Origin of the sequence: Stenotrophomonas sp. NPDC047960 (assembly GCF_043204395.1) — a bacterium.
Taxonomy (GTDB): domain Bacteria; phylum Pseudomonadota; class Gammaproteobacteria; order Xanthomonadales; family Xanthomonadaceae; genus Stenotrophomonas.
Genome location: NZ_JBIDBX010000005.1, coordinates 47208 through 103836, shown reverse-complemented (window position 1 = coordinate 103836; position 56629 = coordinate 47208). Strand labels below are relative to the sequence as shown.

Below are 56629 nucleotides of genomic sequence, written 5' to 3'. Positions count from 1 at the left end.
CCCCGACCACTCCGGTGGTCGCATTGAAGCGTGGAAACACGATTTCCAGGCTTTTTTGTCAAGGTCGTGGCGACACGGCATCCGAAGGTGAACGAACGGTCCCCCTTGCCGCCGAAGGGTGGGATCGATACAATAGGCGGCTCCTTACGGGGTGTAGCTCAGTCTGGTAGAGCGCTACGTTCGGGACGTAGAGGTCGCAGGTTCGAATCCTGTCTCCCCGACCATACAAGTGGTCACATTGAAGCCTGGAAGACATCTGTCCTCCGGGCTTTTTTGTATTTGTCGTCCGGAAACAGCCACGCAGGGCGTGGCTCTACCGCGCGTACAATGCGGCAGCGCCCGCACTCCGCTACACCCCCACACGCGCCGCGCCACCTGCAAGAGATTCCTGCCATGACCCCTGCCGCCCCCCATTCCACGTCCCTGCTGCGCGGACGCGTGCTGGCATTTTCCGCCATCCTGCTGGCCGCGCTGAACCTGCGTACGGCGGTGACCTCGGTCACCCCGCTGCTGGACCAGCTGGGCCAGACCTTCGGCTTCGGTACCACCATGACCGGCGTGCTGGGCATGCTGCCCACCGCCTCGTTCGCGCTGTTCGGGGTGACCACGCCGATGGTGGCCCGGCGCATCGGGCTGGAACGCACCGCCCTGCTGGCGATGGCGCTGGCGGCGGTGGGCCTGCTGCTGCGTTCGATGGCCGGTGGCGTGGGCAGCCTGCTGTTCGGCTCGGTGGTGGCGCTGGCCGGCATGGGCATCGGCAACGTGGTGGTGCCGCCGCTGGTGAAGCGCTACTTCGCCAACCGGGTGGGCACGGTGAGCACGCTTTATATAACGGTGCTGCAGCTGGGCACCATGGTGCCAGCGCTGCTGGCCGTGCCGCTGGCCGAACAGGCCGGCTGGCGGGTGTCGCTGGGCATCTGGGCGATCTTCGCCGTGGCCGCTGCCCTGCCCTGGATCGCGCTGGCGCGCCGCCGCCCGCACCCGGACCCGCTGGACACCGCCGCCGACCCGGCCGCGCAGCCGCACGGCAAGGTCTGGCGTACCCCGCTGGCCTGGGGCATGGCGCTGATGTTCGGCATGACCTCGCTGATGACCTATTCGATGTTCACCTGGCTGCCGCGCATCGTGGTGGAAGCCGGTGCCACGCCGCGCTTTGGCGGGATCATGGTGGCGATCTTCGCGGCGCTGGGCCTGCTGCCGTCGTTGACGATGCCGGCGCTGGCGGTGCGGTTGCGCAACCCGTTCCCGTTGGTGGTTGTCGGTTTCAGCGCGTTTTTGATTGCGTTTGCCGGCTTGTTGTTTGCGCCGATGAAGGCCCCGTGGCTGTGGGCGGTGTTGCTGGGGATCGGACCGTCGACGTTCCCGCTGGCGCTGACGCTGATCAACCTGCGCACGCGCACGCCGGCCGGTTCGGCGGCGTTGTCGGGTTTCATGCAGGGTGTGGGCTATGCCTTCAGCTGCCTGGGGCCGTTCCTGTTCGGCTGGCTGCATGCGATCAGCGGAGCGTGGTACCTGCCGTTCGGGTTCCTGCTGGTGTGTGCGCTGGTGTTGTTGTGCGCCTCCTGGGTGGCGTGCAAGCCGCAGAAGCTGGAAGACGTGTGGTGACGGATTGCATGATTTCGTCACCTGCGTCACATACCGTGCGCATGTTGTGACGTAGCGTGTCAGCTACTGACCCGCATTGCGAAGCGGTCGGTGGGTTCGGTCCCGGTGCGCTACCCACTATCGGGGCCGATGAACGGTTTCAGGGTGTGCAGACCCCGGAACAACGCCGTGGCGGCGGCCGGATGGTCATTTAAATCAATAAGTTGAAGTATTGAGCGCGTCTGTTTCCACAGCTGCGGAGGCCGCCTTGCGTCTTAACAATTTGTCAACAAACGCCGTTTCGGGCACGATTGGCATGTGATGTGCGTCACATTTAACGCACAAACAGATTCTTTTGAAGGGATGCTCCCGGGGGTTCCATGTACAACCATCGGCCGCTGGCGCTGTGCGTCGGCCTGGCATGCGCCACGCTTTGTTTGACGGTTCCAGCTGCTTCTGCGGCGACGTCGCGGGCTGACCATCTGGCGGAGATCAGCGCCTACCGCGATAAGGCGCAGTGGCTGGACGCGCTTGCCGCGATCGAACGCGCCCAGGCGGACGTGCCCAACGATGACCTGCTTTATCGCCTGCAGGTGCTGACGCTGTCGGACATCGGCAACGCGCACCTGGCATGGCAGCGCTACCAAGCGCGCCCGGAGCTGTTCGATGAGGCGCAGAAGCAGCGCTTTGAAGCCAATTACCTGGCCAAGCGGGTCGGCTGGAGCCTGGCCTATGGCGCCAGCGAAGACACCCGTCTGGACGAGGCCGAAGCCGCGCTGGCGCAGATGGACCGCTATCTGCAGCGGGATGGCCTCACGGTGCAGACCGCCCCGCTGCGGATCCGTTTCGACCGGCTGATCCTGCTCAACCGGCTGGGCCGCCACGAACAGGTACGCACCGAATACCGCGCGCTGCTCGCCGAAGGCCACCAGGTGCCCAACTACCTGATGGCCCCGGTCGGCGATTCGCTGATGGCCAGCCAGCACCCGGAAGAAGCCATTCCCGTTCTGGAAGCCGCACTCAAGGCCGACCCGGGCCGTTCCGAGGTGCATTCGGAACTGGCCTACGCACACCTGGAAAGCGAGCGCGCCGGCGCCGCCATCGACGTGCTCACCCAGTGGCAGAAGCAGGAGCCGGCCTGGCGCTGGGCAAACGGTGCGCGCGCGCCGTACGCCAACTGGCCAAGGTACGAAGCCGACCTCAACCTGGCCATGATCCGCGCCTACAGCGGCGACCTGCCCACCGCGCAGCGGGATCTGGAAAAGATGGTGGAACTGGCGCCGGCCAACGGCGGCACCCAGTCGTCGCTGGGCAACATCTACATGATGCGCGGCTGGCCGCGGCGGGCACTGGAACGCTATGGCATGGCCAATACGCTGGACCCGCGCGATGTGTCGGCGCGCCTGGGCCAGTACGACGCTTACGTGCAACTGCAGCGCGACGACCTGGCACGACCGATCCACGATTCGCTGCTGGAGCGTTACCCCAACCAGCCCTCGGTGCAGCGCATGGACCGCAGCTGGAAGGCCCACCGTGGCTGGCAACTGCATGCGTATGCCGAAGGCGGTCGGAGCGAAGGCGGCGGTGGCACCTCGCCGCTGGGCAACGACGATGGCCGCTATGGGCTGGAACTGCAATCGCCGGTGATCGACGACCGCTGGCGCCTGGTGACCTTCGCCGACCGCCGCAGCGTGGATTTCCAGGACCAGACCATCCGCCCGCTGTGGGTCGGGTTGGGCACGCGGTACCGCTTTGGTCGCGCCGATGCGGAACTGTTCGTCAACCGCGCCAACGACCACATCGGCGATACCGGTCTGAGCGCCGGGTTCGGCTGGCAGTTCAACGACACCTGGCACGCCGGCATCACGGCGGCACGCAACGCCGCCGATGCCTCGCTGCAGGCGCGCATCTCCGGCATTACCGCCGACAGCGTGGCCGTGGCGGTGGATTACCGCCGCAATGAGCTCACCCACTGGAGCGCCGGTGCCAGCCAGTTCCGCTACGACGATGGCAACCGCCGCGACACGCTCAGCACCAGCATCGAACAGCGCCTGCTGACCCGCCCCACCCTGTTGCTGGATGGCCTGGGCAGCCTGTATGCCAGCCGCGGCAGCCGCGATGACGTGCCCTACTTCAACCCGTCCGAAGACCGTTCGGCGGAGATCGGCCTGCGCGTGGACCAGCAGCTGTGGCGCCACTACGAGCGGCACTTCCGCCACCGCCTGACGGTGTCGCTGGGCAACTACTGGCAGCAGGGCTTCGGCAGCGCACTGGTGCCGTCGGCCGAGTATCGCCACGAGTGGCAGCTGGCCGATGGCCGCATCTTCGAATACGGCATCAGCTGGTCGCGGCCGGTCTACGACGGCAACCGTGAACGACATATCGGCCTCGATGCCGGCCTGCGCTGGGGACAATGAGATGCGACACATGGACTTGAAGCGCTTCACTTCCTGGCTGCTGCTGGCCCTGCTGGCGGTCTGCGCCAACGTGCAGGCCCTGGCACCGCCCGAGCCTGACTCGGCCGACAACGGGCTGCTGGTCCTGAGCTACCACGACATCCGCGATGACGTGGCGATCAAGGGCGACCCCGATGCGTACGCGGTCAGCACGCAGAATTTCGCCGCGCACCTGGACTGGTTGTCCGCGCACGGCTACCACCCGGTGTCGCTGTCGCAGCTGATCACGGCCTCGCAGGGCGGTGCACCGCTGCCGCCCAAGCCGGTGCTGCTGACCTTCGATGACGGCCTGCGCAGCGTGTACACCAAGGTGTTCCCCCTGCTGCGCGCATACAACTATCCGGCGCTGGTGGCGGTGATCACCGATTACGTGGACATGCCGGCCGAGCGCAAGATCGACTATGGCTACCGCCCGTTCACCCGCGACGACTTCCTGACCTGGGAACAGCTGCGCGAAATGAACCGCAGCGGCCTGATCGAACTGGCCAGCCACACCGACAACCTGCACCATGGCGTGCAGTCCAACCCGCAGGGCAATTCGACCCCGGCGGTGATCACCCGCACCTACGACCCGGCCACGCAGAAGTACGAAACCGCCGCGCAGTACGAGGCACGGATCCGCGCCGACCTTGGCCTGAGCGTGAAGCGCATCCAGGACAACGTGGGCGTGAGCCCGAAGGCGATCGTGTGGCCGTACGCGGCCTACAACGCGCTGAGCAACCGGATCGCCGAAGACCTGGGCATGCCGGTGTCGTTCGACCTGGAAGGCCGCAGCACGCCGGTCACCCGCGACCTGCACGGGCTGGCGCGCCTGCTGGTGACCGGCAACCCGGCGGTGACCCAGCTGGCCTATGAACTGCGCCGCGACGTCGAACGCGATGGCGTGCGCGCCCTGCAGATCGACCTGGATGCGGTGTACGACGCAAACCCGGCGCAGCAGGCGAAGAACCTGGACGCGCTGATCGACCGGGTCAAGAAGATCGGCCCGACCCATGTGTTCCTGCAGGCCTTCGCCGATCCGGACGGCAACGGCTCGGCCGACGCGCTGTACTTCCCCAACCGGCACCTGCCGATGCGCGCGGACCTGTTCAACCGCGTCGCCTGGCAGCTCAAGACCCGCGCCGGGGTGAAGGTGTATGCGTGGCTGCCGGTGCTCGGCTATGAGCTGAAGGACCCGGGCATCCGCAAGGCACTGGCGATCGAGAGCCCGGAAAGCGATGGCATCTTCCGGCTCGATTTCACCCGCCCGAAGGTGCGTCAGATCATTGGTGACATCTACGAAGACCTGGCCATCAACTCGTATTTCGAGGGCCTGCTGTTCCACGACGATGCCTACCTGCGCGATACCGAACTGGCCAACCTGCCGCAGGAAGGCGACGACGGCGCGCGCACCCAGGCGCTGATCGATTTCACCCTGGAGCTGCGCAACGCCGCGCAGCGCTGGCGGCCGAAGCTGGCCACGGTGCGCAACCTGTACGCGCAGCCGGTGCTGCAGCCGCAGAGCGCCAGCTGGTTCGCCCAGCGCCTGGACCTGTTCAACAAGGCCTACGACCACACCGCGCTGATGGCGATGCCGTGGATGGAAGGCAGCCGCGACCCGCAGAAGTGGCTGGACCGGCTGGTGCAGGCCGTGCGCGAGCACGACCCGCAGCTGTCGCAGACGATGTTCGAGCTGCAGACGGTGGACTGGCGCACGCAGACGCCGATTTCCGGCACCGTGCTGCGCGCCCAGATCCGTCGCCTGCAGGCCCAGGGCGTGCGCCATTTCGCCTGGTACCCGGACGACTTCATTGCCGGTAAGCCGTCCACCTATGATGCGCGCGCGGCGATGTCGGCACGCACCTTCCCTTACGAGGAAAAGTGAGGCCGCCATGCATCCGTTCCTCTATCTGCTGTTCCAGTTCGCCTTCTTCTACCCGATGGTGATGGCGTTCTTCTGGATGTCCGGGGGACTGTATTACTTCTTCCGCCGCGAACGCAGGTCGCGCCTGCGAGACGATCCGCCGCCGATGGAGCACTACCCGTTCGCGTCGATCCTGATTCCGTGCCACAACGAGGCCGACAACCTGGCCGACACCCTGGGCGCTGCACTGGCACAGAAGTACCCGGATTTCGAGGTGATCGCCATCAACGATGGCAGCCGCGACGATACCGGGGCGCGGCTGGACGCGATGGCGGCCCAGCACCCGCGCCTGCGCGTGGTGCACCTGGACCGCAACCTGGGCAAGGCCAACGCACTGCGCATGGGCGCGCTGGCGGCACGTTCGGAATACCTGGCGTGCATCGATGGCGATGCGATGCTGGAAGAGCATGCCACGCATTGGATGGTGTGGCACCTCACGTCCGGCCCGCGCGTGGGCGCGGTGACCGGCAACCCGCGCATCCGCAACCGCTCCACGCTGCTGGGCCGGCTGCAGGTGGCCGAGTTCTCTTCCATCATCGGCATGATCAAGCGCGCCCAGCGCGTGTACGGGCGGATCTTCACCATTTCCGGTGTGATTGCCGGCTTCCGCCGCACCGCGCTGCACCGCATCGGTTACTGGGCCGATGACATGATCACCGAAGACATCGACATCAGCTGGCGCCTGCAGCTCGACCATTGGGACATCCGTTATGAGCCCAACGCGCTGTGTTTCATCCTGATGCCCGAGACGCTCAAGGGGCTGTGGCGGCAGCGCCTGCGCTGGGCCCAGGGCGGCGTGGAGGTGCTGCTGCGGCACGGCCGTTCGCTGTTCGACTGGCGCAAGCGGCGCATGTGGGGGGTATTGCTGGAGTATGTGTTCAGCGTGCTGTGGGCCTACACGATGCTGGCCATCATCGTGCTGTGGGTGCTGGGCAGGTTGATGCCGTTGCCGCAGGACCTGTACATCGCCTCGCTGCTGCCGCAGTGGCATGGCGTGATCCTGGCACTGGTGTGCCTGCTGCAGTTCGCCAGCAGCCTGATCATCGATCGTCGTTATGAAACGCATATTGGCCGCAATTACTTCTGGGTGATCTGGTACCCGATGGCGTACTGGCTCATCAGCCTGTTCACGACCCTGGTGGCCCTGCCCAAGACGCTGCTCAAGCGTCGTGGCAAGCGGGCGATCTGGGTCAGTCCTGATCGGGGAATACGATGAACACCGCCAAGCAAAGCCGCCGCTACGATTCGCGCCTGATCCGGAAATCGCGCCAGCAGCCGCGGCTGCAGCGCACCGCGTGGGGGTTCGTGACCATTGCCTTCTGGGCCTTCTACTTCTACCTGTGGGCGCCGTTGATCACCGCCATTTCCTGGCTGCTGGGTGGCCGGCTTGCGTTCGTGCAGCTGTACGAATACAAGCAGTCGGTGGACCCGTTCATCGTGATCGCGCTGCCGGTGATGCTGGTGTGCTGTTCGGTACTGCTGATCGCATGGGCCGAGTACAACCGCATCCGCTTTGCGGGCAAGGACCGGCGCAACCCGCGCGCGGACGTGTCGCTTGAAGAGATCGCGCACAACCTCGGCGCCAGCCCGGCGCTGGCCGCGCAGCTGGCCAACGGCAAGGCGGTGACGCTGCACATGGATGACCATGCGAGGCCGATAGGCCTGACTGACCAGCGCATCCAGATCAGATGATGCGTAGCGCCACGCGCCGCGTGGCTGCCCGGGATGTGTAGAACCCTTCACATCCCTGACCCGGCCGAGGCGTACGCTCCGCCTCGGAGACATCCCGCACTTCACTGTGAGGGGATACATCATGTCGTCTATCGAGACTTTGGTCACTGAAGTGGCCCGGGCTACCGGCCTTGGACCGAACGCCCGGAAATTCATCGGTGTCGTAATCGAGTACATCTTCAAGCAGCCCGGCGGCCTGGCCGGCCTGGCCGACCGGTTCTCCGCTGCCGGACTCGGCGATATCTTCACCTCCTGGTTGTCAGGCCAACCCAACATGCGGTCGGTCGATGCAGGACAGATCCGCAGCGCGCTGGGCGGACAGAGCATCGAGGACATTGCCAGCAAAGCCGGGGTGTCTCCCAGCGTGGCCCCTACGCTGCTGGCAACCGCGCTGCCGCCGATCATCCGTGCGGTGACCTCCGGCGGGGTGATGCCCACCGCGCTTCCGGCGGCGTTTACGGGCCTGTTGAGTGAGAAGGGAAAGAAGACGTCACCCTACCGGAGCTGGCGCTGGCTGTTGCCCCTGCTGGCATTGCTTGCCCTCGCCTGGTGCGGGTGGCATTCCCGCAACGTGGCCAAGGCGCCCCCGGTTGCCACCCCGTCCGCGAACGTCGCCGCGGTATCGAAGGAACCCACCTTGTCGTTCAAGAACACCGACGGCAAGGTCACCTTGAACGGAACGCTGGGCACGGTCGCCGACAAGGCGAAGCTGTTGGGCGACGCCGTCGCTGCCTACGGCCAGGACCATGTCAGCGCCGACATCAAGGTGGATACCGGGGTGAAGCAGCCCAGCTGGCTGAAGAGCGTATCGGTGCTGTTTCCCGCGCTCAGACAGAGCGGGCTGCAGTTCGCGCTGAACGGTGATTCGCTCAAACTGGATACCAGCAAACTACCGGAACCCGAGCGGGTGGCGGTCAGCCAGCTGTTCCAGAAGGAGCTGGGCAATCTGGAGGTGGAGGGCCTGTTCGACAAAGGCGCCGCGGCACTGGGTGCGCTACCGCCAGGGTTCAGCAGTGAAGACCTGACCCAGGCATTGAACCAGACCACGATCACCTTTGAAACCGGGTCAGCGGTGATTACGCGCAGCAGTGAGTCGATCCTGGATGGTGCGGCAAAAGCGATCCAGGCGGCGCCGGCAGGGCTGCGGGTGGAGGTGGAGGGACACACCGACAACCAGGGCAACGCCGAGACCAACCAGAAGCTGAGCGAAGAACGTGCACGTTCGGTCGTGGCGGCGCTGGAAGCCCGGAATGTACCGGCGGACCGGTTGCTGGCACGTGGGTTCGGCGCAAACCGACCGGTGGGCGACAACAGCACCGAGGAAGGCCGCGCGGCGAACCGGCGGATTGCCTATAGGGCGTTGTAACGACCAATGGTCGTTACCTGCAGAGTGCGGAGCCACGCGGGGCGTGGCTCCGCACCCGCCGTCATGGCGCGCGGGTCTGGCCGGTCCCTTGGACCACGAAGCGTTCTACGGTGAGTGCTTCCAGGCCCATCGGGCCATACGCGTGCAGACGCGTGGTGGAGATGCCGATCTCCGCGCCCAGGCCGAGCTCACCGCCATCGGAGAAGCGGGACGAGGCATTGACCATCACCACTGCGGCGCGCAGCGCGCTGATGAAACGCTGGGCGGCGGACGCGTCTTCGGTGGCGATGACTTCGGTGTGGTCCGAGCTGTACTGCTGGATGTGGGACAACGCCTGTTCGAGGTCTTCAACGACGCGCACGGCGATGATCAGGTCGAGGTACTCGGCCGCAAAATCGTCATCGGTGGCCAGCACGGCCTGCGGCAGCCACTGCCGGGCGCGGGCGTCAGCGCGCACCTCCACGCCGCGTTCGCGCAATGCGGCTTCAGCCTGCGGCAGGAACGTAGCGGCGACATCGGCGTGGACCAGCAGGGTTTCCAGTGAATTGCAGGCCGAGGGGCGGCTGCATTTGCCATCCACCAGCAGCGCCAGCGCGGTGCCCAGGTCGGCGGCGCTGTCCACATACAGGTGGCACACGCCCTTGTAGTGCTTGATCACCGGCACGCGGGCATGTTCGGCCACGAAACGGATCAGCCCCTCGCCGCCGCGCGGGATGGCCAGGTCGACCACGTCGTTGAGCTGCAGCAGGGTGAGCATCGTTTCGCGACGCAGGTCTTCGACCAGGGTCAGCGCGGCATCGGGCACACCGGCCACGCACAGGGCGCGCTTGAGCGAGCCGGCGATGGCGGTGTTGGAATGGATGGCTTCGGAGCCGCCGCGCAGGATCACCCCGTTGCCGGCCTTGATGCACAGTGCTGCGGCATCGGCGGTGACATTCGGGCGCGCTTCGTAGATCATCGCGATCACGCCAAGTGGAACGCGGACCTTCTGCACGCGGATGCCGTTGGGGCGGATGTCGTCGCGGGTGATGCTGCCGACCGGATCGGGTAGTGCGGCCACTTCACGCAGGGCAGCGCTGATGCCGGACAGGCGCGATGGGTTGAGCGCGAGGCGGTCGAGCATCGCGCTGCCGGTGCCTTTGGCTTCGGCGGCGGCGAGGTCAAGCACGTTGGCGGCGAGGATGGCGTCGGCGTCAGCGTCCAGTGCGTCGGCCATGGCATTGAGCAGCGCAGCCTTTGCCTCGGAGGAAAGCTGCGCCAGCACCTGGGCGGCGGCGCGGCATTTCTGGGCTTGTTCGCGGATGTTCATCTGCTCTCTCGTCTCCTCACACCAACACCAGATCATCCCGGTGAATCACATTGCCACCGTAGTTGTAGCCCAACACGCTTTCAATGTCGCGCGAATGCCGCCCGGCCACGCGGCGGATGTCGTTCGCCGAGTACTGGCTCACGCCCCGCGCCAACGTCACCTCACCGCTGTCGGTACGCAACCGCACCTGCACCATGTCGCCGCGGCGGAAATCGCCTTCGGCAGCGGTCACCCCGCCGGGCAGCAGCGAGGCGCCCTTCTCGCGCAGCGCGATGGCGGCACCTGCATCCACCACGATGGCGCCTGCTTCCAGCGGCGCGTGCCGCAGCCAATACTTGCGCGCGGCTTCACGGGTCTGCCCGGCATGGATGCGGGTACCGAACAACCTGCCCTGCGCCAATGCGCGCACCACATCGCCATCGCGGCCGTTGAACAGGCAGGTATCGATGCCGACGCGGCCGGCCTTGGCCGCCGCTTCCAGCTTGGTGTGCATACCGCCGGTGCCGGCACCACTGCCGGCGCCGCCTGCCATGGCAAGCACTTCCAGGGTGAGTTCGGGTACGTCATGGATCGGCCGCGCCTGCGGATCGCGGCGTGGGTCGGCGCTGTACAGGCCGTCGATGTCGGTGGCGATGAACAGGATGTCGGCGTCGATCAACGCCGCTACGGTGGCGGCCAGGTTGTCGTTGTCGCCCAGCTTGAGCTCGTCCACCGACACGGTGTCGTTCTCGTTCACCACCGGCAGCGCACCCAGCCGCAGCAGTTCGTTGAGCGTGGCGCGGGCATTGAGGTAGCGGCGACGGTTGCGCAGGTCGTCGTGGGTGAGCAGCACCTGCGCCACCGGGCGTTCGAAGAAGCGCTGCCACAGGCCGATCAGCTGCGCCTGGCCGAGCGCGGCCAAGGCCTGGCGCGCGGCCATGGCGGCGCCGGCCTCGATCGCGCGCGGCACGATCGCACGGCCTGCAGCCACCGCGCCGGAGGACACGATCACCACTTCGCGCCCCGCCAGCACGTGCGCCGAGACGAACTGCGCCAGCCCCAGTGCATGCCGGGGCGAGAGGCCACCACCGTCGGCCGCCAGCAGGCTGCTGCCGACCTTGAGCACGGCCCGCTTCCAGCCCGGTACAGGCTGTTCGGGGAACGGGGACTGCACGCGGGTCGGGCTCATCGCAGGGGTTGCCTCAGCGGGTGGACCATTCGTGGACGGTGGCGGTGGCGCTGCCCTGGGTGATCAGCGGATCCACATCGACGATGGCCTGTGCGGCGGCGCGGTCGGCCACGTTGTGCAGCACGTAGGCGCCGCCGGTCTTGTCGGTGAAGCCGCCGGTGATCAGCAGCTGATCGCGCGCGCGGATCTCATCGAGGAAGCGGACGTGTTCGGCCCCCACCTCGTCGCGGAAATCCGGAGTGCGGGTGACCAGTACGAGATAGCAGATCTTCATGGCAGCAGCGCCGCCCAGCGCGCGCGCAGCTCATCCAGCCGCAGGTCGGCGGCCGCGCCGGGCGACACGCGCGCGGCCAGGCTGCCTTCGGGCGTACGCCCCTGCCCGGCAGTGTCCGACGCCGCGGCCGCTGCCTTGTAGGCCTCGCGGAACGGGACGCCGGCCACGGCCGCTTCCACGGCCACGTCGGTGGCGTACATGCCCGAATCGATGGCAACGCGCAGCTTGTCTTCGCGCCATTCCAGGTTGGCCAGCAATGCCGGCAGCAGTTCGAGGGCGGCCAGGCCACGGCCGAAGCCGTGGAAGATGGCCCCCTTGCTGCCCTGCAGGTCGCGGTGGTAACCGGACGGCAGCGACAGCAGCTGCTCGATCTCGGTACGCGCGGCGGCCACGCTGGCGTGGGTGGCGCGCATCAGTTCGATCACGTCCGGGTTGCGCTTGTTGGGCATGATGGAGCTGCCGGTGGTGTATTGCGCCGGCAGCGCGACGAACCCGTACTCACCGCTGGTGAACAGCGACAGATCCCAGGCCAGGCGACGCAGGTCCAGGGTGGCACCGCCAAGCGCCTCCAGCGCCGCCAGTTCGAACTTGCCGCGCGACAGCTGGGCGTAGATCGGCGAGATCTGCATGCGCGCAAAGCCCAGCGCCTGTGTAGTGTGGGCGCGGTCCAGCCGCAGGTTCACGCCGTAACCAGCCGCGGTACCCAACGGATTGGCGTCCACCAGCGCGAAGGTGTCGTGCGCGCGCACGGCATTGTCGATGAAGGCTTCGGCCCAGCCGGCCCACCACATACCCGCCGAGGACACCACGGCGCGCTGGATGTGGGTGTAGCCCGGCACCGGCAGGTCCTTCTCCGCTTCAGCGCGGTCCAGAGCGACCTTGGCCACTTCGCGGCTCAGCGCGGAGACCTGCAGCAGCTTGTCCTTCAGCCACAGCCGGGTGGCGACCAGGATCTGGTCGTTGCGGCTGCGGCCGGTGTGGATCTTGCGGCCGGCATCGCCCAGCCGTTCGGTCAGGCGCGCTTCGATCGCCGAATGACAATCCTCGAAGCGCTCGTCGAGCACGAACGCACCGCTGCGGAAATCGCCGGCCAGCACATCCAGCTCACGCTGCAGGTCCGTGCGCTCGCTGGCGCTGAGAATGCCGATGTTCTCCAGGCCCTGTGCGTGCGCCTTGCTGGCCTGCACATCGTAGAGGAAGAACTCGCGGTCGAGGATGACGTCATCGCCGGCAAGGAAGGTCTGGATCTTTGCATCCACCGCTACGCCGGGCTTCTGCCAGAGAAGGTCTGCCATGTCGTGCTCCAATCAGTGCGGAATCGAGGTCAGTTCATCCAGGCCCAAGGCCAGGTTGAGGTTCTGCATGGCCTGGGTGGCGGCGCCCTTGAGCAGGTTGTCCAAGGTGGCTACGACCACCACGCGCTTGCCGCCCGGGGCCACGTCAAAGCCACCGATCTGCACGCCATGGCGGCCGGCGATGCGGCTTACCCACGGTGCTTCGTCGAGGATCTCGATCAGCGGTTCGTCAGTGTAGAAGTGGCGGTAGGCGTCCACGATCCGCTCGCGGGCCAGCGGCTGCTGCAGCCACAGGTTCACGGTCATGGTGATGCCACGGAAATGCGGGGCCACGTGCGGCATGAACTCCACCGGCACGCGCAGGTGCGCGGTGACTTCGCGCTCGTGCACGTGGTTGGTGAGCGCGTACGGCATCAGGTTGTCGCGCAGCAGTTCGGGGTTGTTCTTGTCCGATGGTGTGGTACCGGCGCCGGAAAAACCGGACACGCCAAAACATTGCGGCGGGCCAGCCAGCTGGTCCAGCAGCGGGCTGATCGCCAGCTGCATGGCGGTGGCGTAACAGCCCGGGTTGCTGATGTGCTTCTGGCCGGTGTAATCACCCCGGGTCAGCTCGGGCAGCCCGTAATACCAGCTGCCTTCGAAGCGATGGTCGGCCGACAGATCGACAATCACGGTGTCCGGGCGCGCGGCATCCAGCGCGGTCACGAACGGAGCCGACAGGTTGTTGGGCAGGGCCAGGATCACCGCGTCCACACCCTTGGCAGCCACGGCGTCGGCATCGAGGTTTTCGAAGGCCAGGTCGCCGGCGATCCCGGGATAGGTATCGGCCACGCGCTGCCCGGCCAGCTCGCGCGAGGACACGAAGCCCAGCACCAGCTGCGGGTGCGCGGCGATCAGCTTGACCAGCTCGGCGCCGGTATGGCCGCGGGCACCAACGATACCGACGGTAAAGATCTTGGAAGTGCTCATGCGTGTGCGTCCAGGCGGTCCTGCAGGGCGTGCTTCACGCCCTGCCATTCCGAATCGATGATGGAGAAGACAATCGTGTCGCGCGGGCTGCCGTCGGGGTGGCGCTTGTGGTTGCGCAGCACGCCTTCCTGGGTGGCCCCCAGGCGGGCGATGGCCGCGCGCGAGGCGGCGTTGTGCGAGCTGGTTTCAAACGCCACGCTGATGCACTCCAGGCGCTCGAAGGCATGGGTGAGCAGCATCAGCTTGGCTTCGGTGTTCACCCCGGTGCGCTGCGCGTGCGGGCCGTACCAGGTGTAGCCGATGCTCAGGCGCGGCACCTCTTCTTCCAGCGCGTAGTACCGGGTGCTGCCGACTACGTTGCCGTCGGCATCGAGCACCGCGAACGGCAGCGCCTTGCCGGCGGCCTGGTCATGCAGCGCGGCCTGCACATAGGCCGTCATGGTCTTGGCGCTGGGCACCTGCGCGTACCACAGCGCGGACAGCGACCCGTCGCCCAGCGCGCCGCGCAGGCCGTCGATGTGCGCCATCTGCAGCGGTTCCAGCCGCGCATGCCGGCCGTCCAGCGTAGGGACCTTGGTCCAGTCGGCATGGTTCATGGGTCAGCCCTCCAGGCTCGGGGTGCGCTTGGCGCAATGGTCCACGTAGGTGCGGATGCGGTCGAAGCCATCGGCACCGAACCAGAACACTTTCCAATGGTCCTGCTTGTAGCAGCCATCGGATTCGGCGTAGTAGAAATGATTGATCGGGTTGCCGTGGCGCGAGCGCCAGAACAGCTGCGGGGTTTCGTCCAGCATCACGTTCCACACCGCGCGGCCCAGGCCTTCGCCCTGCGCGTCATCGAGCACGGCGAACTTGTCCAGGTACACGCCTTCGGCTTCGTCGGTGAGGATCACTGCGGCGCGGTAGTTCTCGCTGACGTAGGCGCGCAGCAGGCGGGTCTTGTCGAAATAGTCCGGCACGAGCGTGCGGCCGAAGCTGGACTCGATCAGGCCCTTCAGGCGCGGCAGGTCCAGTTCGCTCCAGGCGGTGGCGCGCAGTACTTTCTCGCCCTTGCGCACCAGCGTGCCCGACCCTTTGTGGGTGAACAGTTCCTTGGCAAGGTCGGCCGGCCGGGTGATCGACACCGACGACTCCAGCGGCAGCCGGTCCAGCAGGTCCTTGATCTGTTCGATCTTGACCCGCATGCCGCCATGGATCCACGGCTGTTGCATCAGCTGGTCGTACTCGGTGGACAGGTTGATCGAGTCGATCACCCTGCCCTCTTCGTCGAGCAGGCCACCGGTACCGGTGAGGAAGATGATCTTGTAGGGCTGCAGCTCCTGCACGAGCTCGTTGGCAGCGAAATCGGCGTTGACGTTGAGGATCTGGCCGCAGCGGGTTTCGCCCAGGCTGGTGATCACCGGAATGGAACCAGCGCGCAGGCTGGCTTCGATCGGGGCCAGGTTGACCTTCTTCACTTCGCCGACCAGGCCGTATGTGTCCTGGTCCAGGTACTCGGCTTCAAACACGCCCCCGGTGATCGAGGTGGCACGCGCTCCGTTCTGCTGCAGCGCTTCAACCAGCTGCAGATTGGAGGCCTGGAACACCCGGCGCACGATGGCCAGGCCTTCAGGCGACGTCACGCGCAGGCCGTTGACGGTCTGCTTGACGATGCCGGCCGCCGACAGTTCCGCGTCCAGCTGCGGACCGGCACCGTGCAGCACGATCGGAGTGAGTCCGACTTCCTGCAGGAACGACAGCGAGGAGGTCAGTGCGTCGAGGTCATCGCGCAGCACGGCACCGCCGACCTTCACCACGGCGAAGCGCTTGGCATCCACCTGTGAAAAGCGCTTGAGGTACTGGCTGATCTCCTTCGCGCTGGCCATGCTGGAAAGCAGGCGCACGATGGTCTGGCGGGTCTGGCGGTGGGGCTGGAGGGAAGAAGGCATTTCAGTATCGTCACGGGCGGCCGTGGCCGCGGTGGGAGATCCGTCAGTGGTGGGCCACGACGGCGTCATTCGGTCAGGCGCCGGCACTGATGATGCGGTGCACGGCATCGGTGTAACGCTGCAGCTGCTCCAGCGTCACGAACTCGTCGGCGGTGTGGGCCTGCGCGATGTCGCCCGGCCCATACACCAGGGTGGTGTAGCCACCGGCCGAGAACAGCGAGGCTTCGGTCCAGAAATCCACGGCGTTGCCGATCGGCAGGTCCAGTGCATCGGCCACGTCACGTGCCGCCAGGCGGCGATTTTCCGCCTCGGCGATGTCGCCGGCCGGCAGGCTGGGACCGCGGAACGTTTCGGTGAACAGCGCCGCTTCCGGTTCGGCAAAACCTGCAAAGGTGGCCAGCAGCGCGTCGATGTCCATCGACGGCAGCGGGCGGAAGCCGAAGCGCAGCTCGGCGGCGGGGGCGATCATGTTGGCCTTGATGCCGCCCTCCACGCGACCGATGTTGAAACGCAGCCCGGTCAGACCGCCGAAGCGGGCATGCGCCAGCGAGTCCACATGGTCCAGCGCGCGGTTGCCCCAGCGCATGGCCTGGTGCAGGGCGCTGGCCGCCGCATCCTGCCTGCCCGACGCGTGCCCGGCGCGACCGGCGAAGTTCATCAGCACGGAACTGATGCCCCGGTGCGCCAGCACCGCTTCGCTCATGGTCGGTTCGGCCACCAGCACGGCTTCATACGGAATGCCACGGGCCAGGAACGCGGCGATGCAGCGCGGATCGTTGGCTTCTTCATCGCTGGAGAACAGGAACGCGGCATCACCGGTGCTGGCATTGGCCGCAGCCACCAGTGCGGCGGCCGCGCCCTTGATGTCGCACACGCCGAGCCCGATCACCCGGTCATCGGTACGCCGCATCACGTGCGGGTCTGCGCTCCAATGCGGGGAATCGGGCACGGTGTCCAGGTGCACGTTGAACAGATAGCGCGGCGTGCCGCGCACCGCATACAGGCTGACCGCGCCATCGCCATGGTCGATCACCTCCACGGTGAACCCGGGCAGGTTCGCGCGCAGGTAATCGAAGATGCCACCCGTGGTGATCGCACGCGGCGGGTTGCGGGTGTCAAAGGACACCAACGCCTGCAGGTGGTTGAGCGTCTGTTCCAACATGCCCGGCCCTCAGCGGTTTACTTGCGCGTACAGCGTGGAGCTCATGCCGAAGAGCTTGATGAATCCTTCCGCCTCTTCCACGCCCCAATCCGCCGACTGCGCATAGGTCGCGCCCTTGGTGTTGAGCAGGTGCGGCGACTTCACCGCCACCGCATCGACGCGGCCGCCACGGGTTTCCAGCACCACTTCGCCGTTGACCTTGGCCTGCGAGGACTTCAGGAACGCTTCGATGTCGGTCTTGAGCGGGTCGTGGTAGAAGCCTTCGTACACCAGCTCCACCCACTTGCGCGCCACGTCCGGCTTGAAGCGGTTCTGCTGCTTGGTCAGCACCGCATCTTCCAGCGCGCGGTGCGCAGCCAGCAGCGAGACCAGGCCCGGGGCCTCGAACACAATGCGGCCCTTCAGGCCGATCACGGTGTCGCCGGTGTACACGCCACGCCCCACGCCATACGGCGCGAACAGCTTGTTGAGCTGGGCCAGGATCTGCTCGCCCGGCAGCGCCTTGCCGTTGAGTTCAACGGCTTCGCCTTCGACGAACTTCAAGGTGACGTTCAGCGCTTCGGCCGGCCACTCGCTGCGCGGTGCGCACCAGCCGCGGGCCCCCTCGCCCGGAGCTTCCCAGCGGTCGATCTCGCCGCCGGACATGGTCAGGCCCAGCAGGTTCTCATTGATGGTGTAGGCCTGCTGCTTGGCGCGCACGCCGAAGCCGCGCTCTTCCAGGTACTTCTGCTCGTAGGCGCGGGTCTGGGTGTGTTCCTTCTGGATTTCACGGATCGGCGCGACGATCTGGTAATCGCCCAGTGCTTTCACGGCCAGGTCGAAGCGGACCTGGTCATTGCCCATGCCGGTGCAGCCGTGGGCGATGATGTTGGTGCCCAGTTCGGCGGCGCGCTTGAGCGCGGCATCGACGATCAGGTAACGGTCGGACACCAGCAGCGGGTACTGGCCCTGGTAGCCTTCGCCGGCCCACACGAACGGCTTGACGAAACCGCTCCAGATGGCCGGGCCACCATCCACGGTGACATGGCTGGTGACACCCAGTTCGGCGGCGCGCTTTTCGATGAAATCACGTTCTTCGTCGTCCACGCCGCCGGTGTCGGCGAACACGGTGTGCACGTTGTAGCCGCGCTCCTGCAGGTAGGGCACGCAGAAGCTGGTGTCGAGTCCGCCGGAGAAGGCCAGGACGATGTCTTTCTTGCTCATGGGGGTCGGGTCCGAAGTGGGGTTGTAAGAAAAACGGGGTGGAACGCGCGATTACCGGCCAGCCAACGCCGACATGATGGCCTTCTGCACGTGCAGGCGGTTCTCGGCTTCGTTGATGGCGATGCACTGCGCCGAATCCATCACGCCATCGGTGGCCTTGACGTTGCGGCGCAGTGGCAGGCAGTGGCTGAACACGCCGTTGTTGGTCATGGCCATCTTGGCTTCGTCGACGATGAAGTGCTTGTACTGGTCGCGGATGGGCTTTTCCGGCTCCCAGTTGCCGAAGAACGGCAGCGCGCCCCAGCTCTTGGCGTACACCACGTCGGCGCCGCTGTAGGCACTGGCGATGTCGTGGCTGATCTTCAGCGAGCCGCCGTTCTCGGCCACGTTCTGCTCGGCCCAGCCCATGTAGCGGTCGTCGAGGATGTAGTCAGCGGTCGGGCACAGCAGGGTCACGTCCATGCCCATGCGGGTGGCGATGGTCAGCGCCGAGTTGGCCACGGCGGTATTGAGCGGCTTGGGGTGGTAGGTCCAGGTCAACACGTACTTCTTGCCGCGCAGGTCCTGGGTGCCGAAGTGTTCCTGCAACGCCATCACATGGGCCAGTTCCTGGCACGGGTGGGTGATGGTTTCCATGTTGATCACCGGGACCGGCGAGTACTTCGCGAACGCCTTGAGCACGATGTCCTCACGATCCTGCGCCCAGTCGATGAACTTCGGGAAGGCGCGCACGCCGATCAGGTCGACATAGCGGCCCAGCACCTTGGCCACTTCAGCGATGTGCTCTTCGGTGTCGCCATCCATCACGGTGCCGAGGTTGAACTCGATCGGCCATGCATCCTTGCCCGGCTGCAGCACGATCGCGTGACCACCCAGCTGGAAGGCGCCCAGCTCGAAGCTGGTGCGGGTGCGCATGGACGGATTGAAGAACACCAGGGCAATCGATTTGCCCTTGAGCTCGTCGCCCAGCTTGTTGCGCTTGAACAGCGCGGCCTGGGTCAGCAGGGCATCCAGGTCGGTACGGCTCCAGTCCTGGGTGTTGAGGAAGTGCTTCAGGGACATCGATCGATCCTTTGAGGCGGGTTTCAATGGAAGAAAGGGTACAAATGCAACTTTTCAAATCGTAGAAACGAAAAAACCCAGCGCGGGGGCTGGGTTTTCCGAACGGACAGCACGAAGCTCCGGTTACCCAGCGAAAATGTGGGGTTCCGGTCGGCGGGCACGCGACGTCATGCCCGTAGCCATACGGGCGGCGCTGGTGTCGTGCTGGAAGTCGGTGAGTTTCATGGCCGCCCATCTTTGCATGTGACGGGGGAAAGGCGCAAGCCTGAATCTCGATTCAGGCGGGCAGGTAGCCACTGTCAGTGGCTACACGAATCTCAGGGATTTGCGGTGCTGCCCTGCTCGGCGCCCATCCACGGGGTGATGGAGACGCGGATCTTGAGCCGGTTGCCGGGGTCTTCGGGCAGACGGGAGCGGTACTTGGTGCCCTTGTACACGTAGTCCACGTCGTAGGCGATGGGCCGGCGGAACTCGCGCCCGACCGGGATGATGCGGCAATCGCGGGTCAGCAGCGGGCCGTTGCTGGCCGCCGGGGCTTCCACCACCGGCGCCATGTCCTCGGTGCTGCCGTCTTCACGCTTGAAGATGGAGCGCACCGAATCCATGAAACGGCCGAAGCGGCCCTTCTCTTCCTGTGGCTCTTCACCGGTGACGTTGACCGGGGCCAGGGTCCGGGTGGATACCGGTTCGCAGTGTTCTTCGGTGCGGGTAGCCCGCAGGATCTGGAACACCGGCTCCACGTTGAGCACCTGCGCGTAGTCGAACTTCACGTTCTCAACGATCACCACCCGGTTACGGACCTCGGCATCCTGGGCACGCGCCATGAAGGCGGCGCTCCCCAGCAGGCAGGTCAGCGTCAGCAACGAAGCGGATTTCATTGGCAACAGGAAAGTGGACAAGACGGATAGTGTAGGGAGTGCGCGGCACAAGGGGCTGAACATTACCCTTCCGCGACGCATCTGCCCATACCGGACCGTGTCGATTGCGAAATCCGGGGTAACGGGGTCCGTTCCGGAGCCGGCGCTGGGGCTCGATGTGATCTAAAATCGAGGGCTTGCCCCTACCCGGCCCGGCCCTACGCCCCCATGACCCTGCGCCTGCACAACAACCTGACACGCCAGCTCGAACCGTTCACCCCGCTCGATCCGACCTGTCCGACCCTGTATGTGTGCGGCCCCACGGTCTACAACTATGTCCATATCGGCAACGCCCGGGGTCCGGTGGTGTTCGGGGTGCTGGCCGACCTGCTGCGGCGCCGCTTCGGCGGGCTGCGCTACGCCCGCAACATCACCGACGTGGACGACAAGATCAACACGGCCGCGCGCGAGCAGGGGGTGCCGATTTCGGCCATCACCGACCGCTTCGCCGCCGCCTACCGTGAAGACATGGCCGCGCTGGGCGTGCTGCCACCGGATATCGAGCCGGAAGCCACCGCGCATATCCCGCACATCGTCACCATGATCGAGCAGCTGATCGCGGCTGGCCACGCCTACGCGGCCGAGGGTCATGTGCTGTTTTCGGTGTCCTCCTACCCCGACTACGGCAAGCTCTCGCGCCGCGACCCGGACGAGATGCTGGCCGGGGCACGGGTGGATGTGGCCCCGTACAAGCGCGATCCGGGCGACTTCGTGCTGTGGAAGCCCTCCAGCGACGACCTGCCGGGCTGGGAATCGCCCTGGGGCCGGGGCCGGCCGGGTTGGCATATCGAGTGCTCGGCGATGGCGGCCGCCCACCTGGGCCCGACCATCGACATCCATGCCGGAGGCGTGGACCTGCAGTTCCCGCACCACGAGAACGAAATCGCGCAGAGCGAGTGCGCCCACGGCGGGCAGACCTTCGCGCGGTTCTGGCTGCACAACGGCATGCTCAACTTTGGCGGCGCCAAGATGAGCAAGTCGATCGGCAACATCGAGCGGGTCCACGATCTGGTCCGCCAGCACGCGCCGGAGGCGCTGCGGCTGGCGCTGCTGTCGGCTCATTACCGACAGCCGCTGGACTGGTCCGATGCGCTGATCGAGCAGTCGGTGCGTACCCTGGACCGGTTGTACGGCACCCTGCGCGACCTGGCCGACGTGGCTGCGACGCCGGCCATCCCGGCCGAGATCGAAGCCGCGCTGGACGACGACCTGAACACCCCGCAGGCACTGGCCGAGCTGGCTCGGCTGGGGGCGGAAGCGCGCCGCGCCGAACCGGCCGACAAGGCCCGCTGGAAATCGGCGTTGCTGGGCGCGGGCCGTGCGCTGGGACTGCTGCAGCAGGACCCGGCTGCGTGGTTTGGCACCAGCGGCGGCGACGCCGATGGTGACGCGCGCATCCAGGCGCTGATCGACGAGCGCGGGGCGGCCAAGCAGGCCCGCGACTTCGCCCGTTCCGATGCGATCCGCGACCAGCTGGCCGCAGAGGGCATCGTGCTGGAAGACACCGCGCAGGGCGTGCGCTGGTCGCGCAAGCGTTGAAAGGCCGCCCGACCAAGGGTCGGGCGTTACCGTCGGGTTGGCCCGACGTTCCGTGACAACTGTAGAGATGGCTGTGATCGATTCCCCGTTCCCGATTGAACCCACCGCTGCCGACGCGCAGGCCGCCATTGCCGAGGAATTCGCGTTCTTCGGCGACTGGTCCGAGCGTTACCAGTACCTGATCGACCTGGGTCGCAAGCTGCCGGTGTTTCCGGACGAGTGGAAAACCGAGGAGCACCGCCTGCTGGGCTGCCAGTCGATGGTGTGGATCGTGCCGGAAGGCAACGCCGCTACGCTGCGCTTCCATGCGATCAGTGATTCGGCCATCGTCTCGGGCCTGATCTACCTGGCGCTGCGCGTCTACTCCGGGCGTTCGGCGGCGGAGATCCTGGCCACCGAGCCGACCTACATCCAGGACATCGGGCTGTCCCGGCACCTGTCGCCGACCCGCAGCAACGGGGTGGCGGCGATGCTGGCCTTCATCCGCGAGACCGCACAGGCGCAGTCGGCGCCGTGAGTTCACCGGCCCCTTCCGAGACCGCCGACAGCGCGCTGGGCCTGCTCACGCGGCCGGGTTTTTCGCTGCTGCTGGCGTACCGCATCCTGGCGATGCTGTCCTACCAGATCGTGGCGGTCACGGTGGGCTGGCACATCTACGAAGTCACCCGCAACCCGTTCTCGCTGGGCCTGGTCGGGCTGGCCGAGGTGCTGCCGTTCTTCTGCGTGGCGCCGTTCGCGGGTTACCTGGTGGACCACCTGCCGCGCCGCCGGCTGGGCATGCTGGCGTGCAGCGGGCTGGTGCTCACGGCGGTGGTGCTGACGGCGGTTTCCGAAGGCTGGCTTCCGTTCCACGGGGTGTGGCCGATCTATGCCGCCGTGGCGATGACGGGCATGGTCCGCGCGTTCCTGTCGCCGATCTACAACGCGCTGTTCGCGCGGGTGCTGGAACGCCACCAGTTCGCGCGCGGCGCGGGGCTGGGCTCGGTGGTGTTCCAGGCGGGCATGGTGGTGGGCCCGGCGCTGGGCGGCGGGCTGGTGGCCTGGGGCGGCAAGAGCCTGTCCTACGGGGTGGCGGTGGCGGCGGCGCTGGGCGCACTGGGCTGCCTGGCAGCATTGCGGGTGTCCGAGCCGGTGCACACCGGGCCGGCGGCACCGATCTTCAGGAGCATCGCCGAGGGCGGCCGCTTCGTGCTGGGCAACCGGATCATGGTCGGCGCGATGGCGCTGGACATGTTCTCGGTGCTGTTGGGCGGAGTGGTGGCAATGCTGCCGGCATTCCTGCACGAGATCCTGCACCACGGGCCGGAAGGCCTGGGCATCCTGCGCGCGGCACCCGCATTGGGCTCGGTGTGCGTGGGGCTGTGGCTGGCCCGCCGGCCGCTGCAGCGCCATGCGGGCCGGGTGCTGTTGCTCGCGGTGGCCGGGTTCGGGCTGTGCGTGATCGGCTTCGGGCTCTCGCACAGCTTCTGGCTGTCGGCGGTGATCCTGCTGTTCTACGGGGCCTTCGACGGGGTGTCGGTGGTGATCCGTTCGACCATCCTGCAGCTGGCCACGCCAGAAGAAATGCGCGGGCGGGTGTCATCGATCAACGGCATTTTCATCAGCTCGTCGAACGAACTGGGCGCATTCTATGCGGGCACGATGGCCAAGCTGCTGGGCCTGGTGCCGGCGGTAGTGCTGGGCGGGTTCGCGGTGTTGAGCGTTGCCGGTATTACCGCCTGGAAGAACCCTACCCTGCGCCGGTTGAATCTGCGGGATCTGCAATAACTGAAGGCAACAAAAAACCCGGCCGAAGCCGGGTTTTCTGATTGCATCAACAACGACCGGAAATCAGTCGCCCTGCTGCTTCTGCAGGTGCTCCCAACGCTCCTGGGCGTCGATGGTGCGTTCGGCGGTCAGGCGCGCTTCGAGGCGGTCCAGGCCGATTTCTTCGCCGGTGTCCACGCAGAAGCCGTAGTCGCCGTCTTCAAGACGCTTGAGCGTGCTGTTGATCTTGCCGATCAGCTTGCGGTAACGGTCGCGGGTACGCAGTTCCAGCGAGTTTTCGGTCTCGCGGGTGGCGCGCTCGGCTTCGTCGCCGATGTCACGCACTTCTTCCTGCAGGTTGGCGATGGTCTGCTTGGATTCTTCGACCAGTTCATTGCGCCAATGCTGCAGGCGCTGGCGGAAATACTCCAGCTGCAGCGGGCTCATGTACTCCTCTTCCGCGCTCGGCTTGTAGCCGTCGGGAAGGATCGGACGACCCGTGGCTTCGTCGGTCTTGTACTCGACCACCTTCACCTTGGTCTTCGGGGCCGGGGCGGACGAGCGCGCTGCCACGGCAACGGCGACCTTGCCGATCGGACGCGACACGGGCTTGGGGGCGGATTCGGATTTCACGGGAGTTTTTGCAGGCGATTTCGAAACGGGCACGGGATTCTTGTTTTGCGGGGCTTTCGGCGCGGGGGCTGCCGCCACCGGCTTCGGCGCGGAGGCCGGAGCGGGAGCAGGCTTGGCCGCGGCCTTGGCCGGGACAGACTTGGCCGGCGCCGGCGGAGCCGGCTTCGGTGCGGACTTCACTACGGGTGCTGCAACCGGCTTGGCCGCCGGCTTGGCGGCCTTTACCGGCGTGGCCGGTGCAGGCTTGGCAACCGCTTTTTTCACCGGCGCAGTCTTGGCCACCGGTGTTACGGATTTCTTGGCCACGGGCTTGCTGGCGGGCGCGGCCTTTTTTGCCGGCGCCTTTGCGACGGGCTTTTTGGCCACGGCCTTCTTTACCGCCGGCTTGGGTGCCGGCTTGGCGGCGGCCTTTTTTACCTGAGGCTTGGCGACTGCCGCCTTTTTGGCAGGCGCCTTCTTGGCGGCCGCCTTCTTCACGGGTGCCGTCCTGGCCGCCGGTTGTCTGGATGCAGGCTTGCCCGCCGGCTTTGCGGCCGGTTTCTTGGCAACGGTCTTGGCCGCCAACTTCTTAGCAACAGGCTTGGCGGTTTTCTTGGCGGCCTTTACGGCCTTCTTTGCAGTTTTTTTAGCAGCCACGAAACGCTCTTCCTTGGTTTCCCCGGGGCCCGGGAAAGCGGGCCTTTATAGCCTACCCGACCAGCAGCAGCAACCACTCCGCCTACTCCGTTCAGCCGGAGAACACAGCGGCGTGTGGCCGCTCCCCCGCTTGGGCGGAACGACCTGCGCAGTTCGGAACCTGACCCGGCGATGGCGCCGGGGCGGCCCCGCCGCGCACCAGCGCGGACGGGTCCAACACCCCATCCTGCGACAAATGCGGCCTTCATGCCAACTGCTCTAAGATTGCGGGGTGATCTCCCACCTGCTCATTGCCCTGCTGCGCTTCTACAAGCGCTTCGTCAGCCCGCTGCTCGGACCGCGCTGCCGGTTCATGCCGAGCTGTTCTGAATACGCCATGCAGGCCATCGCCACGCATGGCCCCGCGCGTGGCAGCTGGCTGGCCGCGCGCCGGCTGGGGCGCTGCCATCCCTTCCATCCCGGTGGCGTGGACGAGGTGCCGCCGCGCACCGGGCACGCCGATTGCCGCTGCACAGGAAAACACTGAAATGCCCTCCACGCTCATCGTCAACGCCCGCATGGTCAACGAAGGCCGCATCTTCGACGGCGACCTGCGCATCGAGAACGGCCGCATCGCGCAGATCGGCACCGGCCTGCAGGCGCAGGCAGGCGACACGGTGGTCGATGCCGCCGGTCGCTGGCTGCTGCCCGGGATGATCGACGACCAGGTGCACTTCCGCGAACCCGGCCTGACCCACAAGGGCGACATCGCCACCGAATCGGCTGCTGCGGTGGCCGGCGGCCTGACCAGCTTCATGGACATGCCCAACACCAATCCGCCGACGCTGAACGCGGCGGCGCTGCAGGCCAAATACGACAGTGCCGCTGGTCGCGCGCGCGCCAACTACGGCTTCTACATGGGCGCCAGCAACGACAACCTGGAAGACATCAAGGCGGTGGATCCGAAAGCCTCGCCCGGCATCAAGGTGTTCATGGGCGCCTCCACCGGCAACATGCTGGTGGACAACCCGGACACGCTGGACGCGATCTTCAGGTTCGCGCCCACGCCGATCATCACGCACTGCGAAGACACGCCGATGATCGATGCCAAGGCGAAGGAATACGCCGAGAAGTACGGCGATGCGCTCAGCGCTGAACAGCACCCGGACATCCGCTCGCGCGAGGCCTGCCTGAAGTCGTCGAAGCTGGCGGTGGAACTGGCGAAGAAGCACGGCACCCGCCTGCACGTGCTGCACATCTCCACTGCCGACGAGCTGGCACTGTTCGAGAAGGGCCCGCTGATCCGCGCCGATGGCACCCGCAAGCAGATCACCGCCGAAACCTGCATCCACTTCCTGCGCTTTGACCGCACCGATTACGCGCGGCTGGGCAACCTGATCAAGTGCAACCCGGCAATCAAGGAAGTGAGCGACCGCGAGGCGCTGACGAAGGCCGTGGCCGACAACGTGATCGACGTGCTGGCGACCGACCACGCCCCGCACACCTGGGAAGAGAAGCAGAAGCCGTATGCGCAGGCACCCTCGGGCCTGCCGCTGGTGCAGTATGCGCTGGTGGCGGCGCTTGAGCTGGTGCACGAAGGCAAGCTGGAGATCACCCAGGTGGTGCAGAAGTTCGCGCACGCACCGGCGCAGCTGTTCGATGTAAGCCAGCGCGGTTACCTGCGCGAAGGCTACTGGGCCGACCTGGTGCTGGTGGAAGACGTACCGTTCACCGTGAAGCGCGAAGACGTGCTCTCCAAGTGCGCGTGGTCGCCGTTCGAGGGCATGACCTTCCGTTCGCGCGTGGCTTCGACCTGGGTCAACGGCCAGCTGGCCTGGGATGGCACGCAGCTGGTGGGCGCGCCGAATGGCCAGCGCATGAGCTACGACCGCTGATGCGGGCAACCATGTTGGGCCTGGGCCTGCTGGCCCTGGCCCCGATGGGCGCGATCGGCCTGCTGCCCTCGCCCGCCCAGGCCCAGGCCGACGCCCGCGTGGTGTTCCCGGCCAGCGCGTCGCAGGGTGCGATGGTGATCGGCAAGGTGCCGGCCGGCAGCGTGGTGCAGTACGCCGGCCGTACGTTGCGGGTGAGCGGCTACGGCAGCGTGGTGTTCGGGATCGGCCGCGATGAGAAGGGGCCGTTGCAGGTCCAGGTGCAGCGCCCCGATGGCGGCAGCGAAACGGTGAGCATCGCGGTGACCCCGCGTGACTGGCCGGTGGAGCGCGTCAACGGCGTGCCGCCCAAGACCGTGAACCCGCCGCCGGCGATTGCCGAGCGGATCAAACGCGAGCAGGCGCAGGTGACCGCGGCGCGCGCGCGCGATGATAACCGTGCCGATTTCGCCCAGGCGTTCGTCTGGCCGGTGCAGGGCCGCATCAGCGGCCGCTTCGGCAATGCGCGGGTGTACAACGGGCAGCCGGGTTCGGGGCATTCGGGAATGGATATCGCGGTGCCGACCGGCACCCCGGTGAAGGCACCGGCGGCCGGCGTGGTGACGTTTGCCGGGCCGGACCTGTACCTGACCGGCGGTACGTTGCTGCTGGATCACGGGTTCGGGATCAGTTCGAACTTCCTGCACCTGTCGCGGATCGACGTGAAGGTCGGCGACCGCGTCGAGCAGGGCCAGGTGATTGCCGCAGTCGGCGCGACCGGCCGTGCGACCGGTCCGCACCTGCATTGGGGCATGAACTGGTTCGACACACGCATCGACCCGCTGCTGGTGCTCGAACGCAACCGGTGAACGGGTACCGACCAACGGTCGGTACCTGCCGATGGACCGGGTTTGGTAGGTGCCGACCGTTGGTCGGCACTCGCCCGATCACCCCCGGGCCGCCCACCAGGTGCGCAACAGGGTGCGCAACGGGGTGGCCTTGAGCTCGCGGCCCTGCGACCAGGCCTGCTGGCGCGCGCGCGCCAGCGATGCATACAGGCGGCGCGGGCGCGGGCCGGCCACGCGGGCCGGCCACTGCCGCAGCAGTTGCTGCGCCCAGCGCTGCGTGGCATCGCCACTCTCCTCCGCCAGCAACGAACGCGGCACTGCGGCCACGCCCACTTCATGCAGGCGCTGGGCCAAGGTCTGCAGCACCACGGGAGTGGCCACATCGCCACGCACCGGGGTGGCGAACATCACCGCTTCCACCGCCGCCACGGCGGCACCGTAGGCCTGCAGGGCGCGTTGCGCCTGCGCCGGATCCACGGCCGTTGCGCGCGCTTCAATCAGGTCCGGCAACGCCGCGGCCAACTCGCCCCACGGCGCCCGCACCGGCTCCAGCACGCGGCCCAACGGATGGCGCGAACGCTGCGCGGCCCAGCTGCGCAGCTCCTCGCCCCACCACGCCAGCTTGGCGTCGGCCGGCATCGGGTCGCCGGCGATGTTGAGGATGTCGTCGAATTCCTGCAGCAGCGCGAACCACGCCAGCACCAGGGTGCGCTGGGACTGGGCGATGAACGGTTCGGCCACCTGCCATTCCGGCCAGCGGGTCCGCCATTTGTCGAGGAAGCTGTCGAGGGCGGTGGAGGTGGACATTGCGGATTCCTTGTGGAGCGCGTATCGACCAACGGCCGATACCTGCCTGTGTTGTCTGGCGCGCGGTTTGACCGGCGCCAGAGTGATACGGCCGGCGTTACCGGCGGGCTGCGGGCCAGGCGTCAGCGTGCTGGAGTGCTTCGGGTTGTTCGACCATTGCCTCGGCGCCCCAGGCCAGCGGGTCGTCGGCGTCCAGGCGGTAACCCCACAGCGCAGCAACCGAGGCCATGCCCGCGGCATTGGCGGCGACGATGTCGCGCTCGTCGTCGCCGACGTAGATGCAGGTGCCCGGGTCGATGCCCATGCGCTCGGCCGCGGCCAGCAGCGGCAACGGGTGCGGCTTGCGCTGGGCCAGGGTGTCGCCGCCGATCAGGACCGCGCAGCGGGTTTCCCAGCCCAGCTGCGGCAGGATCAGCCGCGCCAGGTATTCGGGCTTGTTGGTGACGATGCCCCAGGCACAGCCTGAAGCCTCCAACGCGTCGAGCATGCCGGCCACGCCATTGAACAGCACCGCGTGCTGGCCGATCAGCGCTTCGTAGCGATCCAGGAACTCCGGCACCAGCGCATCGCGTGCCTCCTGCCCCAGTTCGGGGAACGCCACGGCCACCATTGCCCGCGATCCTTTCGACACCACCGGGCGCAGCGCGTCCAGCGGGATCGGAGCGCGGTCGCGTGCGGCCAGCATGGCGTTGGCGGTGGCCAACATGTCAGGCGCGCTGTCGAGCAGCGTGCCATCCAGGTCGAACAGAACCGCTTGCGGGAAACCGGACTCAGCCACGGTCGCCAGTGTCAGGCTTCACCGCGTGGGCCAGGTAGTTGATGTCGGTGCGCGTGCTCAGCCGCGCGCGGTTGCGCCACGGTTCGTAGGCCATGCCACTGACATCGCGCAGGGTGAAATCGGCCTCGCGCAGCCACTTGCCCAACTCGGACGGCTTGATGAAATCCTGATAGTGGTGCGTGCCCTTGGGCAACAGGCGCGCGATGTATTCGGCACCGACAATGGCCACGGCAAATGCGGCCGGGGTGCGGTTGACCGTGGACAGGAACAGCTGGCCGCCGGGCTTGAGCAGGCGGTGGCAGGCGGCGATGATCGCGCCCGGGTCCGGCACGTGTTCCAGCATTTCCATGCAGGTCACCACATCGAAGCTGCCCGGCTGTTCGGCAGCCAGGTCTTCGGCAGCCTGCACGCGGTAGTCGACGGTGACGCCCGACTCCAGGCCATGCAGGCGGGCGACCTTGACCAGCTCCGGGGCCAGGTCGATGGCGGTCACGTCCGCGCCGGACTGGGCCAGGGCTTCGCTGAGCAGGCCACCGCCGCACCCGATGTCGAGCACGCGCGCACCGCGCAGCGTGACCCGGTCCGCAACGTACTTCAGGCGCACCGGGTTCAGCGCATGCAGCGGCTTCTGCGGGCCGTCAGCGTCCCACCAGCGGTTGGCGAGCGCGGCGAACTTGTCCAGTTCGGCCTGGTCGTAATTGGTGGAAGCGTGGGGGGCGTTCATGGTTGTCCTTTTCGCGCCTCAGGCGCGGATGTGACGAATGCGCTCGCGCCACTGGCGGGCGTTGGCGACGATGGCCGCAGTATCCATGCCGACCAGCTCGCGCTGGACCAGCTTGGGCTGCCCGGCAATCCAGACATCGCTGACCTGGTGGCGACCGGCGGCATACACCAGCTGCGAGAGCACGTGGTGCAGCGGCTGGGTTTCCAGGGCCGACAGGTCCACGCAGACCAGATCGGCCTGCTTGCCCACTTCGATCGAGCCGATGCGGTCGCCGAAGCCCAGCGCGCGTGCACCGCCCAGGGTGGCCGCACGCAGCGTGGTGGCCGCGTCCAGCGCGGTGGCGTCGTTGGCCACTGCCTTGGCCAGGATCGCCGCGGTGCGGTTTTCGCTGAACATGTCCAGGTCGTTGTTGCTGGCGCAGCCATCGGTGCCGATCGCCAGGTTGACCCCCGCGCGCTGCAGGGCGCAGGCCGGGCAGAACCCGGAGGCCAGCTTGAGGTTGGATTCGGGGCAATGCACCACGCTCACGCCGCGTTCGGCGCAGAGGTGGATTTCCGCTTCGGTCAGCTGGGTCATGTGCACCGCGATCAGGCGGTCGTTGACCAGGCCCAGGCGGTCCAGCCGCGCCAGCGGGCGCTGGCCGTGCAGCTTGATCGAATCGCTGATTTCCTGCGCGGTTTCATGCGTGTGCAGGTGCACCTGCATGTCCAGCTGGTCGGACAGCATGCGCACGCGTTCGAAATTGGCGTCGTTGACGGTGTACGGCGCGTGCGGGGCGAACGAGGTGCCGATCAGCGGGTCGTTCCGCCACTGGTCGTGCAGCTCGCCGGCCTTGGCGAAGTACTCGTCGTCGGTCTTGGCCCAGGCGGTGGGGAAATCGATGATCACCGCGCCGACCAGCGCACGGAAGCCGTGCTGCTTGTAGACCGCCGCCTGGACGTCGGCGAAGAAGTAGTTTTCGTTGGCGCAGGTGGTGCCGCCGCGCAGCATTTCGGCGATGGCCAGGGTGGTGCCGTCGGCGACGAATTCCGGGCCGATCACCGCCGCTTCCACCGGCCAGATGTGCTGCTGCAGCCACACCATGAGCGGCAGGTCGTCGGCCACGCCGCGCAGCAGCGTCATCGGGTTGTGCGTGTGGGCGTTGACCAGGCCGGGCATCAGCGCCGCATCCGGCCGCGACACCACCTGGCGGGCGCTGAAGCGCGCGCGCGCTTCGGCGCGCGGCAGGATCGCCACGATTTCGGTGCCGCGCACGGCCACGGCATGGTCTTCCAGCACCACCGCATGCGGTTCGATCGGGACCACGTAACCCGCTTCGATGAGCAGATCACAGGGTTCGGGAATGCGGTTGGTGTCGGTCATGCGGTCTCGCTTTGAGTGCCGGTGATCCGACGATGCGGGATCACCGCGATGTGCGGGTGGGTAGCGCCGTCCACAGGCCGGTCCAGGCGGTGCGAGGGCCGACCAGCAGTCGGCGCTACCGTAATGCGACCTCTGGCCGCATTACTTGCCGGCGCGGGCCGAATACTCGCCCGAGCGGGTGTCGACCTTGATGATTTCATCCTGGTTGACGAACAGCGGCACGCGGACCACGGCGCCGGTTTCGAGGGTGGCCGGCTTGCCACCGCCGCCGGAGGTGTCGCCACGTACGCCCGGATCGGTCTCGGTGATCTTCAGTTCGACGAAATTCGGCGGCTGCACGAAGATCGGTTCGCCGTTCCACAGGGTCACGATGCAGGATTCTTCGCCCTTCAGCCACTTCTCGGCGCCGCCCATGCCCGACTTGGTGGCCTGGACCTGTTCGAAGGATTCCGGGTCCATGAAGTGCCAGTACTCGCCGTCGGTGTACATGTAATTCATGTTGGTATCGACGACGTCGGCCTTCTCCACGTCGTCGGTGGCCTTCATGGTCATTTCGACCACGCGGCCGGACTTGATGAAACGGTACTTGATGCGGGTGAACGCCTGGCCCTTGCCCGGCTTGACGTACTCGGTCTCGGTAATGACCGCCGGTTCATTGTTGACCAGGATCTTCATACCGGTCTTGACGTCGTTCATGCCAACAGTGGCCATGCTGAAACTCCTGAATGGGCAAACGCCGCGCAGGCGCGGCGAGCCGGATAGAATGGGAAGGCTTTCCCTATGATAACCGCAGGCCCCCTTTCCATGCAGCTCTCCGCCACGCCCCTGCCCTCCCCTGTCCGCTGGCAGCAGCTGTGGCGCGAGGCCGTGCGCGACCCCCGGGCCCTGCTGGAGGAGCTGGGGCTGGACCCGGATGCGCTGCCGCTATCGGTCGAGGCTGCCGGACAGTTCGCGCTGCGGGTGCCACAGGGCTTCATTGCGCGCATGCGCCACGGCGACCGCCACGACCCACTGTTGCGCCAGGTGCTGCCGGTCACCGACGAGCTGCAGCATGCCCCGGGTTTCACCCTGGATGCGGTCGGCGACGGGCTGGCGCGCAAGGCTACCGGGGTGATCCAGAAGTACCAGGGCCGCGCCCTGCTGGTGACCACCGGCAGCTGCGCGATCAACTGCCGCTACTGCTTCCGCCGGCATTTCGATTACGGCACCGAGAACGCGGCCCGCGAGGGCTGGCGCGAGGCGGTGGATGCCATTGCCCAGGACCCGGGCATCGACGAGGTGATCCTGTCCGGCGGTGACCCGTTGTCGCTGGCCACCCACAAGCTGGTGGAGCTGACCCAGGCGCTGAAGCAGATTCCGCACCTGCGCCGCCTGCGCATCCACAGCCGGCTGCCGGTGGTGCTGCCCGAACGCGTGGACGAGGAACTGGTGCAGTGGATCGCCGCCCTGCCCTGGCCGGTGGCATTCGTGATCCATGCCAATCACGCCAACGAATTCGATGCATCGGTGGACGCGGCCATGGCGCGCCTGCGCGGTGCCGGCGCTACCCTGCTGAACCAGGCGGTGCTGCTGCGCGGGGTGAACGATTCGCTGCAGGCGCTGCAGGACCTGAGCGAGCGCAGTTTTGCCGCGGGCGTGCTGCCGTATTACCTGTACCAGGTGGACAGGGTGCAGGGCGTGGCGCATTTCGAAGTGGACGATGCCACGGCCAGATCGCTGCACGCGCAGCTGACGGCGCGGTTGTCGGGGTACCTGGTACCGAAGCTGGTGCGGGAAATTTCGGGCGATTCCAGCAAACGGCCGGTCTAGGGTTCCGATTGCCACGCAATCCACGCGGCGAACGCAACCCGCCGAAAAAAAGCGAAGCGCGACGCTGCGGGTAGGTGACGACCGTTGGTCGTCACGCCTTCACCGTCCCGATTCGATCATCTCGACGACGTCGGTGGCCGTGATCGGCACGCTCAGCCAATAGCCCTGCGCCAGATCGCAGCCGCGCTGGCTCAGCAGGTCGAACTGCACTTCCTGTTCGATGCCTTCGGCCACCACGGTGATGCCCAGCGCGTGGGCCATGGCGATGATCGCCGTGGTCAGGGCCAGGTCGTCCGGGTCGCGCTGCATGTCGGCCACGAAGCTCTTGTCGATCTTCACCCCGTCCACCGGCACCTGGCGCAGGTGGCTCAGGCCGGAGAAACCGGTGCCGAAATCATCCAGCCACACCTTCACGCCCGTGCGGTGGAGCTTGTCCAGCAGCGCCGCAGCCAGCATCTCATCGCCGATCACCGCCGTTTCTGTCAGCTCCAGGTGCAGGCGCGAGGCCGGCAGGCCGGTGTCGCGCAGGCAGTCGGCCACCAGCGTGGGCAGCTCACCTCCGCGCAGCTGGCGCGGGGATACGTTGACCGACACGAACATGCCTTCGCCATCGGACGAGTGCGGCCACTGCACCGCCTCCATGCACGCCGCGCGCAGCACCTTCGGGCCGATCACTTCGATCAGGCCGCTCTGTTCGGCCACTTCGATGAACACCGACGGCGGAATGGTGCCCAGCGTGGGGTGCTGCCAGCGCAGCAGCACCTCCACCCCGACCATGCGGCGGTCGCGGGTGCGGAAGATGGGCTGGTAAACCAGGCGCAGCTCGCCGCGCTCCCAGGCGCCGCGCAGTTCCTGTTCCATGTGCACGCGGCGTTCCACCGCATGGTCCATGGCACGGCTGTAATAGCGGTAGCAGTTCTTGCCCGCGACCTTGGCCTGGTACATGGCGATGTCGCCATTCTTCAGCAGCGTGGTCGCATCGGCGGCATCGTCCGGGAACAGGGTCACGCCGATCGACGTGCCCAGGAACAGCTCCCGGCCCTGCACCACCAACGGCTTGCTCAGCTCGCGGACCAGGATTTCAGCGAGCTGGCGCGCGCTCGCGGCAACGTCGCCGTCACCGATCAGGATCACGAACTCATCGCCGCCGAAGCGTGCCAACAGCGCTTCGTCGCCACCGGCCTGGGCCACGGCCGCGCTGATACGCTGGGCGAACTGCAGCAGCGCCTCATCGCCGGCCTCATGGCCGAGCGTGTCGTTGACGCGCTTGAAGTCGTCCATGTCGGCGAACAACAGGGCCAATCGGTGGTTGGAGGCGCGCGCGGCCATCAGCCGATGGTCCAGCGCCTCGCGGAATGCCAGCCGGTTGGTCAGGCCGGTCAGTGCATCGGTATAGGCCATGTGGCGTACTTCGCGGTCGTGGCGCGCAATCGCCTCGCTCATCCGACCGAATGCGCGCACCAGCTCGCCCACTTCATCCTGGCGACTGCTGTTGCTCAGCTGCGGGCGGTAGTCGCCGGCCTCGATCTGGCGCGCCGCGGCGGCCAGCCCCCGGATCGGGCCGACCAGCGTTCGCTGCACATACACGATGACCACCACGCCGATCACCAGTAGCAGGCCCAGCATCAACAGCAGCCAGCCCAGGTGCCGCTTGCCCACTTGCTGCAGGCGCTCGCCCAGGGTCAGGTTGGCCCGCTGCTCCATGGCCTGCACGTCATCCAGCGCCATGCCGACGCGGACGCCGCCGATGCGCTGGTTGCCGATCATGATCGGCATGGCGTTGTCGAGCACTTTGGGCGATTGCTGCACCACCAGCTTGCGCGCGCCCACCGCCCCGGCGGCCAGCGGATCTTCCATGGGGCGACCGAAATCGATCACTTCGGCCGAGCCGTCGTGGATCAGCCTGCCGTCCTCGTCGAACACCAGCACATAGCGCACCACCTGCTGCCGCGAGGTGTTGCGCACCAGCGCACCCACCTGGGCCAGGTCGTTGTAGTACAGCGGGTTGGCCAACGCATCGGACAGCTCGCGTGCCAGCGCCTCGCCGCGGCTGCGCACGCTGCGGTCGAACAGTTCGTGGATGACGCTGCCGCTGAGGTGCTTGACCTCGTCCTGCATCGCTGCCTGGCGCCCAAGCACCACGGCTACGATCGCCACCACCACCACCATTGCCCCGCCCATCGCCAACACAAAACGGGACTGCATTCCGGAACCCAACGGCCTCATTCCACTTCCATCCGCACGCGTGTAAGACCCTGTTTCAATTCATCCAAACGGTGCTGCATCTGCGCATCGACCCGATGGAACCCGGACGTACCAAAAAACTTCTCGAGCGCATCCTGCGCCTCCGGATCCGAGGCGGCATCCAGCAACACCTGCTGCAACCTGTCCCGCACTTTGGGGTCCAGCCCTGCCCGCACCATTTCCACTGCGCGCGGATACGGCTCGGTTCGGTGGATGGCGCGGAAATCCCGGCGGAACGCAGCCGGGATCCGGTGCGGATCGGCCCAGTCCACGCTGCTGACCGCACCAGCGTCCACCATGCCCTTGTGCACGAACGTGGCGATGTTTGCCTCCGACCGCGCGAACACATATCCCACCGTATCCGGCGCGGCCGCATCGCGCGCCGACAACAGGATCTCCGGGGTCAGCCCGTTCTGCAACAGGGTCATCACGGGTACCAGGTAGGCGCTGGTGGACGCCACGTTCTGCAGGGCCAGGGTGCGGCCCTTGAGATCGGCCAGGGACGTGACCGGGCTCTCGCGGCGTACGAAGAACACGGTCTGGTAGTCGCGCACGCCGCTGCGTTCGGTCAGCAGCAGGGGCTGGGCGCCGCTGCGCAGGCCCAGGTTGACGGCGGCGCCGGAGGTTTCGGTCACCCAGTCGACCCGGCCACGGCGCAGGTAGCTGGCCATCTGCTGCGCATCGGGCGCCATCAGGATGCGGCCTTCGGTGATACCGACGTCACGCATGCGCGGGACGACGTAGTCGAGCAGGGGTTGCAGTTGCGCATAGTGTGACTTGGGGTTGTCGCTGATCCGGCCAAGCACGAGTACGGTCCCCGGTTCGGCAGGGTCCGTGCCGGCGGCGCCGGGACCGGCCGCTGCGGTACCGACCATCATGACGATGGCCAGCCACAGCAACCCTCCCTGCAACAGCCCTCGCAGTGCCGGCAATCCCATTCGCTCCCCCCAAGGAATCGAAACAGCCTACCCGAAAAAATGAGACGTGCGTCAGGTCATTCCGGTTTGGCGTTCGCCAATCGGGCCATCCGTTGGGCGTCGGCCAGAATGCCGCGCAACAGGCGCACTTCCTGTTCGCTCAGTTCGGTACGCAGGAACAGCCGGCGCAGCTTGCGCATGGCCGAGTCCGGGGCGCGCCCCTTGTGGAAATCGATCTCGTCCAGGGTCTGGCCCAGCTGGCCGAACAGGCCTTCCACCTGGGCATGGCTGGCCGGTTGTTCACGGTGTTCAGGATCGGCCGGGGCGGCCGCCTCCACTCCGCCCAGGCTGGCCATGCGCAGTTCATACGCCAGCACCTGCACGGCCGCGGCCAGGTTCAGCGAACTGAATTCCGGGTTCGAGGGAATATGCACGGCCAGGTGGCACAGCTGCAGTTCTTCATTGGTCAGGCCGGTGCGCTCCCGGCCAAACACGAACGCCACTTCGCCATCGGCCTCGGCCGCCTTGGCCAGGGCGCGCTGGGCGGCCGTGCCAGGCAGCAGTTCTTCAAGCTGCACCCGCCGGGCGCGGGCGGTGCAGCCCAGTACCAGCCGGCAATCGGCCACGGCGTCGGCCAGCGTGGCCACCACGGGGGCATCGCCGAGCACGTCCTCGGCGCCGGCGGAGCGGCGGAAGGCCTCTTCGTCCAGCGGCTTTTCGGGGGCCACCAGCACGAGCCGGCCCAGGCCCATGGTCTTCATGGCACGGGCGGCGGCGCCCATGTTGCCGGGGTGCTGGGTGCCCACGAGGACGAAACGGATGCGGGAAGATGCGGATTCAGTGGACATGAACGGGCCAAACGCGAGCAGGACAGTCACAAATGGTAAACTGTGCGGCCGGCCTCTGCGCCGGGACCGCTCTTTTCCCCCGCCAGTACCCCCTACTCTGCCTTTCCGGGAGCTTTTCGCCATGCAGAAACCCGCCGTCACCGTCATGGTCAAGGCCGCCCGCCTCGCCGGCAACGTCCTGTTGCGCAACATCAACAAGCTCGAGGCGTTGAACGTCGTGCAGAAGGGGCGCATGGACTATGCCAGTGAAGTCGATGCGGATGCGGAAAAGGTGATCGTCAAGGAACTCAAGCGCGCCTATCCCGAGTACGGGATCATGGGCGAGGAAGGCGGCGTGCAGGCCGTCAACCGCTACATGTGGGTGATCGACCCGCTCGACGGCACCAGCAACTATCTCCGCGGCTTCCCGCATTACTGCGTTTCCATCGCCCTGGTCGAAAACGGCGAGCCGATCGACGCGGTGATCTTCGACCCGCTCCGCAATGAACTGTTCACCGCCAGCCGTGGCGCCGGCGCGGTGCTGAACGACCGCCGCATCCGCGTGGCCGACCGCAAGGACCTGGCCGGCGCGATGATCCACACCGGCTTTGCCCCGCGCGAACGCAACCGCACCAGCGCCCAGCTGAAGGCGGTGGACGCGCTGCTGGTCCAGGCCGAAGACGTGCGCCGCACCGGTTCGGCCGCGCTGGACCTGGCCTACGTGGCCTGCGGTCGCGCCGACGCCTACTTCGAAGCGGGCGTGAAAGCCTGGGACATCGCCGCCGGCGTACTGCTGGTCCGCGAGGCCGGCGGCCGCGTCTGCGACTTCAAGGGCGCCACCCCGGGCCGCATGGACAGCCGTGGCCCGGAAACGCAGCAGATCGTCGCTGGCAACGTGAAGAACACCGACATCCTGCAGAAGGTGCTGGTCAACACCGGCTACGCCGCTGAGTTCGACGCGAAGTTCTGATCGGTTCGGATGTGAGATTCAAGCGACGGCGCCTTCGGGCGCCGTTTTTCGTTTGGGTCTGCGCGTAGAGCCGTTGGCTGTTTGGTTGTTCCTGCGCGGGCGAGGGCGGGGATGCCCTGGCCGGACACGCGTGAACCCATCCATGGGGCTTATCGCGGCATCCATGCCGCTCAAAGTCCGGCCAGGGCATCCCCGCCCTCGCCCCCTCAGTTCTCTGCGGCGACCGGACACAAGATCAAGAGCATTGGCCCGGCACATTCGGGTTACCGCTCAGCCACGCATGGCGTGGCTCTACTGCGCAACAAGTCGCTCGACCCAACGCCATCTGCCGTTGATTTCCTGTCCGCCGTCGTATTCCGTCTGGGGAGCGGGGTGGAGGGGGTAGCGGGGCTTTGAGCAGCATGGGTCGGGCGTATACGCCCGACGGGTTGGGCAGGAGCCCAACCCCGGTCTTGCCGTGTGCGCAGGACAGCGCACACGAGCAAGCTGCGATAAGCCCCATGGATGGGTTCACGCGTGCCCCGCTACCCCCTCCACCCCGCTCCCCCGCGCGCCAAGAATGAAAACGCCAGCGCTTTTCGCGGGCAAAAAAAAACGCCCGACCAAAGGCCGGGCGCTTCATTCAAACCTGACACCACCGCATCACGCCACGGTGTTGCTCGCGGCCTTCAGCGCGGCAATGCGCTCTTCCAGCGGCGGGTGGCTCAGGAACAGCTTCTTGGCCGTGGCGCCGGCGATGCCGAACGCGGCGATCTGGGTCGGAAGGGTGCTCTGGCCGTGATTGAGCTTGAGACGCTCCAGCGCGGCGATCATCTTCTGGCGGCCGGCCAGGTGCGCGCCGCCCGCGTCGGCGCGGAATTCGCGGTGACGCGAGAACCACATGGCGATCATGGTGGCGAACAGGCCGAACACCATTTCCAGCACGAACACGATGATGAAGTAGGCAAAACCACGGCCGCCGCCTTCGCGGTTGCCCGACAGCGCGCTGTCGATGATGCCGCCGACCACGCGCGCCAGCACGATCACGAAGGTGTTGAGCACGCCCTGCAGCAGTGCCATGGTGATCATGTCGCCGTTGGCCACGTGCGCGATCTCATGGCCCAGCACCGCCTCCGCCTCATCTTCGCTCATGTTCTGCAGCAGACCCGTGGAGACCGCCACCAGCGCATTGTTGCGGTTGGCGCCGGTCGCGAACGCGTTGATTTCCGGGCCGTCGTAGACCGCCACTTCCGGCATGCCGATGCCCGCTTCACGCGCTTGGCGCTCCACCGTGGCCAGCAGCCAGCGCTCGGTCGGGTTGCGGGGCTCGGTGATCACCACCGCGCCGGTGGAGCGCTTGGCCATCCACTTCGACAACAGCAGCGAAATCAACGAGCCGCCGAAGCCGAAAATGGCCGCAACCACCAGCAGGCCACTCATGCTCGCGGGATCGACGCCGGCCAGGCGCATGACGAAGCCTGCCAGGATCAACACGGCGAAGTTGGTCGCGAGGAACAGGGCAATACGACTGAACATGGGGAAAAGGACGCTTTTAGGTGGGTGTTGGTGCAAATCTGCGGGGACTTCATGTTGAATTCAAGTCGCAACCTGACCGACGATTCATAGTTCATGTCGATAACTGCCTACCGGGGCCGCTTTGCCCCCTCGCCCACCGGCCCGCTCCACGCCGGCTCGCTGCTCGCCGCCTTCGGCAGCTGGCTGCTGGCCCGGCGCGCCCGCGGCCAGTGGCTTGTGCGGGTTGAAGACGTCGACCCGCCCCGCACCGTGCCGGGTGCCATCGAACAGCAATTCGCGGCCCTGGCCAGCTTCGGCCTCGCCAGCGATGGCGCCATCGTCCGTCAGAGCCAGCGGGACGCCCTGTACCAGCACGCCCTCGATCGCCTGCTGGCCGAGGACAGGGCCTTTGCCTGCCACTGCAGCCGCACCGAACTGTCCGCTCAGCACGGCATTCATCATTACTGCGTCGCACGTAGCGAGCGCGCCCGACCGGCCATCCGCCTGCGCGTGCCGCCGGGCAGCGTGATCGCGTTCGATGACGGCCTGCGTGGCCGGATCCGGCAGGACGTACATGCCGAGGTCGGCGATTTCGTGCTGCGTCGGGCCGACGGCTACTGGGCCTACCAACTGGCCGTGGTGGTCGACGACGGCGACCAGGCCATCACCGACGTGGTGCGCGGCGCCGACCTGCTCGAATCAACTCCGCGCCAGATCCTGCTGCAGCAGGCGCTGGGCCTGCCCACCCCGCGCTACCTGCATCTTCCGCTGCTGCTGGAGCCGGATGGGTTGAAGCTGTCCAAATCCGCCGCCGCGCGCCCGGTCGATGCGGACCGCCCGCTGCCGGCCCTCCAGCAGGCTTGGGCGCAGCTTGGCCAGGATCCCGCGTGGCTGCAGAGCTGCCTCAGCGTCGCCGATCTGCTTGAACAGGCCGTTGCCGGCTTCGACCCGGCCCGATTGCCACCGGGTGACATCCGGCTTGGCGCCGACGCCTGTTGAGCCCCCCATTTTCCGTCGCGATGTTGCAGAATCGCGTTCCCCCCTGCTGGCCCCGGAGTAGCTGCTCATGACATCTCGCGTCGCACTGGTCACCGGTGGTACCGGCGGTATCGGTTCCGCCATCTGCCAACGTCTGGCCGACCAGGGCCATCGGGTTGCCACCAACTACCGTGACGAGGCCAAGGCCCTGGCCTGGCGCGGGAAGATGCTGGCGCGGGGCTGCGACGTGGCGATCTTCCCGGGCGATGTATCCGACCCTGGCACCGCCGAGCAGATGGTGCACGCGGTGGAAGCGGCATTGGGCCCCATCGAGATCCTGGTCAACAACGCCGGCATCACCCGCGACACCACCTTCCACCGCATGCGCGCCGACCAGTGGCACGACGTGATCAACACCAACCTCAATTCGGTGTTCAACGTCACCCGCCCGGTCATCGAAGGCATGCGCCGCCGCGGCTGGGGCCGGGTGATCCAGATCAGCTCGATCAACGGCCTGAAGGGCCAGTACGGCCAAGCCAATTACGCCGCCGCCAAGGCCGGCATGCACGGCTTCACCATCTCGCTGGCGCGCGAGAACGCCGGCTTCGGCATCACCGTCAACACCATCTCGCCCGGCTACGTGGCCACCGACATGGTGATGGCCGTGCCCGACGAAGTACGCGCCAAGATCATTGCCGACATCCCCACCGGCCGCCTCGGAAAGCCCGAGGAAATCGCCTACGCGGTGGCCTTCCTGGTCGCCGAAGAAGCCGCCTGGATCACCGGCTCCAACCTCGACATCAACGGCGGCCACCACATGGGCTGGTAACGGTTACACCGTTACGTAGCGTCGGCTGGAGAAGAGCCCCCTTCTTGTTGAAGGGGGCGCGCCGAAGGCGCGGGGTTAAGGTGGAATGCCGCAGGGGCCCGAGCTTTGCGCAGCAAAGCTTGGGCAAGCGCAGCAGGCGGTGCGGTGACCAGAGAATGCTGCACCAATGCTGCGCAGCATGAAGAATCCAGCCAAATGACCAAAGGAGGTTGCAACGCCTGCTGCGCTGCGCCATGCTTCGCGCCTACGCTTGCGAGTGATTGCTTCATGGCTGCGAACCGCATCATCAAGAAGTATCCCAACCGCCGTCTCTACGACACCGAAATTTCCAGCTACATCACCATAGAAGACGTGCGCCAGCTCATCCTCGACGGTGAGGACTTCGAAGTCCGCGACGCCAAGAGCGGCGACGACCTGACCCGTTCAGTATTGCTGCAGATCATCGCCGACCAGGAACAGGACGGTGAGCCCATGCTCTCCACCCAGCTGCTCAGCCAGCTGATCCGGTTCTATGGCGATTCGCTGCAGGGCTTCATGGGCAACTACCTCGAGCGCAGCATGCAGGTCTTCCTGGACCAGCAGCAGCAGTTCCGCCAGCAGATGGGCAACCTGCTCGGGCAGACCCCGTGGGCGATGATGAACCAGCTCACCGAACGCAACCTGGAGCTGTGGCAGGACTTCCAGCGCAACATGGGCGGTGGTTTCGGCCCACGCCCGCCGGGCACGAAGACCGGCACGGGTACCGGCGCCGGCAAGCCCGAAGCGCCCACGGCGACCGGCAAGACCCGCCGTTGACGGCGTCGCCTGGCAGCGCCGGGCAGCATGGAAAAAGGCGCAGCCTCACGGCCGCGCCTTTTTCGTTTCCGGCTCCTGAATGTCAGCGCTTGGGTTTCGCGCAGCCGGTGCAGATCCGCTCTACCTGGTAGCCCTTGGCGCGCAGCTTCTCCACTACGCCATCGTCGCCCAGCAGGTGCAACGAGCCCACCACCACCAGCGTGCCACCCTGCCCGGCTTTGAGCTGCTGCTCCAGCTTCGGCACCCAGGCATTGTTGCGGTCGGTGTTGATGCGCTTGTACAGCTGCGGGTACTCCGCGCGCATTTCGGCGGCCATCGAGGTCCACAGCAGCTTGTCGTCGCCACGGCGCCAGGCGTCGTGCAGCTTGCGGCCCATGGCATCGGCCTGGTCGGCCTGATCAAGCGCTTCGGCCACCATCTGCTGCTGCTCCTGGGACGACATGCCCGACAGCACCGCCACCTGGGTATCGATGTCCTCCAGACCGCTGGTCGGCTTGCCCGCATCAGCGGCGCGCGTCATGAAATGCCGGTCCAGCCCGAGTGCCGGGTCCAGTCCCATCTTTGCAAACTGCGACAGGGTGATGGTCAGCCCGACGAACCATGGCTTCATGCCCTGCAGCTGCGCCATCGGCAGCTTGTTGTCGCGTGCATAGGCCTGCAGCTTGGTCCAGGTGGCGTCGTCCAGGTCCCGCTTGAGTTCGCTGCCATCGGTCCGCATCGCCGCCTGCAGCATCTTGCGGGTCAGGTCCGGCGACTGCATGTCCTGCGGCGACAGTTCGAACACCACGCGCTTTGACGCCGCGAAGGCCTGGTCCACGTCGGCCGCCAGCGGGTAATCATCGGCGCGCAGCAGGTGGAACGAGCCCAGCAGGTACACCCGGCTGTCGCCCGGGCCGGTCACCTTCCACAGCAGCGGCACCGGCGCGGTGGACTTGGCCGCCGGGGCAGCGGCCATCGTGGTGGCACTGCCCAGCAGCAGGCCGGTGGCCAGCAGCAGTGGGGCTGCCAGTCGCTTCAGCATCGTCATGCTCAAACCCCTCCCTGGGGTGTGTGGTAAGCCTGTTCGCCGGCCTCGACCTTGAGGTCCAGGCGGTTTTCCGGCGGGGTCAGCGGGCACGTGGCGAACGGGGTGAACGCGCACGGGGGGTTGTAGGCGTGGTTGAAATCGATCAGCATCTTGCCGCCCGCATCGGGTGCGGACAGGTCCAGGTAGCGGCCGGCCGGGTAACTGCCGTGGCCGCTGGTGCGGTCGCCGAAGATCACGAACAGCTCGCGTCCAGGCTCACCCAGCGCTTCCAGCCGCCAGGTCTTTCCATCACGCTCGAATTCCAGCGCACCCGCATTCGGCATCTCGGTGGTGAGGCCGGTGATGTCCACGATCGGCAGGGTCTTGCCGGCCGGGTGCGGAACGAACCGTGCGGCGATGCGCCAGTCCGGACCACCCGGCCAGTAGTTGATGCCGGTGAAGCCGGTGCGCGAATAGGCATCGGCGTGCTTGACCCGCAGCGCGTAGCGCTGGCCACGGTGAATCAGGCTGAGCTGGCCCTTGCCGTCATCGAAAGCAATGTGGGTAGGTTCCGGATCGCGGTCGCTCTGGAACCGGATCGGCCCGGTGAGCGGCTTGCCGTCCACACTCACCGACGCGCCGCGCTCGGGCGTGAAGGTCAGGATGTCGCCGCGATGCGCGACCATGCCCAGCTTGGCCGGGCCCACCGCCAGGCGGATGCCGCTTCCCGGACCGCTGCCGATGTAGTGCGCTTTGTGTTCCAGCCAATGCAGGCCGACCAGGCTGGTCCAGCCGTCGGGCGCCTGCAGCTCGGTGTAGCGCTGCTGCCGCCATTGCTGCTGTTCGGCGGCGAACGCCGGATCCACCGCCGCCGGCGCCGGTGCGGTTTCCTTGTCGCCACACCCTGCCAGGCCCAGCGCCAGCAATGCCGCGCCGAGTCCGCATCCCCAAGTACGCATCGTGCTCCCCTTCAACGTCCGCGCAGGAACCAGCGGTCGATTTCCGCCAGTGAAAAACGGGCCCAGGTCGGCCGGCCGTGGTTGCACTGGCCAGACCGTTCTGTGATTTCCATGTCGCGCAGCAGCGCGTTCATTTCCGGCAGGGTCAGCCGCCGGTTGGCACGCACCGCACCGTGGCAGGCCATGGTCGACAACAGTTCGTCGCGGGCACTGGCAATGCGCCGGCTCTGGCCGTGTTCGCGCAGGTCGGTGAGCACATCGCGCAGCAGAGCGTCCGGCTCGGCGTTGGCCAACAGCGCAGGGATGCTGCGCACATGCAGCGAACCGGGGCCGGAGCGGGTGACCTCGAAGCCCAGCGCGGTCAGCGTCTCCGCTTCGCGCTCGGCGGTGTCGGCATCACGCTCGCCCACCGCCAGGGTGATCGGCACCAGCAGCGGCTGCGCGTGCAGTCCGGCGGCATCGTGCGCGGTCTTGAGCCGCTCGTAGCCGATCCGTTCGTGGGCGGCATGCATGTCCACCACGATCAGGCCTTCGGCATTCTCAGCCAGGATGTAGATGCCGTGCAGCTGCGCCACCGCATAACCCAGCGGCGGCACGCCGCTGTCGGCTGCGGTCACCGGCAGGCCCTGCTCGCTGGGCATCGGCGGCAGCGCGGCATCACTGCCGGCAGGCCGCGCATACAGCGCCGCGTACGCCGAGGGCGCATCAGCCACGCGCAGGCCCAGCGGGGATTGCTGCGGGCGCCACCCAACGTTACCCATGCCACCACCACCGCCCGCCAGTGCGTAGCCCGTACCGGCCGCCGCACTGGAATGGGCCGGCACTGCAGCCTCGGCAACGCCCTCGCTGCCCGCGCCCGCCGCGGTCATGCCCGCACGGGTTTCAGCCAGCGCTTCCTTCAACGTCCGGTAGACGAAGTCGTGGATCAGGCGCGAGTCGCGGAAACGCACTTCATGTTTGGCCGGATGCACGTTGACGTCCACCCGGGTCGGGTCCAGTTCCAGGAACAGGACGTATGCCGGCTGACGGCCATGGAACAGCACATCGCCGTAGGCCATCTTCACCGCATGCGCCACGCTGCGGTCGCGTACCGAACGGCCGTTTACGTAGAGGTACTGCTGGTCGGTGCTGGCGCGCGAATAATGCGGCTGCGCAATCCAGCCATGCAGGCGCAGGCCGGCACCGCTGTGGTCCACACGCATGGCTTGGGTGGCGAAGTCCTCGCCCAGCGTCTCGCCCAGCCGCGCATCGGAATACAGGTCGCCCGGTTTGTAGCGCCGCGACGGCTTGCCGTTGTGCGACACCCGCAGCTCGACGTCCGGCCGCGCCAGCGCCAGCGAACGCAGCCATTCTTCGATGTGGCCCAGTTCGGTGCGCTCGGCGCGCAGGAACTTGCGGCGCGCAGGCACGTTGTAGAACAGCTCGCGCACTTCCACCGTCGTGCCCGGCGCGTGCGCGCGCGGGGTGACTTCGCCCAGCTTGCCGCCCTCGATCTGCAGCGCCGAGCCATGCGCGTCACTGCGCCGGCGCGAGGCCAGGGTAAAGCGGCTCACCGACGCGATCGACGGCAGCGCTTCGCCGCGGAAGCCGAGCGTGGCCACCGCTTCCAGGTCATCCAGGCTGGCAATCTTGCTGGTGGCATGCCGCGACACCGCCAGCGGCAGTTCTTCCGGCGCGATGCCACCGCCGTCATCACGGATGCGGATCAACCGCACCCCACCCTCTTCCAGGTCGATATCCACGCGGGTGGCACCGGCATCCAGGGCGTTTTCCACCAGTTCCTTCACCACCGACGCCGGGCGCTCAACGACCTCGCCTGCAGCGATCTGATTGATGAGGATTTCGGGAAGTTGGCGGATGCTCATGCGGTGATGATAGCGAAGCGCGAACGGCAGCGTTTCAGTTTTTCCGGGCTGGGGAGGCCGGCGTTTGATGTTCCGTGGCCACCGACCACCCGTCGTAGGTGGGACGGGGCGGGTTTGCGGGGGTGTCAAAAACATGGATGTTTTTGCCAAGCCCCCAAGGACGGGTTCACGGCGTCCCCCGCAAACCCGCACCGTCCCGCCAAACCAGGGAACCGTTGAACATCGGCTGTTCGCAGAAAACCAACAGCAGCCGGGCAGAGCCCGGCGACACGGAATGTCTCGACCGGCGGCATTAAAAAACCCGCCGAAGCGGGTTTTTACTTGCTGCCCCCGGCGACAGTACCGGCGGCGTCTATTTCGGCTTGGGCCTTGGCTGCGTACAGCGTGCCCGGTGGCGGCTGGCGGCTGAAGAACGTATGCACGCCATCCAGCACCGCACCGGCGATCTGGCGCTGGTAGGCCGGGTCCATCAGGCGGCGCTCTTCGTCCGGGTTGGAGATGAAGGCCGTTTCCACCAGCATCGCCGGCATGTCCGAGGTGCGCAGCACCGCGAAGTTGGCGCGTTCGATGTTCGGCTTGTGGTTCTTGCCGATCCGCTTCAGCCCGCCCAGCACATGCCCGGCCGCATCTTCAGAGGCCTTCATGTACCCGCTCTGGGCCAGGTCCAGCAGCACGTTGGCCAGCGTGCCCTCGGTCTGCTGCAGGCGTACGCCGCCCACCAGATCGGCCGCGTTTTCCTTGTCCGCCAGCCAGCGCGCACGTTGCGACGATGCGCCCTTGGTCGACAGCACGTACACCGACGAACCCGTCGCCGCACGGTTTTCCGCCGCATCGGCGTGGATCGAAATGAAGATGTCCGCCTTTGCCGAGCGTGCCTTCTGCGCGCGCATGGGCAGCGGAATGAACACGTCGGTATCGCGGGTCAGGAACGCCTTCAGGCCCGGCGTCGCGTTGACCTGGCGCGCCAGCTCACGCGCTACCGCCAGGGTGATGTCTTTTTCGCGCTTGCCGGTTGGCCCGACCGCGCCCGGATCCTGGCCACCGTGGCCCGGATCGATCGCCACCACCAGCGGGCGCATGCCCGACTGCATCTTGATCCGCGAGGCATCGCTGGGCATCACCGGGCGTGGCGGCGGCGCCGGCACCACGGTGGTCGGCACCGGCGCCGGCACGCTGGCCGCAGTCGGCTGGCCGGCCAGGATGGCCGCCGGCGATGCGGAATTGCTGGCTGCGTTGGCCGTACCGGCCGCCGCTACGTTGACCGTGGTGGCCGTCGGCGCGGCAGGGGTCGGCACCGGCGTGGCGGCACTGGCGCTGGCCTGCTGGCGCACCGAGGCGGTCAGCAGCGCGGTCGCACGCGCCGCGTCATTGCGCGCCTGCGCCGCTTCCGCTGGCGTCGGCGGCAGGGTCTGGGTCGTGGCGGCCACGGGCGCAGGCGTCGGCTGTGGGGTCACCGAAGCGGGCACAGGCGTGGTCGTGGTCGGTGCAGGGTTCGCCGGCGCACTGGCCACGTTGGCCGGCGCGTCGCCCGGCCATTCGATCACCAGCCGGGAGTCCGCGCCCTGCTTGACCATCTGCGGCTTGAACGGCGCCACCGACTCGGCCAGGTCGAACACGACCCGGAACGTACCCGGCACGGGCTGCCCGGTGCGCACTGCCGTGACCACCCCCTTCGGAGCCGGCAGCTTGAGGTTGCGCACCGCGCTGGATTCCGGGAAATCGACCACCAACCGGTTCGGGCCGGCCAGGGTCAAGGTCTTGTAACCGCCGCTGCCGGACAGCGCGATCTCCGCGCGCGTACCCGTGGAACCGGTCTCCAGGGCCACTTGGCGCACTTCTCCGGCCCACGACATCGCGCTCGCCAGACAGAGTCCGACGGCGGCGCAGATCGCAGTGAGTGGTTTCCCCATTGGCATGGGTACGGATTCAATCACTGCGCTGAATGAAAAGCAACACCTTTTCCCTTAATAATCCGTAGCCTGGGAATGTTTCCTACTGTCAGCCCACAGAAAGGGCCTGCAAGTCGCCGCCTTGAGGTAGACGATCCAGCCATTCATGCCCTGCGGCACTGGCCGCGCTCAGCTGCGCGCGCCGGCCCTGTCCATCGATTTCCAGGGCCACGATCAGATCGGTGGGCGGCAGTGCACCGGCGCCGCGCTCTGGCCATTCCACCAGCCACAACGAGGCGCTGCCCTCGTCCAGACCCAGGAAATCAAGTTCGTCGGCCTGCCCGATCCGATACAGATCCAGATGCCATGCTTCGTGCCCATCGCTCAATGGGTAGCGCTCGACCAGGGTGTAGGTGGGACTGCGGACGTTTCCCTGCACGCCCAAGGCCCTCAACAGCGCCCGCGCCAGGGTGGACTTGCCCGCCCCCAGATCACCCCTCAGCTCAACCACCGCATGCGGTGGGCGGGTGGCCGCCAGCCATTGCCCGAGCAGGTCGGTGTCCTGCGGTTGGGCCAGGAAGATATCAATCATGGACGTCACGGTTCCGGGTTCACCCGCCGGCGCAGCGGCACCAGCAGGTCGGTGGGGAGCAGGCCACGCTGGCCTTCGCTGGCTGCGTCATCGCCGGCCAGGCTGTGCAGCAGCGCGCCGCTGCTGGCCGCGTCGAACGCGTCCAGGCCCTGCGCGCGCAGGGCGGCAATGATGCCGGTGAGCAGGTCGCCCATGCCACCCACCGCCATGCCGGGGTTGCCGGCGGCGATCACCCGTGGGCGCTGATGCGGCGCGGCTACGATCGTGCCCGCGCCCTTGAGCACTACCACGCTGTTGAAGCGCGCGGACAGTGCTGCAGCTGCTGCGAAACGGTCGGCCTGCACCTGGAACGTGTCGATGCCCAGCAGGCGCGCCGCCTCGCCCGGGTGCGGGGTAAGGACGGCATCGCACAGCGTCTGCGGTGAGGAAGCCAACAGGTTCAGCGCATCGGCATCGATCACCAGCGGCTTGCCGCTGGCCAGTACCTGCCGCCAGAGCTCATGGGCCCAGTCGTCCTGGCCCAGCCCGGGGCCGATGGCAATGACCTTCGCGCGCGGCAACAGCACCTGCAGGTCGTGCGCCTCCTGCACGGGATGAGCCATGGCTTCGGGCAGGCGTGAGAGCAGCGGGGCGATGTGCTGCGCCTGGGTCGCCACGCTGACCAATCCGGCGCCGGCGCGCAGCGCCGACTCGGCTGCCAGCATCACCGCACCCCCACTGCCGGTATTGCCACCTGCGCAGAGCACATGGCCGGATTCGCCCTTGTGCGTGTTGGCGCGGCGCCGCGGCAACTGCGCGGGCAGGCGCGAGGGCAGCCACAGGCAGGCCGCCGGAACCACGCCCTGCTGCGCGTCATCTGGCAGCGACAGCGGTGCCAGTCGACGACCGCCGATGTACTCAAGCGCTGCCCCGGTGTACAGGCCCTGGTGGCGGACGATGAACTGTAGGGTGAGCGTGGCGCGCACGGCAGCACCGGGCACCGCACCGGTGCGCGCGTCGACGCCACTGGGCACATCCAGCGACAGCACCGGCAGCCCACTGTCGGTGATCGCCCTGATCAGCCGCTCGGCGTCGCCAGCCGGCGCACGATTGAGGCCAATGCCGAACACCGCATCGACCACGATGTCCGAGCAGGGAAGCCCCCCGGCAAAATACGTTTCCTCCCCACCTTCTGCCAGATAGAGCGCGCGCACGCGTTCAGCAAGTCCAGTCGGTGCGCTGGCGTCGGCCAGCCGCAGTACCGTCACCTGGCGCCCCGCCTGCCGGGCCAGGCGCGCGAGCACGTAGCCATCGCCGCCGTTATTGCCCGTTCCTACCGCCACGCACAGCCGCTGTGCCTGCGGCCAGCGCTCCAGCAGGCACTGCCAGGCGGCCGTGCCGGCCTGCTCCATCAACCCCGCGCCGCCATCGCCCAGCAGCGCGCTGGCCTGGGCGTCGAGACGGCGCGCGGCGGCGACATCGAACAGTTCATCGAGTTCGTGCATGCCAGGATTCTATACTTGCCGCATGTCCGCTGTTCCCCTGCCCGCCCCGCTCGACCTGGCCCGTGCCGCCGAACGGGTGCGCGCGCTTGCGCGCCAGCATGGTTTCCAGCGGTGCGGCGTCTCCGGCGTCGACCTGGCCGACGACGAAGCACACCTGGCGGACTGGCTGGGCAAGGGACTGTACGGCACCATGGACTGGATGGCACGCCACGGCACGCTGCGCGCGCGCCCCGCTGAACTGCTGCCCGGCACCGTGCGGGTGATTTCGGTGGGCATGGATTACGGTCACAAGGACGACGCCGAGGCCTGGGCCACGCTGCACGACGGCGATCGCGCCTACGTTGCGCGGTATGCATTGGGCCGCGATTACCACAAGCTGATGCGCAACCGCCTGCAGAAGTTCGCCGACGCACTGGCGGCGGAGGTCGGCCCCTTCGGTTACCGGGTGTTCGTCGATTCGGCGCCGGTCCTGGAGCGCGCACTGGCGCGCAACGCCGGGTTGGGTTGGATCGGCAAGCACACCTGCCTGATCGACCGCCAGGGCGGTTCGTGGTTTTTCCTGGGCGAAATCTACATCGACCTGCCGTTGCCGGTCGATGCGCCGGCCACCGCGCACTGTGGCACCTGCACGCGCTGCATCGATGTGTGCCCCACCCAGGCCATCATCGCCCCGCAGCGGCTGGATGCGCGAAGGTGCATTTCCTACCTCACCATCGAACACGACGGCGCCATCCCAGAAGACATGCGCCCGCTGATGGGCAACCGCATCTATGGCTGCGACGACTGCCAGCTGGTATGCCCATGGAACAAGTTCGCGCGCCGTACCGACGAACCCGACTTCCGCGCCCGCAATGCGCTGGACACCGCCACCCTGGCCGAACTGTTCGCCTGGGAGGAAGACGAGTTCCTGCGCCGCACCGAAGGCAGCCCGATCCGCCGCAGCGGGCACGAACGCTGGCTGCGCAACATCGCGGTGGCGCTGGGCAATGCGCCGGGCCACCCGGACACGCTGGCCGCGCTGCAGTCGCGCGCCGGCCACGGTTCGACGCTGGTGCGCGAACACGTGCAATGGGCACTGCGACAACACGCCCGGCTCGACACCACCGGCTGAGCGCTGCCCACACGCAGCTCGGCCCGGCATGCGACCATGGGCGCCCGTTCGTATCGTTTGACCGTCCATGGACCGTAGCGCGCAGATCCTCACGCCCAGCCAGCTCAACATCCTGGCCCGCGACCTGCTGGAAGGCACGTTCCCGATGGTGTGGGTGGAAGCCGAGCTGGGCAGCGTCACCCGCCCGGCCTCGGGCCATATGTATTTCACCCTGAAGGATGCGCGCGCGCAGATCCGCGCTGCGCTGTTCAAGCCCAAAAGCCAGTGGCTGAAGTTCGTGCCGCGCGAGGGCATGCGGGTACTCGCGCGGGGCCGGCTGACGCTGTACGAGGCGCGCGGCGAGTACCAGATGGTGCTCGACCACATGGAGGAGGCCGGGGAAGGCGCGCTGCGCCGGGCCTACGAGCAGCTGAAGGCGCGGCTGGACGCCGAAGGGCTGTTCGCCGCTGAACGCAAGCGTGCCCTGCCCGCCCATGTGCGGCGGCTGGCGGTGATCACCTCGCCCACCGGCGCGGCCGTGCGCGACGTGCTCAGCGTGCTGGCGCGCCGCTTCCCGTTGCTGGAAGTGGACCTGCTGCCCAGTCTGGTCCAGGGCGACAGTGCCGCCGCGCAGATCACCGCACTGCTGCGCAGTGCCGATGCGAGTGGCCGTTACGACGTGATCCTGCTCACCCGCGGCGGCGGTTCGATGGAAGACCTGTGGGCCTTCAATGACGAACAGCTGGCGCGCGCCATCGCCGCCAGCGCCACCCCGGTGGTGTCGGCGGTGGGCCACGAGACCGACTTCAGCCTGGCCGATTTTGCCGCTGACCTGCGCGCTCCGACGCCCTCGGTCGCCGCCGAGCTGCTGGTGCCCGACCAGCGCGACCTGCAGTTGCGCCTGCGCCGGCTCGCCGCGCGGCTGGTGCAGCTGCAGCGGCATGGGTTGCGCCAGGCCATGCAGCGGGCCGACCGGGCGTTGCTGCGGCTCAACGCGCAGAGTCCGCAGAACCGCCTGCTGCTGTTGCAGCGGCGCCAGCAGGACCTGGCCCGGCGTCTGGCCGCCGCGTGGCAGCAGCAGCATGAGCGCCGCCTGGGGCAGCTGCGGCATGCGGCGGTGGTACTGCGCAATGGCCACCCGCGACGTCGGCTGGATGCACTGAAGCAGCACCTGCAACGGCTGCAGCCGAGGGCGGAGGCGGCCATGGCGCGGCAGCTGCAGCGCGACACCCTGCACCTGCGCGCGTTGGCGCGCTCGATGGAGGCGGTGAGTCCGCTGGCGACGGTTTCGCGGGGTTACGCGATCCTGACCCGCGAGGCGGATGGGCGCCTGGTGCGGTCACCGCTGGATGTTTCACCCGGCGATTCACTGAAGGCCCGGGTGCAGGACGGCGTGATCGATGTGGTGGTCAAGGACACGGGCGGGTCAGCCGCGTAGGGACACGCCGTGCGTGTCCGCGCAGGTCGCGCGCGTCTCGCCCACGTTATTGGGTTGCCGGGGCGCCTGCTGACTCGCAATAGCGTTGGCGGTATTCCATGGCCTTGGGCATCAGCGCCTGCAGGTTCTGGATGCGGGTGCCCGGGTTGGGATGGGTGGAGGAAAATTCCGGGGGCGCCTGGCCGCCGCTGGCCTGACCCATGCGTTCCCACAACGGCACCGCTTCGCGCGGGTCGAAGCACGCCGCGGCCGCCAACATCAGGCCCACTTCATCGGCCTGGGTTTCGTGGCTGCGCGCGTACGGCAGCAGGTAACCGTAGCCCATCGCCGACATCACCATCTGTTGCTGCTGCGGGTCCATGCCGCTGGCGGCGCCGGCCATCTGGCCGATCTGGGTGAGTTTCTGCTGGGCCATGCGCTGGGCACCATGGCGCAGCAGGGCGTGGGCGATTTCGTGGCCCATCACCACCGCCATTGCGTCCTGGGTCTGCGCCACCGGCACCAACCCGGTGTAGACCGCCATCTTGCCGCCGGGCAGGCAGAACGCATTGGCCTGATCGGACTGGATCACGTTGACTTCCCATTCGAAGTCACGTGAGAAGTGCGCCGGCTTCAGGCCGTGCTCCTCGGCCAGCGCGGTTTCCACCACGTCAACCTTGCGGATCAGCCGTTCGGCGATCGCGCGCACGTCCCGTGAGATCTGCGCGTTCGGATCCAGTGGGCGCTCCTCGGCCAGGATCTGCTGGTAGGCCTGCAGACCCAACGCCTTCTCCTGGTCGGCGTCGAGCGAGCTGTCGATCAGCACGCTTTCACCCGTGTACGGGTCGACGCTGCGATTGGAGAACCAGTAGAAAGCAGCGTAGCCGGCGAACGCCAGCAGCACCCACCAGCGGATGTTGCCGAACAGACCGGGGCGTCGTGCCCGTTGCTGACCGCCATATGGATCGCTGCTCATCGTCCTGGTTCCTGATGGGGCCGGCACGCCCTGCCGGCATTGGGGGCAATCCTAGCGCCAAGCCGTCGTATCAGATACCTCGAACCAGGCGGAACCCGATCCTGGCGCTGGTCGTGTCCGAATCCTGTGATTGCCGCCAGGCCGCGCGGGTCTGTTCGGGGGCGTTGGCCCAGTTGCCGCCGCGGATCACCCGCTGCCGGCAGCCGGGGTTGAACCAGGCCACGCCATCGGCGGGAGCCCGGCGATAGCTGGCGTGCCAGCAGTCGGCCACCCACTCGCTGAGGTTGCCGGCCATGTCATGCAGGCCCCATGCGTTGGGCTCGAAACTTGCCACCGGGGCCGGGCCCCACCAGCCATCGCCGTAGCCGACGAAGGCGTTGAACCAGCGCCGGCCGGACGGCGAGACGTCTTCGCCGCCGGTGAAGTTGCCCGACAGCGGCGGCGGCGTGCCTTGATTGCCCCACGGATAGCGGCCACTGGTACCAGCGCGCAGCGCGTACTCGAATTCGGCCTCGCTGGGCAACCGGTAAGAGCGCCCGGTCTGCTCGGACAGCCACATCGCGTAGTGCTCGGCATCACGCACGCTGACGTGCATCACCGGCGAATTGGCGATCGCCGGGGTGCCGTCGTAACCCGAGCGCCAGTCCACACCGCTGCTGCGGGTGAAGTTGCCGCTGCGCTCGTCATAGATGATCGAATGGCCGCGCCGGGTGGCTCGCGGCCGCGCGTTGCTGGCCTGCACGTAGCGGCGATAGTCGGCCACGGTCACTTCGGTGATCGCCATCGCGAAGCCACGGTCGAAGCGCACGTAGTGGGACGGTTTTTCCGCATCGCTGGCACCCGGTTCCGCATCACCGGCGCCCATCTGGAAACCGCCATGCGGCACCACGATCATCTGTGGGCCACGCCCGCCATCGCGCAGCGCATCACTGAACACCTGGCGCGGGCGGAAACTGCCGTAATGGGTGGCCAGTTCGATGCGTTCACGCAGCTGGGCCACCACCGGGTCGCCCGGCATCGCGATACGCAGCGCGTCTTCCAGCTTCTGCCGCGCTGGCTTGAGCCCCTGGGGGGTGGTCAAATCACGCAGGCCTTCGTCACGCAGCCGCACCAGCGTCGCGGCGCGGATGGCTTCGATCCGCTCAAACGCGTCGGCAATGGTCGATGCCGAATCGCGCACCTTGGCGGCCTCGGCCAGCCAGGTACCGGCGGCGGTGAAATCGGCGCTGCGGGCAGCGGCCTCGGCGCGGCGGATCAGCGCGCTTTCGGCGGCGGCCAGGCCCTGTCTGGCACGCGGCTCGTCCGGCTGCAGCGCCAGCGCCTCGCGGAAGTTGGGAATGGCACCGTCACCGTCCTCACCGATGCGCTCGGCACGCAGGTCCTCCTCACCGGCCCGGTTGTACGCGACCACCCGCTGGGCCAGCTCCACGCGCGACTGCAGCTGGCGCACCTTGGGGTCATCCGGGGCCAGGGTCAGCAGCACCAGCGCCATCTCGCCGGCCTGGGCCAGTGCTTCACGCTGCTGCAGTGGCCGCTCCAACAGCGCATTGGCTTCCTGCAGCAGCTGCTGGCGGGCACGGGTGAGCCCGGCCTGGGCCTGGCGGTCGTTGGCGTCGCGCTGGCGCAACGCCAGCCAGATCGGGAGGGCATCGGCGGCGGTGGCATACAACCGCCCCTCTTCAAAGGCCTTGGCCGCATCACGGCGCGCCTGGGCCACCTCGTCGTCGGCGATGGCCACCGCCGGCGGCTGCCAGCGCTGTTCGGTCTCCGCTTCCTCTTCACCACCGATGGTCACCTGCCCGGATGAAGGCTCGGCCCGTTTGGCCGGCTCGGCCGCGCGCGCGGCCGCCGGGCGTGGCGGTGGCGCTTCGGGCGAGCAGGCAGTCGTGGCCAGCAGCAGCGCGGCCAGCAACAACGGGACAGGGCCTGGAGTACGCAATTGGGGTTCCTTCGGCGGGACGGCCTCGACGTTAGGCTATTCTCCCTCACCTGAGCAAACCTGCAGTAGATGGAATCCCTACGTGGCCTATTGGATCAAAACCCCGGCGGAACTGGACGAGCGCTACCGCCAGCGCCCCACCCGCATCGGGCTGGACACCGAATTCATCCGTGAACGCACTTACTGGCCGCAGCTGGCGCTGGTGCAGATGGCGGTTGGCGATGAAATCCTGATCATCGACCCGTTGATTCCGGGCATGAGCGAGGCGCTGGCGCCGTGGCTGGCCGATACGTCGATCCTGAAGATCATGCACAGCGCGAGCGAGGACCTGGTCACCTTCAAGGTGGCCTGCGGCGTGCTGCCGCGGCCGCTGTTCGACACCCAGATCGGCGCGTCACTGGCCGGTATCGGCGGCGGGATGGGCTACCAGAAGCTGGTCACCGCCATCACTGGGGTGACACTGGCCAAAGGCGAGACCCGCTCGGACTGGATGCGCCGCCCGCTGTCGGATGCGCAGCTGGAGTACGCCGCCGATGACGTGGAGTACCTGTTCGCGATCCATGACGCGGTGGATGCGAAGCTGGGCGAGCTGGGCCGCCGCCAGTGGCTGCAGGACGACGCCGAGCGCCTGCTGGCCAGCGTCGAACAGGACGAAGAGCGCTGGCCGCACGTGGCGATGCGTTCGGCGCAGTTCATGGATGCAGCCGCGCAGCACCGCCTGCTGCGCCTGCTGCGCTGGCGTGACGTGCAGGCACGCGCCAGCGACAAGCCGCGCAGCTGGATCCTGGACAACGAACTGGCCGCGTTGCTGGCGCGTACTCCCCCGGCCGATGCCGGGGCATTGGCGACGCTGATGGAAGGCTTCCCCAAGGCCCCGCGCAAGCTGGCCGCGCAGGTCTGGGAAGCACTGGAAACGCCGCTGCACGATGAGGCCGAGGCGCCGCTGGCGCTTCCGGCCAACGACGCCAACAAGCAGGCGCTGAAGCGGCTGCAGGACGCAGTGAGCGCGCGCACCGCCGAATTGGGGCTCCCCGACGGCGTGCTGGCCTCGCGCAAGCACCTGGAAAGCTACCTGGAAAGCCGCGCCTGGCCGCAGGCGCTGGCCGGATGGCGGCAGGCGGTACTGGAGCCGGTGCTGGCGCTGTTGTTGCCGGCGGGTTGATGGAGTGGTGGGGGGGGGGGGGCGGCCCCCCCCCCCCCCCCCCCCCCCCCCCCCCCCCCCCCCCCCCCCCGGGGCCCCCGCCCCCGCCCCCCCCACCATAGACCGGAAAACCCCCGCTCGGGGGGCGCGGGGGGACC

The 56629-nt window shown here is 67.3% G+C and carries 49 protein-coding genes and 2 tRNA genes (1 of these 51 running past the window's edge); 22 read left to right on the top strand and 29 right to left on the bottom strand.

Annotation, left to right across the window (positions count from 1 at the left end; all coding sequences use genetic code 11):
• The 8 genes from ACGFZ3_RS12310 to ACGFZ3_RS12275 form a co-directional block, all read left to right on the top strand.
• Window positions 1-9, top strand: a tRNA-Pro gene (locus ACGFZ3_RS12310) (it extends 68 nt beyond the left edge of the window).
• A gap of 138 nt (window positions 10-147) precedes the next feature.
• Window positions 148-224, top strand: a tRNA-Pro gene (locus ACGFZ3_RS12305).
• Window positions 225-393: 169 nt separating this feature from the next.
• A complete protein-coding gene (locus ACGFZ3_RS12300) occupies window positions 394-1605 on the top strand; it encodes a CynX/NimT family MFS transporter (protein WP_392921298.1) in 1212 nt (403 codons plus the stop codon).
• A 359-nt stretch (window positions 1606-1964) separates the two neighbouring features.
• Window positions 1965-4001 (top strand): poly-beta-1,6 N-acetyl-D-glucosamine export porin PgaA, encoded by a 2037-nt coding sequence (gene pgaA / locus ACGFZ3_RS12295; RefSeq protein WP_392921296.1) that lies wholly within the window; start codon window positions 1965-1967, stop codon window positions 3999-4001.
• 10 nt (window positions 4002-4011) lie between these two features.
• A complete protein-coding gene (pgaB, locus tag ACGFZ3_RS12290) occupies window positions 4012-5904 on the top strand; it encodes a poly-beta-1,6-N-acetyl-D-glucosamine N-deacetylase PgaB (protein ID WP_392921293.1) in 1893 nt (630 codons plus the stop codon).
• Window positions 5905-5911: 7 nt separating this feature from the next.
• Window positions 5912-7159 (top strand): poly-beta-1,6-N-acetyl-D-glucosamine synthase, encoded by a 1248-nt coding sequence (pgaC, locus tag ACGFZ3_RS12285; RefSeq protein WP_392921290.1) that lies wholly within the window; start codon window positions 5912-5914, stop codon window positions 7157-7159.
• Window positions 7156-7635, top strand: coding sequence for a poly-beta-1,6-N-acetyl-D-glucosamine biosynthesis protein PgaD (pgaD, locus tag ACGFZ3_RS12280; RefSeq protein WP_392921288.1), 480 nt, complete (start codon window positions 7156-7158; stop codon window positions 7633-7635). The genes pgaC and pgaD overlap by 4 nt, the downstream gene beginning before the upstream one ends.
• Before the next feature lie 121 nt (window positions 7636-7756).
• Complete coding sequence (locus tag ACGFZ3_RS12275; protein ID WP_392921285.1) at window positions 7757-9040, top strand: OmpA family protein; 1284 nt, start codon at window positions 7757-7759, stop codon at window positions 9038-9040.
• 61 nt (window positions 9041-9101) lie between these two features.
• Here ACGFZ3_RS12275 and ACGFZ3_RS12270 read toward each other — a convergent pair whose 3' ends face one another.
• The 11 genes from ACGFZ3_RS12270 to ACGFZ3_RS12220 all read right to left on the bottom strand — a co-directional run bounded on the left by ACGFZ3_RS12270 (window position 9102) and on the right by ACGFZ3_RS12220 (window position 20288).
• Window positions 9102-10349 carry a glutamate-5-semialdehyde dehydrogenase gene (locus tag ACGFZ3_RS12270; RefSeq protein ID WP_392921282.1) on the bottom strand — a complete coding sequence of 416 codons (1248 nt, stop codon included), beginning with the start codon at window positions 10347-10349 and terminating at the stop codon, window positions 9102-9104.
• Window positions 10350-10365: 16 nt separating this feature from the next.
• Window positions 10366-11517, bottom strand: a complete 1152-nt coding sequence (gene proB, locus ACGFZ3_RS12265; protein ID WP_392921279.1) for a glutamate 5-kinase — start codon at window positions 11515-11517, stop codon at window positions 10366-10368.
• A gap of 13 nt (window positions 11518-11530) precedes the next feature.
• A complete protein-coding gene (locus ACGFZ3_RS12260; protein WP_392921276.1) occupies window positions 11531-11791 on the bottom strand; it encodes a YciI family protein in 261 nt (86 codons plus the stop codon).
• Window positions 11788-13086 carry an argininosuccinate lyase gene (argH, locus tag ACGFZ3_RS12255; RefSeq protein ID WP_392921273.1) on the bottom strand — a complete coding sequence of 433 codons (1299 nt, stop codon included), beginning with the start codon at window positions 13084-13086 and terminating at the stop codon, window positions 11788-11790. Before argH ends, ACGFZ3_RS12260 begins: the two co-directional genes overlap by 4 nt.
• Before the next feature lie 12 nt (window positions 13087-13098).
• Window positions 13099-14055 (bottom strand): N-acetyl-gamma-glutamyl-phosphate reductase, encoded by a 957-nt coding sequence (gene argC / locus ACGFZ3_RS12250; protein WP_392921270.1) that lies wholly within the window; start codon window positions 14053-14055, stop codon window positions 13099-13101.
• Complete coding sequence (locus ACGFZ3_RS12245) at window positions 14052-14651, bottom strand: GNAT family N-acetyltransferase (RefSeq protein WP_392921267.1); 600 nt, start codon at window positions 14649-14651, stop codon at window positions 14052-14054. The genes argC and ACGFZ3_RS12245 overlap by 4 nt, the downstream gene beginning before the upstream one ends.
• A gap of 3 nt (window positions 14652-14654) precedes the next feature.
• Entirely contained in the window at window positions 14655-15983 is a 1329-nt protein-coding gene (locus ACGFZ3_RS12240) for an acetylglutamate kinase (protein ID WP_068853209.1), read from the bottom strand.
• A 73-nt stretch (window positions 15984-16056) separates the two neighbouring features.
• Complete coding sequence (locus ACGFZ3_RS12235; protein ID WP_392921264.1) at window positions 16057-17145, bottom strand: acetylornithine deacetylase; 1089 nt, start codon at window positions 17143-17145, stop codon at window positions 16057-16059.
• A gap of 9 nt (window positions 17146-17154) precedes the next feature.
• Entirely contained in the window at window positions 17155-18348 is a 1194-nt protein-coding gene (locus ACGFZ3_RS12230; RefSeq protein ID WP_392921261.1) for an argininosuccinate synthase, read from the bottom strand.
• Window positions 18349-18399: 51 nt separating this feature from the next.
• A complete protein-coding gene (locus tag ACGFZ3_RS12225) occupies window positions 18400-19410 on the bottom strand; it encodes an N-acetylornithine carbamoyltransferase (protein WP_392921258.1) in 1011 nt (336 codons plus the stop codon).
• A 317-nt stretch (window positions 19411-19727) separates the two neighbouring features.
• Window positions 19728-20288 (bottom strand): hypothetical protein, encoded by a 561-nt coding sequence (locus tag ACGFZ3_RS12220; protein ID WP_392921255.1) that lies wholly within the window; start codon window positions 20286-20288, stop codon window positions 19728-19730.
• A gap of 207 nt (window positions 20289-20495) precedes the next feature.
• Here ACGFZ3_RS12220 and cysS point away from each other — a divergent pair, with 207 nt between their 5' ends.
• The 3 genes from cysS (at window position 20496) to ACGFZ3_RS12205 (ending at window position 23633) form a co-directional block, all read left to right on the top strand.
• A complete protein-coding gene (gene cysS, locus ACGFZ3_RS12215) occupies window positions 20496-21866 on the top strand; it encodes a cysteine--tRNA ligase (protein WP_392921252.1) in 1371 nt (456 codons plus the stop codon).
• 73 nt (window positions 21867-21939) lie between these two features.
• Window positions 21940-22383 (top strand): SufE family protein, encoded by a 444-nt coding sequence (locus ACGFZ3_RS12210; protein WP_392922009.1) that lies wholly within the window; start codon window positions 21940-21942, stop codon window positions 22381-22383.
• Entirely contained in the window at window positions 22380-23633 is a 1254-nt protein-coding gene (locus ACGFZ3_RS12205) for an MFS transporter (protein ID WP_392921249.1), read from the top strand. The genes ACGFZ3_RS12210 and ACGFZ3_RS12205 overlap by 4 nt, the downstream gene beginning before the upstream one ends.
• A 63-nt stretch (window positions 23634-23696) precedes the next feature.
• Here ACGFZ3_RS12205 and dksA read toward each other — a convergent pair whose 3' ends face one another.
• The gene (gene dksA, locus ACGFZ3_RS12200; RefSeq protein ID WP_392921246.1) at window positions 23697-24881 is read right to left on the bottom strand and encodes an RNA polymerase-binding protein DksA; all 1185 of its coding nucleotides are present in this window, start codon (window positions 24879-24881) and stop codon (window positions 23697-23699) included.
• A gap of 271 nt (window positions 24882-25152) precedes the next feature.
• Between dksA and yidD the strand changes: the two genes are divergently transcribed.
• Genes yidD through ACGFZ3_RS12185 form a run of 3 tightly spaced genes read left to right on the top strand, consistent with a single transcriptional unit; the run spans window position 25153 to window position 27600 of the window.
• Complete coding sequence (gene yidD, locus ACGFZ3_RS12195; RefSeq protein ID WP_392921243.1) at window positions 25153-25407, top strand: membrane protein insertion efficiency factor YidD; 255 nt, start codon at window positions 25153-25155, stop codon at window positions 25405-25407.
• A 1-nt stretch (window position 25408) separates the two neighbouring features.
• The gene (locus ACGFZ3_RS12190; RefSeq protein WP_392921239.1) at window positions 25409-26755 is read left to right on the top strand and encodes a dihydroorotase; all 1347 of its coding nucleotides are present in this window, start codon (window positions 25409-25411) and stop codon (window positions 26753-26755) included.
• Window positions 26755-27600: a M23 family metallopeptidase gene (locus ACGFZ3_RS12185; protein ID WP_392921236.1), complete on the top strand. Its 846-nt coding sequence runs from the start codon at window positions 26755-26757 to the stop codon at window positions 27598-27600. The genes ACGFZ3_RS12190 and ACGFZ3_RS12185 overlap by 1 nt, the downstream gene beginning before the upstream one ends.
• Before the next feature lie 78 nt (window positions 27601-27678).
• Here ACGFZ3_RS12185 and ACGFZ3_RS12180 read toward each other — a convergent pair whose 3' ends face one another.
• The 5 genes from ACGFZ3_RS12180 to efp form a co-directional block, all read right to left on the bottom strand.
• Complete coding sequence (locus ACGFZ3_RS12180) at window positions 27679-28386, bottom strand: squalene/phytoene synthase family protein (protein WP_392921233.1); 708 nt, start codon at window positions 28384-28386, stop codon at window positions 27679-27681.
• 97 nt (window positions 28387-28483) lie between these two features.
• Window positions 28484-29164: a phosphoglycolate phosphatase gene (locus ACGFZ3_RS12175; protein ID WP_392921230.1), complete on the bottom strand. Its 681-nt coding sequence runs from the start codon at window positions 29162-29164 to the stop codon at window positions 28484-28486.
• Window positions 29157-29888 (bottom strand): bifunctional 2-polyprenyl-6-hydroxyphenol methylase/3-demethylubiquinol 3-O-methyltransferase UbiG, encoded by a 732-nt coding sequence (gene ubiG / locus ACGFZ3_RS12170; RefSeq protein ID WP_392921227.1) that lies wholly within the window; start codon window positions 29886-29888, stop codon window positions 29157-29159. Before ubiG ends, ACGFZ3_RS12175 begins: the two co-directional genes overlap by 8 nt.
• An 18-nt stretch (window positions 29889-29906) precedes the next feature.
• Window positions 29907-31250 carry a TRZ/ATZ family hydrolase gene (locus tag ACGFZ3_RS12165; RefSeq protein WP_392921224.1) on the bottom strand — a complete coding sequence of 448 codons (1344 nt, stop codon included), beginning with the start codon at window positions 31248-31250 and terminating at the stop codon, window positions 29907-29909.
• Window positions 31251-31391: 141 nt separating this feature from the next.
• Window positions 31392-31961 (bottom strand): elongation factor P, encoded by a 570-nt coding sequence (efp, locus tag ACGFZ3_RS12160; RefSeq protein WP_392921221.1) that lies wholly within the window; start codon window positions 31959-31961, stop codon window positions 31392-31394.
• 93 nt (window positions 31962-32054) lie between these two features.
• On the opposite strand from efp, the gene epmB reads away from it, so the two are divergent.
• Complete coding sequence (gene epmB / locus ACGFZ3_RS12155; protein WP_392921219.1) at window positions 32055-33059, top strand: EF-P beta-lysylation protein EpmB; 1005 nt, start codon at window positions 32055-32057, stop codon at window positions 33057-33059.
• Window positions 33060-33158: 99 nt separating this feature from the next.
• Here the strand turns inward: epmB and ACGFZ3_RS12150 are convergent, their stop codons facing one another.
• Genes ACGFZ3_RS12150 through ACGFZ3_RS12140 form a run of 3 tightly spaced genes read right to left on the bottom strand, consistent with a single transcriptional unit; the run spans window position 33159 to window position 37068 of the window.
• The gene (locus tag ACGFZ3_RS12150) at window positions 33159-35285 is read right to left on the bottom strand and encodes a putative bifunctional diguanylate cyclase/phosphodiesterase (protein WP_392921216.1); all 2127 of its coding nucleotides are present in this window, start codon (window positions 35283-35285) and stop codon (window positions 33159-33161) included.
• Complete coding sequence (locus tag ACGFZ3_RS12145) at window positions 35282-36241, bottom strand: phosphate/phosphite/phosphonate ABC transporter substrate-binding protein (RefSeq protein WP_392921213.1); 960 nt, start codon at window positions 36239-36241, stop codon at window positions 35282-35284. Before ACGFZ3_RS12145 ends, ACGFZ3_RS12150 begins: the two co-directional genes overlap by 4 nt.
• 56 nt (window positions 36242-36297) lie before the next feature.
• Window positions 36298-37068, bottom strand: a complete 771-nt coding sequence (locus ACGFZ3_RS12140) for an RNA methyltransferase (RefSeq protein WP_392921210.1) — start codon at window positions 37066-37068, stop codon at window positions 36298-36300.
• 121 nt (window positions 37069-37189) lie between these two features.
• Between ACGFZ3_RS12140 and ACGFZ3_RS12135 the strand changes: the two genes are divergently transcribed.
• Window positions 37190-38017 carry an inositol monophosphatase family protein gene (locus tag ACGFZ3_RS12135; protein ID WP_392921207.1) on the top strand — a complete coding sequence of 276 codons (828 nt, stop codon included), beginning with the start codon at window positions 37190-37192 and terminating at the stop codon, window positions 38015-38017.
• A 642-nt stretch (window positions 38018-38659) separates the two neighbouring features.
• On the opposite strand, the gene htpX is transcribed toward ACGFZ3_RS12135, so the two are convergent.
• Window positions 38660-39532, bottom strand: coding sequence for a protease HtpX (htpX, locus tag ACGFZ3_RS12130; RefSeq protein ID WP_392921205.1), 873 nt, complete (start codon window positions 39530-39532; stop codon window positions 38660-38662).
• A 93-nt stretch (window positions 39533-39625) separates the two neighbouring features.
• On the opposite strand from htpX, the gene gluQRS reads away from it, so the two are divergent.
• From gluQRS to phaR, 3 genes are all read left to right on the top strand, one after another.
• On the top strand, window positions 39626-40510 hold the full coding sequence (gene gluQRS, locus ACGFZ3_RS12125) for a tRNA glutamyl-Q(34) synthetase GluQRS (RefSeq protein WP_392921202.1): 885 nt from the start codon (window positions 39626-39628) through the stop codon (window positions 40508-40510).
• Between the two features lie 67 nt (window positions 40511-40577).
• Window positions 40578-41318, top strand: coding sequence for a beta-ketoacyl-ACP reductase (locus tag ACGFZ3_RS12120; RefSeq protein WP_392921199.1), 741 nt, complete (start codon window positions 40578-40580; stop codon window positions 41316-41318).
• A gap of 267 nt (window positions 41319-41585) precedes the next feature.
• Complete coding sequence (gene phaR / locus ACGFZ3_RS12115) at window positions 41586-42113, top strand: polyhydroxyalkanoate synthesis repressor PhaR (RefSeq protein ID WP_392921196.1); 528 nt, start codon at window positions 41586-41588, stop codon at window positions 42111-42113.
• Window positions 42114-42195: 82 nt separating this feature from the next.
• Here the strand turns inward: phaR and ACGFZ3_RS12110 are convergent, their stop codons facing one another.
• The 6 genes from ACGFZ3_RS12110 to ACGFZ3_RS12085 all read right to left on the bottom strand — a co-directional run bounded on the left by ACGFZ3_RS12110 (window position 42196) and on the right by ACGFZ3_RS12085 (window position 49908).
• Window positions 42196-43134, bottom strand: a complete 939-nt coding sequence (locus ACGFZ3_RS12110; RefSeq protein WP_392922006.1) for a TraB/GumN family protein — start codon at window positions 43132-43134, stop codon at window positions 42196-42198.
• Window positions 43135-43142: 8 nt separating this feature from the next.
• The gene (locus tag ACGFZ3_RS12105) at window positions 43143-44078 is read right to left on the bottom strand and encodes a DUF1684 domain-containing protein (RefSeq protein ID WP_392921193.1); all 936 of its coding nucleotides are present in this window, start codon (window positions 44076-44078) and stop codon (window positions 43143-43145) included.
• An 11-nt stretch (window positions 44079-44089) separates the two neighbouring features.
• Window positions 44090-45943, bottom strand: coding sequence for a DNA mismatch repair endonuclease MutL (mutL, locus tag ACGFZ3_RS12100; RefSeq protein WP_392921190.1), 1854 nt, complete (start codon window positions 45941-45943; stop codon window positions 44090-44092).
• Between the two features lie 317 nt (window positions 45944-46260).
• Window positions 46261-47859: an N-acetylmuramoyl-L-alanine amidase gene (locus ACGFZ3_RS12095; protein WP_392921188.1), complete on the bottom strand. Its 1599-nt coding sequence runs from the start codon at window positions 47857-47859 to the stop codon at window positions 46261-46263.
• An 82-nt stretch (window positions 47860-47941) separates the two neighbouring features.
• On the bottom strand, window positions 47942-48424 hold the full coding sequence (tsaE, locus tag ACGFZ3_RS12090; protein WP_392921185.1) for a tRNA (adenosine(37)-N6)-threonylcarbamoyltransferase complex ATPase subunit type 1 TsaE: 483 nt from the start codon (window positions 48422-48424) through the stop codon (window positions 47942-47944).
• Between the two features lie 5 nt (window positions 48425-48429).
• On the bottom strand, window positions 48430-49908 hold the full coding sequence (locus tag ACGFZ3_RS12085; protein WP_392921182.1) for an NAD(P)H-hydrate dehydratase: 1479 nt from the start codon (window positions 49906-49908) through the stop codon (window positions 48430-48432).
• Between the two features lie 22 nt (window positions 49909-49930).
• Between ACGFZ3_RS12085 and queG the strand changes: the two genes are divergently transcribed.
• The gene (queG, locus tag ACGFZ3_RS12080) at window positions 49931-51019 is read left to right on the top strand and encodes a tRNA epoxyqueuosine(34) reductase QueG (RefSeq protein WP_392921179.1); all 1089 of its coding nucleotides are present in this window, start codon (window positions 49931-49933) and stop codon (window positions 51017-51019) included.
• A gap of 67 nt (window positions 51020-51086) precedes the next feature.
• Window positions 51087-52436 carry an exodeoxyribonuclease VII large subunit gene (xseA, locus tag ACGFZ3_RS12075; RefSeq protein ID WP_392921176.1) on the top strand — a complete coding sequence of 450 codons (1350 nt, stop codon included), beginning with the start codon at window positions 51087-51089 and terminating at the stop codon, window positions 52434-52436.
• Window positions 52437-52482: 46 nt separating this feature from the next.
• Here the strand turns inward: xseA and ACGFZ3_RS12070 are convergent, their stop codons facing one another.
• Both ACGFZ3_RS12070 and ACGFZ3_RS12065 read right to left on the bottom strand, forming a co-directional pair.
• The gene (locus tag ACGFZ3_RS12070; protein ID WP_392921173.1) at window positions 52483-53391 is read right to left on the bottom strand and encodes a M48 family metallopeptidase; all 909 of its coding nucleotides are present in this window, start codon (window positions 53389-53391) and stop codon (window positions 52483-52485) included.
• 70 nt (window positions 53392-53461) lie between these two features.
• Window positions 53462-55330 (bottom strand): SUMF1/EgtB/PvdO family nonheme iron enzyme, encoded by a 1869-nt coding sequence (locus ACGFZ3_RS12065; RefSeq protein WP_392921171.1) that lies wholly within the window; start codon window positions 55328-55330, stop codon window positions 53462-53464.
• Window positions 55331-55412: 82 nt separating this feature from the next.
• Between ACGFZ3_RS12065 and rnd the strand changes: the two genes are divergently transcribed.
• On the top strand, window positions 55413-56492 hold the full coding sequence (rnd, locus tag ACGFZ3_RS12060) for a ribonuclease D (protein ID WP_392921168.1): 1080 nt from the start codon (window positions 55413-55415) through the stop codon (window positions 56490-56492).
• Window positions 56493-56629 lie beyond the last annotated feature (137 nt).

Coding starts and splice junctions, on each gene's coding strand:
- ACGFZ3_RS12190 (WP_392921239.1), top strand. CDS start 25,409: ATGCCCTCCACGCTCATCGTCAACGCCCGCATGGTCAACGAAGGCCGC.
- ACGFZ3_RS12260 (WP_392921276.1), bottom strand. CDS start 11,791: ATGAAGATCTGCTATCTCGTACTGGTCACCCGCACTCCGGATTTCCGC.
- ACGFZ3_RS12140 (WP_392921210.1), bottom strand. CDS start 37,068: ATGTCCACTGAATCCGCATCTTCCCGCATCCGTTTCGTCCTCGTGGGC.
- ubiG (WP_392921227.1), bottom strand. CDS start 29,888: ATGAACGCCCCCCACGCTTCCACCAATTACGACCAGGCCGAACTGGAC.
- ACGFZ3_RS12165 (WP_392921224.1), bottom strand. CDS start 31,250: ATGACCGACACCAACCGCATTCCCGAACCCTGTGATCTGCTCATCGAA.
- ACGFZ3_RS12085 (WP_392921182.1), bottom strand. CDS start 49,908: ATGCACGAACTCGATGAACTGTTCGATGTCGCCGCCGCGCGCCGTCTC.
- ACGFZ3_RS12070 (WP_392921173.1), bottom strand. CDS start 53,391: ATGAGCAGCGATCCATATGGCGGTCAGCAACGGGCACGACGCCCCGGT.
- ACGFZ3_RS12300 (WP_392921298.1), top strand. CDS start 394: ATGACCCCTGCCGCCCCCCATTCCACGTCCCTGCTGCGCGGACGCGTG.
- epmB (WP_392921219.1), top strand. CDS start 32,055: ATGCAGCTCTCCGCCACGCCCCTGCCCTCCCCTGTCCGCTGGCAGCAG.
- proB (WP_392921279.1), bottom strand. CDS start 11,517: ATGAGCCCGACCCGCGTGCAGTCCCCGTTCCCCGAACAGCCTGTACCG.
- tsaE (WP_392921185.1), bottom strand. CDS start 48,424: ATGATTGATATCTTCCTGGCCCAACCGCAGGACACCGACCTGCTCGGG.
- ACGFZ3_RS12270 (WP_392921282.1), bottom strand. CDS start 10,349: ATGAACATCCGCGAACAAGCCCAGAAATGCCGCGCCGCCGCCCAGGTG.
- ACGFZ3_RS12220 (WP_392921255.1), bottom strand. CDS start 20,288: ATGAAATCCGCTTCGTTGCTGACGCTGACCTGCCTGCTGGGGAGCGCC.
- ACGFZ3_RS12240 (WP_068853209.1), bottom strand. CDS start 15,983: ATGCCTTCTTCCCTCCAGCCCCACCGCCAGACCCGCCAGACCATCGTG.
- pgaD (WP_392921288.1), top strand. CDS start 7,156: ATGAACACCGCCAAGCAAAGCCGCCGCTACGATTCGCGCCTGATCCGG.
- ACGFZ3_RS12225 (WP_392921258.1), bottom strand. CDS start 19,410: ATGTCCCTGAAGCACTTCCTCAACACCCAGGACTGGAGCCGTACCGAC.
- phaR (WP_392921196.1), top strand. CDS start 41,586: ATGGCTGCGAACCGCATCATCAAGAAGTATCCCAACCGCCGTCTCTAC.
- queG (WP_392921179.1), top strand. CDS start 49,931: ATGTCCGCTGTTCCCCTGCCCGCCCCGCTCGACCTGGCCCGTGCCGCC.
- ACGFZ3_RS12145 (WP_392921213.1), bottom strand. CDS start 36,241: ATGGGATTGCCGGCACTGCGAGGGCTGTTGCAGGGAGGGTTGCTGTGG.
- cysS (WP_392921252.1), top strand. CDS start 20,496: ATGACCCTGCGCCTGCACAACAACCTGACACGCCAGCTCGAACCGTTC.
- htpX (WP_392921205.1), bottom strand. CDS start 39,532: ATGTTCAGTCGTATTGCCCTGTTCCTCGCGACCAACTTCGCCGTGTTG.
- ACGFZ3_RS12095 (WP_392921188.1), bottom strand. CDS start 47,859: ATGCCAATGGGGAAACCACTCACTGCGATCTGCGCCGCCGTCGGACTC.
- ACGFZ3_RS12185 (WP_392921236.1), top strand. CDS start 26,755: ATGCGGGCAACCATGTTGGGCCTGGGCCTGCTGGCCCTGGCCCCGATG.
- ACGFZ3_RS12105 (WP_392921193.1), bottom strand. CDS start 44,078: ATGCGTACTTGGGGATGCGGACTCGGCGCGGCATTGCTGGCGCTGGGC.
- pgaB (WP_392921293.1), top strand. CDS start 4,012: ATGGACTTGAAGCGCTTCACTTCCTGGCTGCTGCTGGCCCTGCTGGCG.
- pgaA (WP_392921296.1), top strand. CDS start 1,965: ATGTACAACCATCGGCCGCTGGCGCTGTGCGTCGGCCTGGCATGCGCC.
- ACGFZ3_RS12135 (WP_392921207.1), top strand. CDS start 37,190: ATGCAGAAACCCGCCGTCACCGTCATGGTCAAGGCCGCCCGCCTCGCC.
- efp (WP_392921221.1), bottom strand. CDS start 31,961: ATGGCCACTGTTGGCATGAACGACGTCAAGACCGGTATGAAGATCCTG.
- ACGFZ3_RS12275 (WP_392921285.1), top strand. CDS start 7,757: ATGTCGTCTATCGAGACTTTGGTCACTGAAGTGGCCCGGGCTACCGGC.
- ACGFZ3_RS12150 (WP_392921216.1), bottom strand. CDS start 35,285: ATGAGGCCGTTGGGTTCCGGAATGCAGTCCCGTTTTGTGTTGGCGATG.
- ACGFZ3_RS12110 (WP_392922006.1), bottom strand. CDS start 43,134: ATGCTGAAGCGACTGGCAGCCCCACTGCTGCTGGCCACCGGCCTGCTG.
- mutL (WP_392921190.1), bottom strand. CDS start 45,943: ATGAGCATCCGCCAACTTCCCGAAATCCTCATCAATCAGATCGCTGCA.
- ACGFZ3_RS12180 (WP_392921233.1), bottom strand. CDS start 28,386: ATGTCCACCTCCACCGCCCTCGACAGCTTCCTCGACAAATGGCGGACC.
- gluQRS (WP_392921202.1), top strand. CDS start 39,626: ATGTCGATAACTGCCTACCGGGGCCGCTTTGCCCCCTCGCCCACCGGC.
- pgaC (WP_392921290.1), top strand. CDS start 5,912: ATGCATCCGTTCCTCTATCTGCTGTTCCAGTTCGCCTTCTTCTACCCG.
- argC (WP_392921270.1), bottom strand. CDS start 14,055: ATGAGCACTTCCAAGATCTTTACCGTCGGTATCGTTGGTGCCCGCGGC.
- argH (WP_392921273.1), bottom strand. CDS start 13,086: ATGGCAGACCTTCTCTGGCAGAAGCCCGGCGTAGCGGTGGATGCAAAG.
- ACGFZ3_RS12235 (WP_392921264.1), bottom strand. CDS start 17,145: ATGTTGGAACAGACGCTCAACCACCTGCAGGCGTTGGTGTCCTTTGAC.
- ACGFZ3_RS12120 (WP_392921199.1), top strand. CDS start 40,578: ATGACATCTCGCGTCGCACTGGTCACCGGTGGTACCGGCGGTATCGGT.
- ACGFZ3_RS12230 (WP_392921261.1), bottom strand. CDS start 18,348: ATGAGCAAGAAAGACATCGTCCTGGCCTTCTCCGGCGGACTCGACACC.
- xseA (WP_392921176.1), top strand. CDS start 51,087: ATGGACCGTAGCGCGCAGATCCTCACGCCCAGCCAGCTCAACATCCTG.
- ACGFZ3_RS12245 (WP_392921267.1), bottom strand. CDS start 14,651: ATGAACCATGCCGACTGGACCAAGGTCCCTACGCTGGACGGCCGGCAT.